General features: G+C 60.5%; 49 protein-coding genes (1 of these 49 running past the window's edge). 14 read left to right on the top strand and 35 right to left on the bottom strand.

Annotation, left to right across the window (positions count from 1 at the left end; translation table 11 throughout):
* Nucleotides 1–558, bottom strand: partial view of a hypothetical protein gene (locus DCC25_RS09115; RefSeq protein WP_110101436.1) — the 5' portion only. 423 nt of this gene lie to the left of the window's left edge; 558 of the gene's 981 nt are visible here — the first part of the coding sequence; its start codon is at nt 556–558; its stop codon lies beyond the left edge, outside the window.
* A gap of 73 nt (nt 559–631) precedes the next feature.
* On the opposite strand from DCC25_RS09115, the gene DCC25_RS09110 reads away from it, so the two are divergent.
* Both DCC25_RS09110 and DCC25_RS09105 read left to right on the top strand, forming a co-directional pair.
* Nucleotides 632–2,275: an iron ABC transporter permease gene (locus tag DCC25_RS09110; protein WP_110101435.1), complete on the top strand. Its 1,644-nt coding sequence runs from the start codon at nt 632–634 to the stop codon at nt 2,273–2,275.
* On the top strand, nt 2,272–2,979 hold the full coding sequence (locus DCC25_RS09105; protein ID WP_110098131.1) for an ABC transporter ATP-binding protein: 708 nt from the start codon (nt 2,272–2,274) through the stop codon (nt 2,977–2,979). Before DCC25_RS09110 ends, DCC25_RS09105 begins: the two co-directional genes overlap by 4 nt.
* Here DCC25_RS09105 and DCC25_RS09100 read toward each other — a convergent pair.
* The 11 genes from DCC25_RS09100 to DCC25_RS09050 all read right to left on the bottom strand — a co-directional run bounded on the left by DCC25_RS09100 (nt 2,976) and on the right by DCC25_RS09050 (nt 15,641).
* Entirely contained in the window at nt 2,976–3,689 is a 714-nt protein-coding gene (locus DCC25_RS09100; RefSeq protein ID WP_110101434.1) for a DUF2625 family protein, read from the bottom strand. The genes DCC25_RS09105 and DCC25_RS09100 overlap by 4 nt on opposite strands.
* 44 nt (nt 3,690–3,733) lie before the next feature.
* Nucleotides 3,734–4,045, bottom strand: a complete 312-nt coding sequence (locus tag DCC25_RS09095; protein ID WP_233242891.1) for an antibiotic biosynthesis monooxygenase — start codon at nt 4,043–4,045, stop codon at nt 3,734–3,736.
* A 45-nt stretch (nt 4,046–4,090) separates the two neighbouring features.
* Nucleotides 4,091–4,315 (bottom strand): hypothetical protein, encoded by a 225-nt coding sequence (locus DCC25_RS09090; protein ID WP_146206446.1) that lies wholly within the window; start codon nt 4,313–4,315, stop codon nt 4,091–4,093.
* A gap of 10 nt (nt 4,316–4,325) precedes the next feature.
* Entirely contained in the window at nt 4,326–7,868 is a 3,543-nt protein-coding gene (locus DCC25_RS09085) for a DEAD/DEAH box helicase (RefSeq protein ID WP_110101432.1), read from the bottom strand.
* Complete coding sequence (locus DCC25_RS09080) at nt 7,865–9,040, bottom strand: hydroxymethylglutaryl-CoA synthase (protein ID WP_110101431.1); 1,176 nt, start codon at nt 9,038–9,040, stop codon at nt 7,865–7,867. The genes DCC25_RS09085 and DCC25_RS09080 overlap by 4 nt, the downstream gene beginning before the upstream one ends.
* 77 nt (nt 9,041–9,117) lie before the next feature.
* Complete coding sequence (locus DCC25_RS09075) at nt 9,118–10,212, bottom strand: hydroxymethylglutaryl-CoA reductase (protein WP_110101430.1); 1,095 nt, start codon at nt 10,210–10,212, stop codon at nt 9,118–9,120.
* Nucleotides 10,209–11,369: a type 2 isopentenyl-diphosphate Delta-isomerase gene (gene fni / locus DCC25_RS09070; RefSeq protein ID WP_110101429.1), complete on the bottom strand. Its 1,161-nt coding sequence runs from the start codon at nt 11,367–11,369 to the stop codon at nt 10,209–10,211. Before fni ends, DCC25_RS09075 begins: the two co-directional genes overlap by 4 nt.
* Nucleotides 11,366–12,559: a phosphomevalonate kinase gene (locus DCC25_RS09065; protein WP_110101428.1), complete on the bottom strand. Its 1,194-nt coding sequence runs from the start codon at nt 12,557–12,559 to the stop codon at nt 11,366–11,368. The genes fni and DCC25_RS09065 overlap by 4 nt, the downstream gene beginning before the upstream one ends.
* Entirely contained in the window at nt 12,559–13,569 is a 1,011-nt protein-coding gene (gene mvaD / locus DCC25_RS09060) for a diphosphomevalonate decarboxylase (RefSeq protein WP_110101427.1), read from the bottom strand. The genes DCC25_RS09065 and mvaD overlap by 1 nt, the downstream gene beginning before the upstream one ends.
* A complete protein-coding gene (mvk, locus tag DCC25_RS09055) occupies nt 13,566–14,684 on the bottom strand; it encodes a mevalonate kinase (protein ID WP_110101426.1) in 1,119 nt (372 codons plus the stop codon). The genes mvaD and mvk overlap by 4 nt, the downstream gene beginning before the upstream one ends.
* A 111-nt stretch (nt 14,685–14,795) precedes the next feature.
* The gene (locus DCC25_RS09050) at nt 14,796–15,641 is read right to left on the bottom strand and encodes a CoA ester lyase (RefSeq protein WP_110098141.1); all 846 of its coding nucleotides are present in this window, start codon (nt 15,639–15,641) and stop codon (nt 14,796–14,798) included.
* A 162-nt stretch (nt 15,642–15,803) separates the two neighbouring features.
* Between DCC25_RS09050 and DCC25_RS09045 the strand changes: the two genes are divergently transcribed.
* Entirely contained in the window at nt 15,804–16,433 is a 630-nt protein-coding gene (locus DCC25_RS09045; protein WP_146206445.1) for a GerMN domain-containing protein, read from the top strand.
* A gap of 3 nt (nt 16,434–16,436) precedes the next feature.
* Nucleotides 16,437–17,954, top strand: a complete 1,518-nt coding sequence (locus DCC25_RS09040) for a YdiU family protein (protein WP_110101424.1) — start codon at nt 16,437–16,439, stop codon at nt 17,952–17,954.
* Between the two features lie 64 nt (nt 17,955–18,018).
* Here the strand turns inward: DCC25_RS09040 and DCC25_RS09035 are convergent, their stop codons facing one another.
* The 4 genes from DCC25_RS09035 to argG all read right to left on the bottom strand — a co-directional run bounded on the left by DCC25_RS09035 (nt 18,019) and on the right by argG (nt 23,077).
* Nucleotides 18,019–19,095, bottom strand: a complete 1,077-nt coding sequence (locus DCC25_RS09035) for a 2,3-butanediol dehydrogenase (RefSeq protein ID WP_110101423.1) — start codon at nt 19,093–19,095, stop codon at nt 18,019–18,021.
* A gap of 136 nt (nt 19,096–19,231) precedes the next feature.
* Complete coding sequence (locus DCC25_RS09030) at nt 19,232–20,005, bottom strand: glycerophosphodiester phosphodiesterase family protein (RefSeq protein WP_158278473.1); 774 nt, start codon at nt 20,003–20,005, stop codon at nt 19,232–19,234.
* Nucleotides 19,992–21,467 carry a sucrose phosphorylase gene (gene gtfA, locus DCC25_RS09025; protein WP_199445910.1) on the bottom strand — a complete coding sequence of 492 codons (1,476 nt, stop codon included), beginning with the start codon at nt 21,465–21,467 and terminating at the stop codon, nt 19,992–19,994. The genes DCC25_RS09030 and gtfA overlap by 14 nt, the downstream gene beginning before the upstream one ends.
* A 188-nt stretch (nt 21,468–21,655) precedes the next feature.
* Entirely contained in the window at nt 21,656–23,077 is a 1,422-nt protein-coding gene (gene argG / locus DCC25_RS09020; protein WP_110101421.1) for an argininosuccinate synthase, read from the bottom strand.
* Between the two features lie 106 nt (nt 23,078–23,183).
* Here argG and DCC25_RS09015 point away from each other — a divergent pair, with 106 nt between their 5' ends.
* The 3 genes from DCC25_RS09015 (at nt 23,184) to DCC25_RS09005 (ending at nt 25,972) form a co-directional block, all read left to right on the top strand.
* Nucleotides 23,184–23,726, top strand: a complete 543-nt coding sequence (locus DCC25_RS09015; protein ID WP_110101420.1) for a hypothetical protein — start codon at nt 23,184–23,186, stop codon at nt 23,724–23,726.
* 297 nt (nt 23,727–24,023) lie between these two features.
* A complete protein-coding gene (locus DCC25_RS09010; protein ID WP_233242879.1) occupies nt 24,024–25,199 on the top strand; it encodes an NRAMP family divalent metal transporter in 1,176 nt (391 codons plus the stop codon).
* Nucleotides 25,196–25,972 carry a putative hydro-lyase gene (locus tag DCC25_RS09005; protein ID WP_110098147.1) on the top strand — a complete coding sequence of 259 codons (777 nt, stop codon included), beginning with the start codon at nt 25,196–25,198 and terminating at the stop codon, nt 25,970–25,972. Before DCC25_RS09010 ends, DCC25_RS09005 begins: the two co-directional genes overlap by 4 nt.
* Here DCC25_RS09005 and DCC25_RS09000 read toward each other — a convergent pair.
* From DCC25_RS09000 to DCC25_RS08960, 9 genes are all read right to left on the bottom strand, one after another.
* Nucleotides 25,889–26,671 carry a GntR family transcriptional regulator gene (locus tag DCC25_RS09000; RefSeq protein ID WP_110101419.1) on the bottom strand — a complete coding sequence of 261 codons (783 nt, stop codon included), beginning with the start codon at nt 26,669–26,671 and terminating at the stop codon, nt 25,889–25,891. The genes DCC25_RS09005 and DCC25_RS09000 overlap by 84 nt on opposite strands.
* Nucleotides 26,664–28,403 carry a biotin carboxylase N-terminal domain-containing protein gene (locus DCC25_RS08995; RefSeq protein ID WP_110101451.1) on the bottom strand — a complete coding sequence of 580 codons (1,740 nt, stop codon included), beginning with the start codon at nt 28,401–28,403 and terminating at the stop codon, nt 26,664–26,666. Before DCC25_RS08995 ends, DCC25_RS09000 begins: the two co-directional genes overlap by 8 nt.
* Nucleotides 28,404–28,440: 37 nt before the next feature.
* Nucleotides 28,441–30,102: an urea amidolyase family protein gene (locus DCC25_RS08990; protein ID WP_110101418.1), complete on the bottom strand. Its 1,662-nt coding sequence runs from the start codon at nt 30,100–30,102 to the stop codon at nt 28,441–28,443.
* Nucleotides 30,099–30,872, bottom strand: coding sequence for a LamB/YcsF family protein (locus tag DCC25_RS08985; RefSeq protein ID WP_255410774.1), 774 nt, complete (start codon nt 30,870–30,872; stop codon nt 30,099–30,101). The genes DCC25_RS08990 and DCC25_RS08985 overlap by 4 nt, the downstream gene beginning before the upstream one ends.
* 110 nt (nt 30,873–30,982) lie before the next feature.
* Entirely contained in the window at nt 30,983–31,813 is an 831-nt protein-coding gene (locus DCC25_RS08980) for an alpha/beta fold hydrolase (protein ID WP_158524568.1), read from the bottom strand.
* A 390-nt stretch (nt 31,814–32,203) separates the two neighbouring features.
* On the bottom strand, nt 32,204–33,559 hold the full coding sequence (locus DCC25_RS08975) for a dihydrolipoamide acetyltransferase family protein (RefSeq protein WP_110098151.1): 1,356 nt from the start codon (nt 33,557–33,559) through the stop codon (nt 32,204–32,206).
* 15 nt (nt 33,560–33,574) lie between these two features.
* A complete protein-coding gene (locus tag DCC25_RS08970; protein ID WP_110098152.1) occupies nt 33,575–34,579 on the bottom strand; it encodes an alpha-ketoacid dehydrogenase subunit beta in 1,005 nt (334 codons plus the stop codon).
* Nucleotides 34,576–35,784, bottom strand: coding sequence for a thiamine pyrophosphate-dependent enzyme (locus DCC25_RS08965; protein WP_110101417.1), 1,209 nt, complete (start codon nt 35,782–35,784; stop codon nt 34,576–34,578). Before DCC25_RS08965 ends, DCC25_RS08970 begins: the two co-directional genes overlap by 4 nt.
* 133 nt (nt 35,785–35,917) lie before the next feature.
* Entirely contained in the window at nt 35,918–37,111 is a 1,194-nt protein-coding gene (locus DCC25_RS08960; protein WP_110101450.1) for a histidinol-phosphate transaminase, read from the bottom strand.
* Nucleotides 37,112–37,175: 64 nt separating this feature from the next.
* On the opposite strand from DCC25_RS08960, the gene DCC25_RS08955 reads away from it, so the two are divergent.
* Nucleotides 37,176–37,571: a phage holin family protein gene (locus DCC25_RS08955; protein WP_110098154.1), complete on the top strand. Its 396-nt coding sequence runs from the start codon at nt 37,176–37,178 to the stop codon at nt 37,569–37,571.
* A 12-nt stretch (nt 37,572–37,583) separates the two neighbouring features.
* Here the strand turns inward: DCC25_RS08955 and DCC25_RS08950 are convergent, their stop codons facing one another.
* Together DCC25_RS08950 and DCC25_RS08945 are read right to left on the bottom strand one after the other, a co-directional pair.
* Nucleotides 37,584–39,158, bottom strand: a complete 1,575-nt coding sequence (locus DCC25_RS08950) for a hypothetical protein (protein WP_110098155.1) — start codon at nt 39,156–39,158, stop codon at nt 37,584–37,586.
* On the bottom strand, nt 39,158–39,574 hold the full coding sequence (locus DCC25_RS08945; protein WP_110098156.1) for a hypothetical protein: 417 nt from the start codon (nt 39,572–39,574) through the stop codon (nt 39,158–39,160). The genes DCC25_RS08950 and DCC25_RS08945 overlap by 1 nt, the downstream gene beginning before the upstream one ends.
* Nucleotides 39,575–39,744: 170 nt before the next feature.
* On the opposite strand from DCC25_RS08945, the gene purB reads away from it, so the two are divergent.
* The 4 genes from purB (at nt 39,745) to DCC25_RS08930 (ending at nt 42,859) form a co-directional block, all read left to right on the top strand.
* Nucleotides 39,745–41,190, top strand: coding sequence for an adenylosuccinate lyase (gene purB, locus DCC25_RS08940; protein ID WP_110101415.1), 1,446 nt, complete (start codon nt 39,745–39,747; stop codon nt 41,188–41,190).
* 17 nt (nt 41,191–41,207) lie between these two features.
* Nucleotides 41,208–42,104 (top strand): trimeric intracellular cation channel family protein, encoded by an 897-nt coding sequence (locus tag DCC25_RS08935; protein ID WP_370443923.1) that lies wholly within the window; start codon nt 41,208–41,210, stop codon nt 42,102–42,104.
* Nucleotides 42,105–42,173: 69 nt separating this feature from the next.
* A complete protein-coding gene (locus tag DCC25_RS11235; RefSeq protein ID WP_146206444.1) occupies nt 42,174–42,578 on the top strand; it encodes an MHS family MFS transporter in 405 nt (134 codons plus the stop codon).
* Nucleotides 42,485–42,859 (top strand): hypothetical protein, encoded by a 375-nt coding sequence (locus tag DCC25_RS08930; protein WP_110101414.1) that lies wholly within the window; start codon nt 42,485–42,487, stop codon nt 42,857–42,859. The genes DCC25_RS11235 and DCC25_RS08930 overlap by 94 nt, the downstream gene beginning before the upstream one ends.
* A 135-nt stretch (nt 42,860–42,994) precedes the next feature.
* On the opposite strand, the gene DCC25_RS08925 is transcribed toward DCC25_RS08930, so the two are convergent.
* From DCC25_RS08925 to DCC25_RS08915, 3 genes are all read right to left on the bottom strand, one after another.
* A complete protein-coding gene (locus tag DCC25_RS08925; protein WP_110101413.1) occupies nt 42,995–43,993 on the bottom strand; it encodes an AAA family ATPase in 999 nt (332 codons plus the stop codon).
* Nucleotides 43,994–44,049: 56 nt separating this feature from the next.
* Nucleotides 44,050–47,310 (bottom strand): DUF3427 domain-containing protein, encoded by a 3,261-nt coding sequence (locus DCC25_RS08920; protein WP_233488025.1) that lies wholly within the window; start codon nt 47,308–47,310, stop codon nt 44,050–44,052.
* Between the two features lie 148 nt (nt 47,311–47,458).
* Nucleotides 47,459–48,691 carry an acyl-CoA dehydrogenase family protein gene (locus DCC25_RS08915; RefSeq protein WP_110098161.1) on the bottom strand — a complete coding sequence of 411 codons (1,233 nt, stop codon included), beginning with the start codon at nt 48,689–48,691 and terminating at the stop codon, nt 47,459–47,461.
* Nucleotides 48,692–48,932: 241 nt separating this feature from the next.
* Between DCC25_RS08915 and DCC25_RS08910 the strand changes: the two genes are divergently transcribed.
* Nucleotides 48,933–49,397, top strand: a complete 465-nt coding sequence (locus DCC25_RS08910) for a hypothetical protein (RefSeq protein WP_110098162.1) — start codon at nt 48,933–48,935, stop codon at nt 49,395–49,397.
* Between the two features lies 1 nt (nt 49,398).
* On the opposite strand, the gene rlmN is transcribed toward DCC25_RS08910, so the two are convergent.
* Together rlmN and DCC25_RS08900 are read right to left on the bottom strand one after the other, a co-directional pair.
* On the bottom strand, nt 49,399–50,790 hold the full coding sequence (rlmN, locus tag DCC25_RS08905; RefSeq protein ID WP_110101412.1) for a 23S rRNA (adenine(2503)-C(2))-methyltransferase RlmN: 1,392 nt from the start codon (nt 50,788–50,790) through the stop codon (nt 49,399–49,401).
* A gap of 59 nt (nt 50,791–50,849) precedes the next feature.
* Nucleotides 50,850–52,676 (bottom strand): NAD(P)/FAD-dependent oxidoreductase, encoded by a 1,827-nt coding sequence (locus DCC25_RS08900; protein ID WP_110101411.1) that lies wholly within the window; start codon nt 52,674–52,676, stop codon nt 50,850–50,852.
* A gap of 123 nt (nt 52,677–52,799) precedes the next feature.
* Between DCC25_RS08900 and DCC25_RS08895 the strand changes: the two genes are divergently transcribed.
* Entirely contained in the window at nt 52,800–53,873 is a 1,074-nt protein-coding gene (locus DCC25_RS08895) for a helix-turn-helix domain-containing protein (RefSeq protein WP_110101410.1), read from the top strand.
* Nucleotides 53,874–54,218: 345 nt separating this feature from the next.
* Here the strand turns inward: DCC25_RS08895 and bioD are convergent, their stop codons facing one another.
* The 3 genes from bioD to bioA are packed head-to-tail and all read right to left on the bottom strand — an operon-like array spanning nt 54,219 to nt 57,438.
* Nucleotides 54,219–54,956, bottom strand: a complete 738-nt coding sequence (gene bioD / locus DCC25_RS08890) for a dethiobiotin synthase (RefSeq protein ID WP_199445909.1) — start codon at nt 54,954–54,956, stop codon at nt 54,219–54,221.
* A complete protein-coding gene (locus DCC25_RS08885) occupies nt 54,953–56,107 on the bottom strand; it encodes an aminotransferase class I/II-fold pyridoxal phosphate-dependent enzyme (RefSeq protein ID WP_110101408.1) in 1,155 nt (384 codons plus the stop codon). The genes bioD and DCC25_RS08885 overlap by 4 nt, the downstream gene beginning before the upstream one ends.
* A complete protein-coding gene (gene bioA / locus DCC25_RS08880; protein WP_110101448.1) occupies nt 56,104–57,438 on the bottom strand; it encodes an adenosylmethionine--8-amino-7-oxononanoate transaminase in 1,335 nt (444 codons plus the stop codon). The genes DCC25_RS08885 and bioA overlap by 4 nt, the downstream gene beginning before the upstream one ends.
* Between the last annotated feature and the right edge of the window lie 233 nt (nt 57,439–57,671).

Here is a 57,671-nt window from a genome sequence, read left to right as displayed (position 1 = left end):
TTTCAGCAGGTCCTCATAGAGTTTCGCCTGCGAGAGGAAATCGTTATGACCCGGTTGCAGGTCCAAGATCACGTAAATGTCTTCTTCTTTGGCCCGATCGACCCACTCTTGCAGGTCCTCGACCGGCAGGGCGTTGGAGTAGTTGCCGTCCTCGCCGGGGTGAGCGGTCGCGACGGAGGTGATGATTTCAAAGGCCGGTTGGATCGGATCCTCACTGTTTTCCGAGTACTCATCGGCCAGCTCTTCGACACGAGTTATCGACCCCTCCAGGTCCTGTTCTCCCAGGGCACCCAGTGCCTCTGTGGACGGGGTACCATAAAGTGCGACGAACCGGCGGTCGGGGAACAGCGTATCACCGCCACCGGGCAGTTCTTCTGGTTCCGGGGTCGGCGAGGGCGAGGCAGTCGTGGGCTCTGCCGAGGGGCTAGACGTCGTGTTATTTCCCGCGTCGCTGGCCTGATCTGCCCCATCTGAGGAGCTACAACCGCTCAGCGCTAAACCGGTAGCTAACAGAACGGCGAACAAACGAGAACCACGGAAGTCGCAGGGAGTTTTCATCACGGGCCTACTCTACAGGACCCCCGGCTTAATGACCCGTCATAAATCCAATTGACCTGAAAAGAACGGTGTGATGTCGCGTTTTCGTTGGATCGTGTGGGTGCTCGTCGCCCTGCTACCGTTGGCCTTCCTTGCGGTCTTTTTCGCCTGGCCGGTGCTGGGGATGCTGGCCCGAGGCCTGGTTGATGATCAGGGCTCGCTGGACCTGTCGGGTTTTGGGGAAGTCTTCGGCACCGCACGCACCTGGCGGATTATTGGTCACACCTTGTTCATGGCCACCGCCGGAACTCTGGGCTCCCTGGTGCTTGGGATCCCGGGCGCCTATATCCTCTACCGCACACAGTTTCCGGGTCGAGAGATGCTCCGTTCGGTGGCCACCGTCCCGTTTGTGTTGCCCACCGTGGTGGTGGGGGTAGCCTTCCGTGCGGTCTTTGGGCCAGGCACCAGCCTAGCGTTTCTGGATCAGACCACGACGGCAGTGATCATCGCCATGATGTTCTTCAACTATTCGGTGGTGATCCGTCAGGTGGGGTCGTTGTGGCAGGTCTTGGATCCACGTTCCACTGAAGCGGCCAGAATGCTCGGGGCTTCCCCGGCTCGGGCGTTTTTCACCGTGACCTTGCCAGCGCTACGTCCAGCCATTGCTGGAAGCGCCGGGTTGGTGTTTCTGTTTTGTTCGACCGCCTACGGGCTAGTGCGGTCGCTGGGCGCCCCGGGAGTCGGGACGTTAGAGACCGAGGTTTTTCGCCAGACCAAGACGTTCCTCGATCTGCGCACCGCCGCGGTGTTGTCGATGATTCAGTGCGTGATTGTCGTGATATCGGTGATCATTACCCAGCGCACCGGTTCCTCGCAGGCGGCTCGGTTGCACCAAGCGCACCGGGTGAGGCTGACCCGCACCGACTGGTTCCCGTTGACGATCACGCTCGCGGTGGTCCTCGGACTGATACTGACTCCCTTGCTGACCTTGGTGGCCCGGTCGTTGACGGTTGATGGCGAATTCAGCACGCGCCATTACCAACTGTTGGCTACGCATTCGGGAACCGGTTTTGCCGGTGGCGCCACGGTGGTGGAGGCACTGGACCATTCGCTACGTATCGCACTGGATGCCACAATAGTCACCGTCCTGTTGGCAATTCCGCTCGCGTTGTTGCTCACCCGTCCCACCCATTCCCCGGCGGTGCGGTCCCTGCAACGGCTCATCGATGGCGCCTTCATGCTCCCGTTGGGTGTTTCGGCGGTGACCATCGGTTTCGGATTCTTGATCTCCTTGCAACCAGCCTTCCCACACCTAGCGCAGTCAGGATTGCTCGTCCCGTTGGCTCAGGCGGTGGTGGCTTTGCCCCTGGTGGTACGCACTCTGGTGCCGGTGTTGGCCGCGGTCGACCCGGCCCAACGTGAGGCTGCCACGATGTTAGGGGCTTCCCCGGTCCGGGTGATCGCCACCATTGATGGCCCCTACGTGGTCCGTAGCCTCGGATTGGCTGCCGGCTTTGGTTTTGCGGTCTCGCTGGGAGAATTTGGGGCCACCAGCTTTTTAGCGTCCCCGAGCTATCAGACGTTGCCGGTGGTCATTGTCCAGCTGCTGTCGCGTCCTGGTTCCGATAATTTTGGGATGGCCATGGCTGGCTCGGTGGTGTTAGCCGTGCTGAGTGCTGGCATATTGTTGATCTGCGAACGGCTTCGCCCGGCGGGCGTGAAGGAAAGGACATCGTGACAGCTTCCACCACACCACAGCAACTCATCGCCGAGCAGATCTCGGTGCACTATCCCAACGGGTACCAAGCCATCACCGAGGCCAGCTTCCAGGTTCACGCCGGCACCATCCTGGTCCTGTTAGGACCCTCGGGGTCGGGAAAGTCTTCGCTGTTACGTGGCATTGCCGGACTGGAGCGGATCAGCTCCGGCACCCTGCGTTTTGGCGACCGCATCTTGGCCGGGCCAGGCCAACATGTTCCGGCACACCGGCGCGGCATCGGCATGGTATTCCAGTCCGCCCAACTATTCCCGCACCGCTCTGTGGCCGGCAATATTTCCTATGGCCTCGAAGTGGAACATCTCCCCCGGTCGCAACGCCGGGCCCGGGTGGAGCGTCTGCTGCAGCTGGTGAACCTGCCCGGTTTTGGTCGTCGCAACGTCGCCACACTCTCGGGTGGTCAGGCCCAGCGCGTGGCCTTGGCTCGTTCCTTGGCGGTAGAACCGGCGGTGATGTTGCTTGACGAGCCACTCTCGGCGTTAGATACCGAGCTACGCTCACGATTGGCCGACGATATTCGGCAGATCCTCACCGAGGCCGAGATTGCCGGAGTCTATGTCACCCACGACCATGCAGAAGCCCGGATGGTCGCCGATCAGGTGGCGTTGATCGACCAGGGACGTCTGCAACGCGTGGGCACGGTCACCGAAGTGTTAGGCGCTTAGTGTTCGCGGTGCGGTGCCGGTAGCTGGGAGCGGGCTGCCACAAATTCGGTGGCCCAGAGGTCTTCGAGCTCGACGGTTTCGCGGTGTAGCGTGTTGATGTCAACGCCCTCGCTCTGGTGCAGTGGCGGGTCGAAGCGGATACCTTCGGTCATATCCAAAGTCCGGACCTGCTGGAGGTGATCTTCCCAGCGCAGATCTTCATACAGTTCCTCGTAACCGGAGCTGAAGACCCAGTTCAAGAATCCGGCGTAATCCGGGGCTAACGGGCCCCAGTTCAACCGCACCGGGTCGAAATAGCAAATATAGCCGGTGCTAATGCCCAGTCCGCCACCATCGATGGCATAAATACCGCCGATGACGTCCACCGCGATGGTCATATACAGTGGTCGGCCATTGTGTCGCGGAGTCCAGACGGTCAGATCGGGGAGCTCATCGTTTCCCGACCCGAGGATGCGCAACCACCCGCCATCGATCAACAAGCCGGCGGTGTGGGTCAGCAGTGCTCCCATGTGTGAAACCTCGGAGACACCCAGCTCGTTGAGCACCTGACGTGCCCGGGCGGGATCAGCTTCGACCCGGTGGACGCGTTCGCTCTGTTCACTGAGCAATTCGTCAATAGCCGGCCAGGTGTCACTGAATTCGGGGATGGTTAGCGAGCGCTTATGGCGCTGGGGCCCACGGGATTTCTTTTGACGCCGAAAAAAGATCATGGTCTCATCCTGTGTGGTGTCGAACAGAGGGTGACGGAAGCCGACTAGTTGAGGTTTTCTTCGTCCTCGACCACATCGAAGCCCAGGATATCGACGGAGAATCCGCGTTCTTCATCCTCGTCATGGGCGTGTTCGTCGCGGGATTCGGCCCACTTTTTGTAGCTGTTCTGCGAATCCCACCGGGTGACGACGAAGTACCGGGTTTCACCCACCACCGGGCGGAGTACTTCGAAGCCTTGAAATCCCTCGAAGGTATCAACGGCCCGCTTGCGGTTCGCGAAGCGACGCTCAACCTCATTATGGGCACCATCAGGAACCGTCAGCGCAGTGATATTGACGAAAGTCATGTCGGTCATTCCTCCTCATACCGGGACGAAGTCTGCCCCGAGTATTCTACCGGTTCAAGTGTAGACCTTTTCGAGGTCTTTCACGGCGTCTTTGTACGTTCGCTCTATCGAAGCCGAACCCTGGGGATGAGGTGGTCCGGGCCGGTAGCTGTCGGTTGCGGGCGGTCCACGTTGCACGATCGCCGGGACCAAGCCGATCAGTACTTGCGGACCAACGCGGAGCGTGAGTCGCCACATCACCGCCACGGTGGTCAGGTTCCCCACCGTGTGTGCCGGCACCTCAGTGGTGCTATGGATCCGTGGGCTCAGCGGACTCAGTGGAGGCACCGGCATCGAAGAGAGCCAGAATATCCTCGGCACCGAGCGAGGAGGAGAACGCGGTATCGTCTTCGGTCAGTGAGGAGAAGAGTTCGGCTTTGGCCCGCTGGAGCTCGACGACTTTTTCTTCAATGGTGCCTTCAGCGACCATCCGGTAGACCATAACCCGTCGGTCTTGACCGATCCGGTGGGTGCGATCCACGGCTTGGGCTTCGGCGGCGGGGTTCCACCACGGGTCGAGGAGGAACACGTAGTCGGCTTCGGTCAGGGTGAGTCCGAATCCACCGGCTTTGAGTGAGATCAAAAAGACCGGGATGTCTCCGGCCCGGAACTGCTCGATCACCGCTGACCGGTTTCGGGTGGCTCCGTCGAGGTAGCTGTGGGCAATGTCGTGTTTGGTTAGTGTTTCAGCCACCCGATGCAAAAAGGAGGTGAACTGGCTGAAGACGATCACGCGGTGACCGTCAGCGACCAGTAGCTGCAATCGTTGCATCAGGTCGGTGAGTTTCGAGGAGTCCACGTCCCGGTACTCGTCGTCGACGATCTGCGGGTCGAGGGCGAGCATGCGCAACAGCGTCAGCGAACGGAAGACGTTCATCCGGTTGGAGTCGAAGTCCTGAATGAGGTGCAGGACCTTTTGCCGTTCCCGTTGTAGCACCCGGTCGTAGAGGCGACGATGCTCCGGATTGAGTCGGACGGTGATGGTTTGTTCTTGTTTTTCGGGTAGCTCTTGGGCCACCACGTCCTTGGTACGACGCAACATGATCGGTTTGATGCGCTGTCGTAGCCGGTTCATACGTTCGGCAGCTTTGCCACGGATCTCGGCGTCTTCTCCCGAGGCACGCTGTTCGGCAGAAATGCGTTGGCCGGCTTCGATGGGTTTTTGGTAGGTGTCGCGGAAGGTGGCGTAGGACCCGAACAGTCCTGGGACGGTGAGGTTGAGGATCGACCACAAGTCCGAGAGCGCATTCTCCATTGGGGTGCCGGTGATGGCCAGCCAGAAGGGGGCCTGGAAAGAGCGGATGGCTTTGTGGGCCTTGGTGCGGTGATTTTTGACGAACTGCGCTTCGTCGAGGATGATCCCGCCCCAGGTGTGTTCGGCGAAACGGTCGGCATCCAGACGCGCAATGGCGTACGAGGTCACCACCAGGTCGGAGTCTTCAACGACTCGAGAGACGTCGGTTCTCAAGCGTGCGGAGCTGGTGTCGAGTACGGTGACGTTCAGGTGGGGGACGAACCGTTCCGCCTCGGATTTCCACACACCCACCACCGAGGAGGGGGCGATGACTAAGAATGGCCCCTCGGGGTTGCCGGTGGTGTCCTGGCGGGCAGTGGTGCGGGCATAGTCGACCAGGGCCAGGGTCTGCAGGGTTTTGCCCAGGCCCATATCATCGGCGAGGATGCCGCCGAGTTTCAGATGCCACAGTTGCACCAGCCACCGGAAGCCTTGCACCTGGTAGTCGCGTAATTCGGCGTTGACGGTCTCGGGGACCTCGGCCGGGGGTAGGTCAGCAACGCCACGTAGCGAGTCTAGTTGGTTCATCCAGGCGCTGACTCGCGGGTCCACTTCCCACCGGGTGGCGATTTCTTCCGCGTAGGAGAGCACTTCGGGTTCGAAGCGGGACACCGTGGGGGCCTCTGGATCCCATTCGTGCAGTTCGGTGGCCTCAGCGATCAGCCGGCGTAGTTCGTCGAAGGCCGAGTGGTCCAAGGTGAAGTAGGTCTTGTCTGGCAATAGCACCGCATTTTCTCCACGCACCAGGGCCGAGAAGACATCGGTAAAGGGCACCGTGGTCTCGCCAACGGTGATTTGAAATCCCAGGTCGAACCAGTCGCGTTGGGCTGAGGGGGTGGCCGAAATGGTCATCGAGGGTTCCCCGTCGAGCTGTTCGTAGTCTGGCTTATCCCCCATCTCGGTGACCTGGATATAATCCATGTCGTGGAGCTGGGGCAGAATTTGGTCGATGAAGATCGCTGCGGTGGCCCCGGTGTAGACGAAGCTCCCCCGGTCGGCATCGGGCCAATACTCACGGGCGGCGGTGAGCACCTGTGCCATGTGCTCGGTCTGGTCCTGCGTGCCCTGATAGGACCACCGGGCATTGACACGCACCGTGTCACGCTGCCGTGACGTCGTGGTGCCGGATTCGGCGTTGATCGCAACTCGCAGGTCCAAGACCGCCGGAGGGATTTCGGGCAGGTCCACCGAGTGGTCGGCTGACCCGATCGACAGCACCCGGTTCAGGCCCGGATAGTAGTTGTCGAAAAACTCGGGGACATCGGCGGCTGGAACGGTGATGTTCTCGTTCTGGTCCAGCAGTTCTAACAATTGAGATTCTAGCGGCTGGGAGCTGGGAATGATCCGAAGCCCGATGCTTGGCTCAGCGGCCTGATGGGCTCGGGCCTGGTAGAAACCGATGGAGCCAATCGCCCCGTCGAGGGATTCACTGTGCTGGTCCACCAGCGCCTTGATGCCGATGCGCATCCCGGATTCTTCTCCCAGGTCCGCATCCAGGGCCTGTAAGTCGACGTAGGGCTCGCCCTCGGAGCATAATTCCACCTCAGAGCAGCCAGCGTAGGCGATCAGCGGGATCTGTGCTTCTAACACCGAGCGCAACAGGTCCCAGATCTGCGGGGAGGACACCAAGGACAGGTTGATCAAATCCTGAGAGCCCAGCACCGAGACGCTGGAGTTATACAGTTGCACCAGCCGGTGCAGGGCCAGGGCTTGTTCGGGCCAGTACTTATTGGACGAGACCGGCACCCGGTGTTCGAAGGTGGTCCAATTTAGCCCGCCTTTAATCCACCGTCCACGGGTGCCTTTGCGCAATGGTCGCAACCGGATGGATAACGCCCGGCTGGCGGTCACATCCTGGGGCCGAGCGGTCTCCCAGCGCACCATATAGCGTCGTGCCCACGAGCCGGCTCCCCCGGTGTGAGCGGCGAATAATTCTACCCCAAGACCGACCTCCGTGTAGTCTTCCTCGGGCTGTTCTCGAGGCAGCAGGACACCCAGCGCGTGTCGCCAATCGGGTCCGGAGTGCACCGTGGTTTCGGTCTGTTCGTCGGCATCGGCGTCCTGAAAGAGATCAGATTCCGGCGACGGGGCCAGATCGGCCGGGTCCATGTGTTCTTCGAAGAGCATTTCGGCTTCTTCGGTATTGGCTTCCCGTCCCAACACCGCTTCGGCGGCTTTGATCGAGCAGGTGAACGCCACCGCCGCCCCATGCTTGCAGAAGCTACCGATCGGGCAGGTGCACACCGCGTCGATGACCTGGTACTGCTCGCTGTCTTCGGAAACTTGCAAGGCCAGGCGGGTGTGATATTTGCGGGTCCCTTCAACCTTGGCCGAGCACACCAAGATTCGTTCGTCGTGCCAGCGCTGGGTTAAGGTCAGCACACGGTGCTCATTGGCGTACTCTTGGCCACGCTCGGCCATGGTCTCGCCAAAGCTACCGTAGATTTCCTCCACGGCAATGTAGGGTGCAGTCGGTGTAGACCCCGCGGTTGCAGTCACGAGGGTAGCAATCCTGTCTCGTATTGTCGGACGTGGTCGGTCACCCCGGCGAACCGGAAGCCGGTGGCGGTATCAGTCGGGGTGATGTAATTATCCGAGTCCAACCGGTGGCTGTGGTGCAACTGGCGGTACTGCTCGACGCTGAGCGTCTTTCGCGCGTTCAGATCTGCCTGGAGGTGCTCCAGGTAGTCCAGGTGCTCGGTATAGCGGGGCTGGACCACACCGGTGAAGAATTCAGCGACCGAGCCGGACCCGTAAGAGAAGAAGCCCAGCCGTTTGCGAGCCAGCTCAGCGTTATTCGTCAGCTGGGCGGCCAGGGCGAAGTACAGGCTGGCGGTGTAACTATTGCCCAGCTGGCGGTTGAAGCTCATGGATTCCTCGATCAGCGCGTCATCGAGCTCCACGCCGAGGTGTTGGCCCAGGTGACGGTGGGCTTTCCGGGCCATCTTGGTGAAGGGTTGGTGATGCAAGAACCGGTCGATGTCCTCCAGGTCGAGTCCCGGTGCCCGACGCATCGCGTCATCGTAGGCTCCGGCGGTGGCATCCAGATAGGCGTCCAAGGACAGGTGGCCGTTAACGTAGGGGGTCGAGGAGTCGGTGGGCCGCCAGAAGTCGTTAACGTCGGCGGTGTAAAACCCGGTGACCGGTTCCAGTGCAACCAGGTGTGGTTCGGCCGAAACCAACATAGCCACCGCACCGGCACCCTGGGTGGGTTCTCCGGGGGTGTCCAGCGCGTAGCGGGCAATATCGGAAGCGATCACTAACACCTGTTCTTGCGGAAACCGGGTAATGTGCCCGACCGCGAGCTGCAGTGCCGCGGTGGCAGAATAGCAGGCCTGTTTCAGCTCCACGGTGCGCACGTTCGGTGCCAGGCCGAGTAACTGGTGGACAAAGACTCCGGCCGATTTGGACTGGTCCACTCCGGTTTCGGTGGCGAAGTACAACTGGGTAATTTTGTGCTCGGGGTGCCGGGCCACTAGCCGGGAGGCGGCGGTGGCAGCCAGGGTGACGATATCTTCATCGGCGCCGGGCACCGAGAAGCAGTCTTGTCCCAATCCCAGGTGATATTTCGCCGGATCGGTGCCCTGATAGTCAGCCAGATCATCAAGCGAGAGCACATAGCCGGTGGTGGCCACATCAAGATCTGTTAGGCCAATGCTGTACTGGGTCATGCGCTAGTTCTACCCCTTCTTGCCCGCTTTTTCGCCCCCGCTGGGCGTCTCAGCCGTTTGTCTCCAGTCTGTCTAGTCTAGCGCTGTTGCTGGTTGCGTTCGAATGCTCGGTGTGTGTTCATCAGCTCACCGGGGTTGGTTTGAGCTGCCAGCAAGGACAATTCACCGCACCACACGCTGGCGGCGATCAACCCGGCCAGCCGGCGGGAGTTCTCGCCGATCTCGCGGTCTTCGTTCAGCCCCATCCGTGCCATGGCTTGTTGCACGTGGGGCAGGTGCTTGCCGTTACCCACCGTGCCGACGATCAGGTGAGGCAGACTCACCGAGAAGTACAGGTCGCCCTCGCGGTTTTCTGCATAGGCGAAGCCCTGGGAGCCTTCGACAATATTGGCCGCGTCTTGGCCGGTAGCAAGATAGAAGGCCAAGAGCATGTTGGCAAAGTGAGCATTCGCCGATCGGATCGCTCCGGCGATGGTGGAACCCACATAGTTTTTCTGCACGACCAACTGAGTGAGCTGCTCGGCGGTGGTGCGCAGATTCTTCTCCACCACGTCGCGGTCGATGACCATCTCCACGGTGACCGAGATTCCGCGACCAAGCACACCGTTGACCGCGGTGGCTTTTTTATCGGTGCAGAAATTTCCTGACACCGACCCGTATCCCAGCCCCAGGTCCCAGCTGAGGATCTCCGACAGCACCGCATCAGAGGCGGCGGTGACCATATTGTGTCCGGAGGCGTCCCCGGTGGTGTAGGCCAGTCGCACAAACAGCAAATTACCGACAATCTCGGGATGAATCTCGATGAGTTTGGCGTAGCGGGATCCGGCGGTGACCAGCTCGTTGAGGCGCTGGTGGCGGGCGTCGATAACCTCGGCCGCTCGTTGAGCGGTGCGCGCTGAATCGGCGGTGAGCAGAATCGAGCGGGTCATCCGCTGGTCATGCACTGTCGCCTGCAAGCCGGTCTCGTGGAGCCGGGAGATCTTCGCCCCACGCCCCACGGAGGGCCACAACGGGGTTTCGTAGGTCGCTAATGGAATGTCGATCATTTCGGTGGTGGTGAAGCCATCACCACCGATCCGTATCGGGCCTATCCAGCGGGTCGGCACCCCGGTGGGAAATTCCTGAGAGTAGGTGCTGGTACCCGGATCGCGTAGTGGGCTGTCGGTGGTCATCGGGTCTCCTTCCCAGAACGATTGGCCAACTGAGCCAGGTCGACCCCGCGGGCCAGGGCAAATTCGCGCACAGGCCCATGCAGGATCACATCGGTGTACTGCAACTCCTCGACGGTGTGCGCACCCAACAGCACCATCAGCTGGCGGATGCGGGTGAGCCAGATGCGGATCACCTCGGTGAGAGTTTCCGCACCATGGTGTCTGGCGATGGTCAAAAACGTGCCGGCTACCCCCACCGCACGGGCGCCCAATGCCAGGGCTCGCACCACGTCCAGCGGGTGGCGCACTCCGCCGGAGGCCAGCACCTGGAGTTCGCAGTGATGGTGCTCGGCGAGCTGGTGCGGGCTGGAGAGGATACCGGTGGCGTGGGCATCGAGCAGGCACCGGGCTGCCGAGGAGCCCAGCTGGGTGATCCACTCCCAGTTGCCAGCCTGGGCAATCGGATCCTCTCCGCTCGCGCGACGGTCGTTTTCAATGCGGGCGAAGTTCGTGCCTCCAGCACCGGCCACGTCGGCAATGGTCACCCCAATATCGCGCAGTTGGCCCAGGGTGCGGGCACTGAGTCCGAAACCGACCTCTTTGATGATCACCGGTACCCCATCGGGTTCCAGGGCGCGCACGATGTCTTCTAACAGTCCCAGCCAGTTGCTGAAGTCTCGCGAGCCTTCGACCATCACGGTTTCTTGGATGGCGTTGAGGTGAACTTGTAGCGCGTCGGCATCGAGCAGGTCCACCGCCCGGTGAGCATCTTCCACGCTGCGTCCGGCACCGATATTGGCCCAGATCAGCCCGTCCGGGTTCTCTTCGCGAATCACGCGAAAGGAGTCAGCGGTACTGGGCTCATCCAGCCCGATACCCACCGACCCGGAGGCCATCGGGATTCCGGTAGCCGCTGCTGCTTGAGCCAGGGCCCGGTTGATCTCCCGGGCCTGTTCGGTGCCTCCGGTCATGCCGTTGATGTACAGCGGGGCGACCAGTTGCCAGGGTCCCAGGGTAGCGTGGGTGGTCGTGGTCTCGGGGCTGATGCCGGCCAGGGCATGGTGGAGGATTTCGACCCGGTCGTAGTCGGTGACCACAGGATGGTCGGCCAGCTGGTGCTGTTGGGCGTCGGCCAAGCGAATATGGTCGTCTTTGCGCGATGCTGCCGTGGAGTTCACTGGTGATAGTCCTTTGCCTCGTACGGTGTCTCGTGCTGGCCCTGGTGCGATGCGGGCAGGTCTGGAGTTTCTATGATACGGGCTCCGGTGGGACTAACTCCGATCGGTAGCGGGGTGATGCCGGCTTCTTGCCAGGCTCCGGTGATCAGCGCGGTATCGACCGACTGGTCGGCCAGCACGATGCCGCAGTCTCCCCCACCGGCCCCGGAAGATTTGGCGCAGCACAGTTGGCCGCCGACCTGTTGGGCCAGGTCGATCAGTGTTTTCAAGGCCGGGGTTTCAATGCTGGTCCCGGTCAGCTGTTGCAACTGGTGCAAGGCGGTGCGGGTGGCGACCATCCCGTCGCGGACCGTGGCAAAGTCCCCGGATTCCAGGCCGGTGACCACGTCGGCGACAATGTGCTGATACATGGCCAGTAGCGACTGGAAACTCTCATCACTCTCGCTACAGGCCTGTTTGGAGCTATGGACTTCACCGACCAGCTGATCGGTCAGTGCCGGCCGGCCGGTCCATCCCACTAACACCGTGAGATTCTCGGGCACCGTGAGCCGCCGAAACGGGGTCTCGGCGAAGTGTTCCGAGGCCAACGCGTCGGTGACTGAGCTGACGGGGCCCTGCGGGTCCCCGGCGACATCTACGGGCAAGACCCGGGGCAACTTGGCGCGGTCCGGGGAGGTGTAGCAACTCCACCCTCCGCTCAGACAGGCGGCCACGTCGCCACCGGAGGCTCGCGGGGCCACCTGAATGGAGGCCAGCAGGCCCAGCCGGTATTTGTCGTACTCACTCAATCCAAGCTGGTAGAGCGCATCAAAGGCGGTCACGGTCGCCACGGTGATCGCCCCGGAAGAGCCCAGCCCGTACTTGGCCCCATTGGCGTCCCGGAGGTCATTGTGGACATCCAGGTCAACCGGGATACGGGTCAGTCCGCGTTCGGCCCGGAATTTTTCCATGATCACCGCGGTGGTCAGCGCATGGTCGGTGCCGGTGCGAGCGGTGTCGATGGCTTGAGAGATTCGGGCAGCGGTGAGCACATCGTGGCCCCGATGTGAGCCGGGTGCGCGCAGGGTGACGCTCAGGTACTTATTTACGGCAATTAACACGGCCGAGCATCCAGGCTCGACGACACCGTATTCGCCGGTGACATACAGCTTGCCGGGGGCTTGGGCGGTCAGCGGAAGGCGGCTGGACACTAGGGGGCCTCCACCAGTTGGGCCCCGGGCCCCGGAGCGAAGGTTTTCACCCCGGCCTGTGGGAGGAGCTCGTGCATGCGTGCCACGACGGTCTCGGCATCTTCCGGGCGGGAAATAATCACCACATTGGGGCCGGCGTCGGCAGTGGCGTAGCATTCGGTGCCGGCTTCACGCAGACCTGTTACGGCTTCGATGACCCGCCAGCTATCGGGGGCGAGGTAGCGGATCGGCGGGTTGGCGGAATTAATCAGTGCGTGCATCCGGTGGGCGTGTAGCTCGGTGAGCTCACCGATGGTTGTGAAGTCCTCGGCGGCACAGGCGGCCATCATCTGTTTCAGCACCGCTTCGGTGGTGGGGGCCCAGCCAGCAACAAAGGGGCTGGTCGACAGCGTACGACGCATTCCTTCACGGGAAGAGACTTTTTTCTGGGTGCCGGAAATGGTGACCGCGGTCATGCGCATGTCGGGGGCCTGGATTGCGGTGGCATAGCTGGTGGCGTCGTCGGTGCCAGCGTGCCAGACCGCAAACCGGTCGATCACCGACCGACAGGCGGAACCGGACCCGCGCCGGGCCAGCCGGGAGAGTTGGGCGGTATCTAGCGATAACCCATAGGCGGTGGCTGCGGCAGTGGCCAGGGCGGCAAAGCCCGAGGCCGAAGAAGCCATTCCGGCCGCGGTGGGCCCCTCGTTGCAGGAGGTGACCCGGGCGCGGGCGGTGGCGGTGTCCAGACCGGCTTCGGCGGCCAAGGTGCGCACCAGATCCAGGAAGGCGCTGATTTTCTGCGCGTTCGATCCGGTTTGTGGCGCACCGTTGAGTTCAAAGAGGTCTGTGTCGAGGTTATCGGCGGAGCTGTTGGCACAGCCGAGCAGTTCCACCCGAGTGGTGGTCGCAAAATCGTCCAGGGTCATTGACAGGGACCCGGCCAGAGGGATCATCAGTTGCTCATCGGCCTTGCCCCAGTACTTCACCAGGGCAATATTGGGGTGAGCTTGAGCAATGGCGTGACTCAACGATCCTCCTGGGCGGATGAGGGGGTGGGGGCAGAGGAGGGAGCAATCCGGGCGGTGGGTGCCGTCTGATTGTCGGTGGTGTTGGGGGTCAACGAGGTGGTCCAGACGCGGGTGGCGCCCACCGCGGTCATAGCCGCCGCGACTTTTCCGGCGAGTTCTTGGTCGGGGACCAGAGCAAGCACGCACCCACCGAGTCCCGAGCCGGTGAGTTTGGCCCCGTAAGCGCCGGCCTCAAGGGCCGCTGCGACCAGGGCATCCAGGGCCGGGGCAGAGACTCCCAGGTAGGCCAAAAGCGTGTGAGCTTCGTGCATATTGCGGCCCACACGCACCGCGTCACCGTCCCCCAAGGCCACGGCCACATCGTCGGTCAGATCGGCGAGATCCTCCATGACACGATCGACGACTGCCGGCTGGATATCACGTAGCATCCGGGTTCCTCCCACCGCGGCCGCGGTGGAGCCGACCGTGCCGGTATCCCCGATAACAAAGGTCAGTCCCGCGCCGACCTGAACGGTGGTGGGCTTGCCCTGTTGGAACCGCAATGGGGCCAGTGACTGCACCGCGTGGGCATCCAGTCCGGAGGAGGTACCGTGGGCAACGGTTTCGGCGGTCTGCACCAGCTCATGGGCTTCTGCCGGAGACAACCGGACCCCAGCGTGGTTGGCCACGGCTCTCACGACTGCCGCGGCGGTAGCCGCCGAAGAGCCCAGACCACGTTCAAACGGGATGGTTGAGCGCAAGATGACATCGAGTCGCTCGGCCCGCACATCCAATTTTTCTGCTGAGGCACGTAACGCGGTCACGATCGGCCCCATGTCTTTGGGGGCGTCGTTGAGCGGACCGGTGTAGAGATCGGTGGTGAGATACCCGCGCCGAGAATCGCGCACACCAGCGGTGGCTTGCAAGTCCAGCAGAGGTAGCGCGATCGCTGGTGCACCGTAGACCACCGCGTGTTCGCCGATCAGAATCGCCTTGCCGTGTGCTGAGCCCAGCCCGGACTGCACACCGGTCGAGGGGTCTTTGCTCTCGCGAGCTGTGGGCCCTTCTGGAGCAGTCACGACGGCGTGGTGGTGCCGAGAACCACGACGTGGGGCGTAATCCTGTGTTGGTTGCATGAACTCAATTACTGGTGCGTAGCTGACATGGGCATTCTAACGGTACGGTCCGCAGGCGTTGGTCGTCTCGCGAAATGTTTATTCTACGTGATCACCGAACCTCGCACGGCACTAGGCGTTCCACAACCCGTAGGAGTCGGCCAAATCGGCAATTTTTTGGGCGCGAGCCAGACGTGGCAGGTAGGACCCTTCCCCAGCTTGCGCGCCGGCTTCATGGGCGTCGAGCATTTCGTGAGCCCAGGCCAATTCGTCCTCGGATGGGCTTAGCGCCTTATTGATGTCTTCGACCTGGCTTCGATTCAAACACAGACGCCCGGTCATCCCCATCGACGCGGTCAGCTGGGAGCTTTCCACCACGGTCTCGACGGCTGCCTCCACCGCGGGCGGGCCGTCAATGGCGCCAGGAAGCTTGCCGACGCGGGAAGCATTGACCAACCGCGAGCGCGCATAAGCCATGGCCAGCGCATCTTCGGACACACCGACATCCTTGCGGTAGTCATTGGTGCCCAACGCTAAGCGGAAGGTGCCCGGTGCCCGGGCAATCTCCACGGCATTTTCGACTCCCACCGCAGATTCGATCAGAGCCAACACCGGAACGCCAGCACCCAGACGCATGGCGGTGTGTGAGACCTGTTCGGGGTGTTCAGACATGGCCAACATCACGCCACGTAGTCCGCTGAGTCCTTGGAGCTGACGAAGATCTTCGGCCCATTCATCGGTATTCGGGCCGTTAATGCGCACCCAGCCAGTCATCCCCGAGGTCAATGCCTCAACCACATTTTCCCGCGCCTGATCTTTCTGCTCTGCGGGAACAGCAGCTTCTAAATCCAGGATGATGGAATCGGCTTCGGATGCCATTCCGGGCGCAAACAGATCCTGTTGTGCTGCACTCATCAACAGCCACGAACGAGACAATTTAGCGGGCAAAGCAGCAGCGCGTCGGTTCCTCAAAGGCATGCATTAAACATTAGTCGATCGCTGTGTAGCTGACACCGGCTGTTCACCCACAGCCACCGAGTAACCCGTCGCAGAACAGACCGGTTTCCCCGGTTTTAGCGGTAAGATCTTGGCAGATCGTGTTGCCGTTAATCCAATCTGCGCTCGGGAGTGCCCAAAACCATGTTGCTCGCTAAACGTCCTCGCGGCGGTTCTCTGTGGCCCCGCCTGTCTGCTGTGGCGGTCTGTGGCGCACTGGTTTTGACCGGCTGTTCCGACGAAAATTCGAACCCCGAATCCCTCGGTCCCGGAGGGACAGTCAACGTTCAAAAGCCCGATGACGATGGCTACACCTCCCTGCCGATCAGCTTGGTTGCACTGTCAGGTAATTACCCGCCAAATACCACCGGGAACACCTTTGGTTGCGAAGACCTGTTGGTTTCGGTCCAGTCCGCTCCCACCCTGGTGGAGAACGAGACCGATACGGTCAAACAGGCTGTGCAGTTTTTGCTGGATGACCAGCACTACCGTCACGGCGATCCGCCATTTACCAATTCCGTGGTGTTCTCTCGGGAATCGCTACAGGTTGAGGAAACCACCATCGACGGTGATACGGTAACCGTAAAGCTGTCTGGAGAGGTGGTCACCCGTAGCGACTGCGAGTCGCAACGCATTCTGGCGCAATTGAAGCAGACAGCCGAGCGGGCAGCGCATGTCTCACAATCAAAGATTACCGTCAACGACCAGCCCCTCAATGAAGTGCTCGGCATCGCTGATATTGAGCTGGGCGAGGAAATCACCACGGAGTCCTAGATCATGTCTCATTCCCCCACTGTCCCACGACTGGGGGCGGAATTTGCCCACACGCTCCCAGAGCTCAGCGTTCCTTTCTCCCCCCAGCCGGGCCCGGCTCCCCAGATGCTGTTACTCAATACTCACCTGGCAGAGGATCTCGGACTCGACCCGGACTTGCTGAGCTCAGACCCAGGCCTGCAGTTCCTCTTGGGCCAGCACCCGGACGAGGATGCTGTTCCGGTGGCACAGAACTATGCCGGTCACCAGTTCGGCGCTTTTTCTCCGGTCTTAGGCGATGGCCGGGCTGTGCTGTTGGGCGAGCTCACCTGCTCTGCCACCGGACGTCGTGTTGACCTCCACCTGAAGGGGTCAGGGTTGACCCCGTTTGGGGCCGCCCGGGCCGGGGATGGCAAGGCGGTGCTCGGCCCGGTGCTGCGCGAGTATCTGATCAGTGAAGCCATGCATGCGCTCGGAATTGCTACCGCCCGCGCCCTGGCCGTCATCCTCACCGGTGAACGAGTTGTGCGGGGGCGCGAGACTCTACCGGGAGCGATCCTCGTGCGTGTCGCTGACTCTCATCTTCGCGTTGGCAGCGTGCAGCTGGCCCGCCACGTCAAACCGCGTTCAGACCAGTCCGAAGAGGTCCTGGACCGTCTGATACGACTAGCGCTCACCCGACATGCTCCGGACCGTCTGGAATCTGATCGACCCGCGGCTCAGGAGCTCTTGGCCCACACCGTGCACGCCCAAGCCGAGCTGGTGGCCTCGTGGATGCGACTGGGATTCGTGCATGGGGTGATGAACACCGACAATATGACCTTGAGCGGTCAGACGATTGATTATGGTCCCTGCGCTTTCGTGGACCGCTTTGACCCCACCGCAGTGTATAGCTCCATTGATACCAACGGCCGGTATGCTTTCGGCAATCAACCAGCGGTGGCCGAATGGAATCTCTCCCGCTTGGCCGAGGCGCTGTTGCCGAACATTGATCCGGATCCGAACCGGGCCTTGGAGATCGCTGAGCACCAGGTGCGCGAATTTGCCCCGGCGTTTGTCGACGCGTATGAACGAGGTTTGGCCGCGAAAGTCGGGCTGTCCGAACGCTACGACGACGACCACCGCGTCCGTGAGCTGGTGCGCGAGCTTCCCGAGCTGTGGCAAGAAACCCGGGTGGATCTCACCCAGTTCTTCCTCGGCCTCAGCAGGCTGGCAGGGACCATAGACGAGACCGACACCGATGTCCTCGGTGAGACCGAACGGGCCCGGACGTGGCTCACCCAGTGGCGAGCGCTCGAACCGGAAACCTCCGGACTGCAGGCCCTCAACCCGCGCTATATTCCGCGCAACCATCTGGTGGAAGAAGCCCTGGCGGACTCGGTGAGCGAGGTTGTCGCCCGACGAGATCGGGTCAGCGACAGTTTCACCACGCTATGGGACCTGGTGACCCACCCCTACGACTGGAAGCCCTATACGGAACGCTTTGAGCAACCGGCCCCGGAGAGTTTCACTCACAGTTTCCAGACCTTCTGCGGGACCTAGCCCACCGGGGTGCACGAGCTGTGGCATCTCAGCTGTGCACCCTTTTCTCATTTCTCAGAGGTAATTACACCTCGTCGAGGCCCTGGCCCGATGGTGAGACCAGAATTTTAATCGCGGATTCATTGTGGTTGATCAACGCATCGAACCCTTTGTCGATCAGATCGTCTAAACCAATCTTTCCGGTGATGAAGGGCTTGAGGTCAATCTTGCCCGATTCGACAAGATCGATGGTGTCTTTGTGGTCGTTGCAGTAACCGATCACCCCAGCCAGTTTGATCTCTTTCAGAACCAATTTCGGCATGTTGACCTCCGGCTTAGAGCTCCAGACCGAAACGTTCACAATCGTGCCGGCCGGGCGGACAGCCTCAATCAATGTATCGAGGACCACCGGCACTGAGCTACACTCGAAGCCCACGTCAACGCCCCGACCGTCGGTGATCTTCAGAACTTCCTCGACCACATCATCGTTGCGAGGGTCTAAGACGTAATCGGCGACACCGCTTTCTTCAGCCCGGTTGCGACGCAGATCCGAGGGCTCAGAGACGATGGTGGTGATTCCTTCAGCCTTTAGCACGGCGGTCGTGAGTACGCCGATCGGTCCGGCTCCACCAATTAATGCAATATCACCAGACTGAGCCTGAGATTTCACGTACGCGTGATGAGCGACCGACAAGGGCTCGATCATGGCTGCCTGGTCCAGAGGAACGTCATCCGAAATTGGGTGAACCCAGTGACGGTCCACGGCAATCTGTTCCGCAAGACCACCACCGCGGCCGACCAAACCAATAAAGCCCATGTTCGGAGACAAATTATAGTTTGCGGTATTTTTGTACTTTTCCTCAATGACGTAGGGCTCGACGACGACCTGCTGACCAATCTCGAGATCAGTCACACCGTCGCCCAGAGCGGCCACGGTTCCGGACATCTCGTGTCCTATCGTGACCGGAGCTTCTTCACCAGATATCGGGTGTGGATGTCCGGCCGGAGGAATCGAAAGAGGTCCTTCAAGATATTCATGGAGGTCACTGCCACAGATGCCACACCACGCCACATCGATCAGTACCTGGCCAGACTGAGCCTCAGGGGCATCGATGTCGTCAATTCGGATATCTTTTTGATCATAATAACGCGCTGCGCGCATGACGCCTCCCTGGCGGGGTATCAGATGTATGGAGATTCACTGCGTAGATGTGGGGCGTATGATTCCGATCCGCCCCATAACGCCCACCCTACTCGTGCAAGCACGTCTACCCCATGGCTCAATGACCGCCATTAGCTCACGACCCTGAAGGAACCAGGCGAGGGTCGTCGGTGGTGATCACATCAACTCCGAGCTCGGTGACCCGTTGGACGTCCGCGACGGTGTTGACCGTATAGACACTGAGCGCCATGCCGTGTTCGTGCACTGCCCGTACTGTGGTGGTATCCAGGGTGCGGTGGTTCGTCCCCATCGACAGGCAATGGCGTGCCGCATCGATCACCACGTGCCGGCTGGGAGGCTGATCGACCAAATATTGACCGTGTAGTCCTGGAACTCCGGCAACCACATCCCGGATGGTGGCGTGGTCGAAACTGATGCAACGCAGTCGGTGTTGCGCCACCAGCGAGGAGAAAACCGGGTCCTGGGTGAGCCGGCCGATGAGCAGCTGGATGATCCCCGGCGAGTGTGCTGGTTCTTTGACTTCCACAAACAGCTGCGCGTGATCGCCGAGTACCTGGGGCACCTGATCAAGGGTGGGGATGCGTTCGCCGGACAGCCCCTGTGGGCCGCGCAGTTGCAACTGGGAGAGTTCCTCGTAGCTGAAAGAACTCAGGGGGAGATGGTGTCGTTCGGGAAACACCTCGTCGATATTCGTGGTGCGCTGTAACAGACGGTCGTGGAAAACCACCGGAACCCCGTCAGCCGATAGCTGCACGTCGATTTCGACCGCATCCGCGCCAGCATCCAGGCCGGCCCGCAGAGCCAGCAGAGAATTCTCCGGTGCCAGCAGTGAGGCTCCCCGGTGGCCTACGACCAGTGGCCGGTCCCGGTGGCGGTCAGGAACACTCACAACTGAAATCTCCCGCGCTCGCGTCGACGATGAGTTGAGCCCAGTGGTCGTTATGCTCCCAACGTAGCTGCACCATGGTTTCGGTGGCTTCAACCACCGAGAAGACGCCCTGGAAGGCCGGGTGCTGGTTGCGCCACTGCATGAGCTGGAGCAACCGTTGATTGACGTCGCGTGACATCAATCGTTCGACCTGCTCGGCGGTGAAATAACTACGGTTGATATCGCGGCCCACGCCGGTGGAGGTCAACAATTCCATATCGTTGTCGGCAACCAGCGCGCCCATGTAGTACACCTGTGGGATACCGGGCAAGAAGAACTGGATGGCTCGTGCGGTGAGATAGCGTTGGTCATCCCGACCGAGCGCGTCGTAGTAGGTCGAGTTGACCTGGTAGAGGTCCAGGTTTGAGGCCGCTGCACCGGTGGCCAACCGGGATTGGCCGTCCGAGAGCCGATGGATGGTTTCCACCAGTGCATCAACGTCGGCGTCTTGCAGCAGTCCCGGACGATGGGGGTTGAGCTGGTCTGGCCCCACATCGATCACACCGATTCCGTCGTGAGTGTCCAGGACCGTGATCGCGTTGGTCGGACGCACCCGGATCCATTCGCTCAGCGCAGCGACCGACCCCGTGGTGAGAGTGTGGAGCAACAGTGGTGGCAAAGCAAAGTCGTAGACCCAATCCACGCGCGAGGCGATCTCGAGCTGAGTCTGGTAGTAGGAGTGGATCTCGACAAGAACTTCCATGCCCAGCTGGTGGGCTTGTTCAGTGAGTCTGCCGATGAATTCAAAGGTCTCGGGCATCATGAATGAGCTGGCCCCGGCCTGTTTGAAGGCATATCCCACCGCGTCCATGCGGATCAATTTCACGCCCGCTTCAGCCAGCTGGTGCAAGATCTCGGTGAGGTACTGTGCACCGTGATCGGAGTTGATATCAATGTCGATCTGTTCAGCGGTGAAGGTGGTCCACAGCAGGCGAGGTTGGCCGGCGACCCGGTAGAGGCTGAAGGGCAGTCCCGGCCGTGGCCGGTAGATGGCTAACAGCTGATCCTCGGTCGCTCCCTCGGGGAAGATCCCGGAGTAGGACAGGAACATATCGGCATACTCAGAGTCGGCGCCGTGGGCAAGAAAGTCTTGGAATTGCGGGGAGTGGGCTGAGATGTGGTTGACGATCATGTCGGAGCACAGATCGTAGGCCTCCGCCACGGAGGCCACATCCGGCCAGTCGCCCAATCGCGGGTCGACTTCGCGGTGGTCGATGGGGTCAAAGCCGGCATCAGCGCCGTCATAGGTGCGGAAGTACGGCAATAAGTGGACACCCGTGAACGCGCCCGGGAAGTAGGTATCGATCCAGCGACGGGTAGTGAGCAGATCACCGCCGAAGCGGTTGGCGTAGACAATCAGTTGAACGCCATTCCGCAAGGTGGTGGCAGGGGTGCGGGATTCCGGCAGTGGTGAGGTGGTCATAACCGATTTCTGAGTCGCTGGGCCACATCGGGCCATTCGGGTGCGGTGATCGAAAAGTGCTCGATATCCACCAGATTACCGTCGCTGGCGAATCGAAAGCTACGAAACGTCTGCTCCTCGCCGGCACCACGTTGACCGATGGCTACCACCCAGCGGTCGTTGGGTGGTTGCGCGCATTGCGCCGTGCGCTAGTCGGTGCCGGCATCAAAGGCAGCCGAAAGTCCCAACTCGTCGGAGGCCTCATCGGGCTGGCCGGTAGCGGAGGCAATATCGGCGGCGCCTCCGACCTCGAGTTCACCCATCAGCTCACCGGTCGGGCCGGTGACCATACCGGTGGTGGCATACCGCTCCAGTCGAGACCGGGAGTCAGCGATGTCCAGGTTGCGCATGGTGAGCTGGCCGATGCGGTCTTCGGGGCCGAAGGCGGCATCGCCGACGCGTTCCATCGACAGCTTCTCCGGGTGGTAGGAGAGGTTCTCACCGGTGGTATCCAGGATGGTGTAGTCATCACCGCGACGTAGACGCAACGTGACCTCACCGGTCACTGCCGAGCCCACCCAGCGTTGTAGCGATTCGCGCAACATCAGCGACTGCGGGTCGAACCAACGACCCTCGTACATCATCCGTCCGAGCTTACGACCCAGCGTGAAGTAGTTATCGAGGGTGTCCTCGTTGTGAATGGCGTTGAGCAACCGTTCGTAGGTCACGTGCAATAGAGCCATCCCCGGAGCCTCGTAGATGCCGCGAGACTTGGCCTCAATGATGCGGTTTTCGATCTGGTCGGAGACGCCGAGACCGTGACGGCCACCGATTTCATTGGCCTTGTAAACCAGCGCCACCGGGTCTTCGAAGCGCTCACCGTTGATGCTCACTGGGCGTCCGGCTTCAAAACCGACCGAGACTTCCTCCGAGGGAACCTCGATCTCTTCGCGCCAGGTGGGGATACCCATGATCGGTTCAACAATGTCCAGGCCGGTGTTGAGGAACTCCAGTTGCTTAGCCTCGTGGGTCGCGCCCCAAATATTGGCGTCAGTGGAGTAGGCCTTCTCAGCTGAATCGCGGTAGGGGTAGCCGTGCTCGACCAGCCACTCGCTCATTTCTTGACGGCCACCTAGCTCATCCACAAAGGCAGCATCCAACCAGGGCTTGTAGATCTGCAACTTGGGGTTGGCCATCAGGCCATAGCGGTAGAACCTCTCAATGTCATTGCCCTTATAGGTGGAGCCATCACCCCAGATGTCAACGCCGTCTTCTTTCATAGCGCGCACCAGCATGGTGCCGGTCACGGCACGACCCAGCGGGGTGGTGTTGAAGTACGTCTTCCCCCCAGAGCGGACGTTGAACGCACCGCAGGCTAGGGCAACAAATCCTTCTTCCACCAGTGGTTTCTTGGCGTCTACGAAACGAGCGATTTCGGCGCCGTAGTCCTTGGCACGCTGGGTGACGCCTTCCAGGTCCGGTTCATCGTACTGGCCAATATCGGCGGTGTAGGTGCACGGCGTAGCACCCTTTTCCCGCATCCAAGCCACAGCACAGGACGTATCGAGACCTCCAGAAAAGGCAATTCCGACGCGTTCACCTGTGGGCAGAGAAGACAAAACCTTAGACATAACTCCTACCTTATCGCCCAGGGGCCGGTTGACCGGAATTCTTAACCCATTATGAGCCTGCCCCGGGTTCTAGCCTCAAGACTGGGGCAACACTAGGCTGTCAGACATGACCGATCAGCGCTCTTCCAGCAAGCCCTCCGCCGATTTCGAACCCTTGCAGAACTGGATTGCTCCGGGCGAGACGCGAGAGCAGAACCAGGGTCTGATTATTGGCGGAAACCCGAGCACCGGCCCATATGCGCCCGTGTACTTCTCGGCAGCAAAAACCCAGCCACTGGCGATCTTCTCCGACCGTGACGACGCGGTGGCTACGGTGTCTCTGATCAATAGTCTGACCACGTCACCGGCCAGCTCCCGGATCGGTGGGGCACACGTGCGCGAGGCTGAAACCTCCCAAGCTCCCGGGGTGCAATACCTTGGTTTCACGCTGACCACCAACGAGGAAAATAAGCCGGTTCCAGACACCACCAAGCCGGTGGCTCGGATGTGGGTCCTACCCCATCGGCAGATGGAAGCCATTGCCCTGATGGAAGTTGATGGCCCTAACGGCCACCGAGCCCTGTGCCGGTTCTTGGATGACGAGGCGGCCAATCTCTTCGTGTCCACCATGGACGCCATCTTCGCCAGCATCTCGGACCGGGTCGCCTAAGCCACTATGTCGAGCCTGTAGGACACCGACACCACCAGGCTCGCACGCGAGCCCCCTCCGCCCCGGCTCATATTGTTGAACAAGATCTTGCAGATATTGTTCAACAACCTGTAAGCTACCCTCACAATATGCGTGATTCAGTTCACGTCACGGAGATACCATTCACCCGCGGAGGCCGCTGTGTCCAACACCCACGAAGAGGCAGGTCCCACCACGACCGCTGTATCCGAACAAGAACCCACCGTCTCGGAAACCACCAAAAAATCCAAAAAGCCCAAGAATGTTCGTCGCACCGCCTTGTTGGGTGCGATGTTCTTAATGGCCACCAGCTCGATTGGTCCGGGCTTTATCACCCAGACCGCCAACTTCACCGTTCAGCTCGGGGCCGCCTTCGCATTTGCGATCTTGGCGTCGATCCTCATCGATATCTGTGTGCAACTCAACGTCTGGCGCGTTATCGGTCTGTCCGGGATGCGCGCCCAAGAACTGGGCAATAAAGTCCTCCCCGGCATCGGCTGGGTGCTAGCCGGCTTGGTCTTCATCGGCGGCGCGGTATTCAACATCGGTAACATCGCCGGCGCAGGACTAGGCACCAACGCCATGTTCGGAGCAGATGCCCGTATCGGTGGCGCCATCTCGGCCGTGCTGGCTATCCTGATCTTCCTCTCCAAGCGCGCGGGTATGGCTCTGGACCGCATTGTGGTGATCTTAGGCGCCGTGATGATTCTGCTCATGCTCTACGTCGCCATCGTCGCCGCCCCACCGGTAGGCGAAGCCTTGAAGAACACTGTGATGCCCGAGCAGGTCGATATGTTGGTGATCACCACACTGGTCGGCGGTACGGTGGGTGGCTATATCACCTTTGCCGGCGCCCACCGCATGATCGATTCCGGCATTCGCGGACCCGAGTCCGTCCGTCAGATCACCAACACCTCCATTCTCGGTATTGTCGTCACCGGTGTGATGCGCGTGCTATTGTTCCTGGCCATCCTCGGTGTGGTTGCCTCTGGCGTCACGCTGGCGGCGGATAACGTGGCTGCCGATGCGTTCCGCCACGCCGCCGGCGAGATTGGCTTGCGGCTATTCGGTATTGTGCTCTGGGCTGCCGCGTTGACCTCGGTCATTGGCGCCGCCTATACCTCGGTTACCTTCATCACCCGTTCTGACGGTAGCGTGAAGGTCCGCAACTGGCTCACCATCGGGTTGATCGGTGTCTGCACGGTGATCTTCTTATTCGTCGGCCAGGCCCCACAACAGTTACTGATCTTTGCCGGTGCCTTCAACGGCCTGATTCTGCCGATTGGTTTCGGGGTGCTGCTGTGGGTGGCCTGGCGTCGTCGCGACCTGTTGCAGGGTTATCACTACCCGCGCTGGCTGGTGGTGATCGGAACCCTGGCCTGGGTGCTCACGCTCGTGCTGGCCGTTACCTCGTTCCTGCCCGCCATCGAGCTGATGACCGGTAACGCAGCATGACACTAACCCCCGCTCACGCCCGCCAAGCATTCCGTGCAGGACGGTTATCTCCCACCGCGGGACTGTGCGATGGTTATGCCCAGGCGAACCTGCTGATCGTGCCGCGTCACTACGCTTTCGATCTCTTGCTCTTCGCTCAGCGCAATCCGAAGCCCATGCCGGTGCTAGGAGTCCTGGAGCCGGGTCAGACGAGCTCGGAGCTGATCCCCGACGGAGATATCCGCACCGATGCACCCCAATACCGGGTTTACCGCCACGGCCAGTTGGTCGATGAGCCCCAGGACATCACCGGGCTGTGGCGGGACGATCTGGTCAGTTTCCTCATCGGCTGTTCGTTCACCTTCGAACGTGCCTTGGCTCAGGCGGGCATTCCGCTCGCTCATCAGCTCCACGGGCGGAATGTGCCGATGTATACCACCACTGTGCCGTGTCGGCCCGCCGGAGCAATCCGCGGGCCATTGGTGGTGTCGATGCGCCCGATTCCTGCCGAGCACATCGCCGAGGCGGTACGGATTACCTCTCGCTACCCGGCCGTGCACGGGGCCCCGGTCCATATTGGCGCCCCCGAACAGATCGGGATTACCGACCTGTATTCCCCGGATTTCGGAGATCCGCCAGCCGAGATCCCGCAGGGCTGGTTACCGGTATTCTGGGCTTGTGGTGTCACTCCTCAGGCGGCGGTGATGGAGTCAGCACCCGATCTGGCCATCGGGCACGCGCCCGGACACATGATGATCACCGATGCCCGGGATGCCGACTACCAGGTTCCCTAACCGGGTGTCCTCACGACGTGGTGCCGGCGCCTCGTCGCTGAGCGGTTCTGGATCGTTTTGGGACTGGGACATAAAGGTCAGCAACAGTGATTCAGCCCGAGCGAAATAGGGCGGAATCAACGCCGCAGCTTCTTCGCGCTGGTCCTGTAGCAAGCAGGTGACCACGTGCCGGTTGTCGTCGACAAACATCGAGTGAAAATCGGGAATTTCGGCCATGCCGTGAAAAACCAACCGCACTCTGGCCAGGGTGCGGTCCATGAGTTGAATCAACGAGGTGGACCCGGTCATCGAGGCAATGGTTTCGTGCACCAGCTGATTGACATCGGCCATTTTCGACACGGCCCCGGCCTCCCGGTAGTCCAGCGCCGCCGTGGTGGCCTCATCCAGGGTGCGTAGCTGCTCATCGGTGAGATGACCCCACATGATAGCGGCCGGTTCAATCATGCGACGCAGTTGATAGATTTCGCGCACATCCTCGTGGGTGGGTCGAGCAACGAACACGCCACGGTGCGGGATTTTCTCGACGAGCCCGTCTTCGCCCAGCAAGTGAAAGGCCTCACGCAAAGTGTTGCGGGAAATGCTCAGGCGGTCGGCCAGCCGGTGCTCGCCTAATTTAGTGCCGGGCACTAACTGGCCGTGGGAGATCTCAGCGCGCAACCTCGTGGCAGCTCGCTCGGCTGCCCCACTGAGCTTACTCACAGTGTCCTAGTTCCTCTCCCCGTCTCACGGGATCGCCCTCGTTAAAGGACTCACGCCGGAAGATTCCCGCCGTCGGAGCCCGCAACGTAGTTTCGGTCTTCATCGCTTCAACGACCACAACCGGGTCTGCGGTCTCGACCTGATCGCCGTCAGCGACTAACCACTTGACGATACTACCGTTCATGGGGGCAGTCAACGCTGTTGCTGACCGTTCAGTCGTCGCATCCTGGCCGGTCGAGTCCTCATCGCAAGCCCCGCCAGAACCGTGGCGCAGGGCACGGTAGAGCTCCTCGGGCAGACCCAAGGCGTGTGCTTTACCGTCCAGAGTGATGGTGATCTCTCGTCGTGCCGAACCCGGATGGGTCAGATAAGGCGAAGCCTGCAGTTCAGGGGTGAACTCGTCTTCAATCCAGGTGGTATAGACCCCGAATTCTTCGGTACTGGTGAAGTCCTCGGTCTCCAGCACCGCTTGGTGGAAGCCCACCACAGTCGGCACCCCGGTAATCACCAGTTCTTTCAGGGCCTGGCGCGCTCGAATCAGCGCTTGTTCGCGATTGGCACCGGTGATAATCAGCTTGGCCAGCATGGAATCATATTCCCCGGGAACCACTGAGCCGGAGACCACCCCGCTGTCCAGGCGCACGCCCGGACCGGTAGGAGACTCGAACCGCTCCACGGTCCCGGGGCTGGGCACAAAGCCCAACGCGGGGTCTTCGGCGTTGAGCCGGAATTCAAAACTGTGCCCGGTGGGTTCGGGGGTTTCCGTGAAGCTCAGCGGCAGTCCGGCAGCAATCCGGAACTGCTCGGCGACCAGATCCACCCCGGTGGTTTGTTCGGTGACGGGGTGTTCGACCTGCAACCGGGTATTGACCTCCAAAAACGAGATCAGCCCGTCGGGAGCCACGAGGTATTCCACGGTGCCGGCACCTGTATAACCGGCCGCCCGACAAATATCCTCGGCCGAGTCGTGAATCCGCTGGCGTTGTTCCGGGCTCAACCAGGGGGCTGGAGCTTCCTCAATGAGTTTCTGGTTGCGTCGCTGCAGTGAGCAGTCGCGGGTACCGACCACGACCACATTGCCGTGAGTATCGGCCACGACCTGGGCTTCGACGTGGCGGGGCCGCTGTAAGAAGCGCTCAACAAAGCACTCGCCGCGACCGAAAGCGGTGCGAGCTTCACGCACCGCCGAATCGTAAGCGGATTCGATGTCATCGACACGGTGGACGATCTTCATGCCGCGTCCGCCACCGCCGAAGGCGGCTTTAATGGCGATCGGTAGGCCGTGTTCTTCACCGAAGGCTCGAGCCTCATCGGCAGATTCCACCGGCCCGTCCGAGCCGGGAACCAGCGGGGCGCCCACCTCAACGGCCAGTGCCCGGGCGGAGAGCTTATCTCCCAGGGTGGCAATGGCGTCGGGGCTGGGACCGATCCAGGTCAGTCCAGCCTCGATCACGGCACGGGCGAAATCGGCGTTTTCTGACAGGAACCCGTACCCGGGATGCACCGCGTCGGCTCCGGACCGGCGGGCGATCTCCAGGATTTTGTCGATATTCAGGTAGGTGTCGGCCGAAGCGGATCCCTCCAGCGCGTAGGCTTCATCGGCCACCGCGACGTGCAGGGACTCAGCATCGGGGTCAGAGAAGATCGCCACCGAGGCCAGATGACAGTCGCGGGTTGCCCGGGCAACGCGCACCGCGATTTCGCCACGGTTGGCGATCAGGACTTTGGACATCCGCCCGGTGAGTTGCTGGACTGTGGTGGCGATGGAGTCAGTGTTGGTCATGGTGGGTGTCCTTGCCTGGGTTGTCATCAGTTGTCTCGTCATCAATCTGGAACCTCACGGTGGCTCCGGGTGGCAATTGCGCAGCTAGGTCCAGGTCGTCCTCAGCCACCACACCGATCACCGGATACCCGCCGGTGACGGGATGATCAGCCAGAAACAGCACCGGCAGACCCGATGGTGGGACTTGCAGGGCTCCGGTCACGGCTGGTTCAGACGGCAGTTCCGCGTCCTGAACCCGTTGTAGCGCGGCGCCGTCCTCGGGAAGTTCGAACCGCACGCCGATGCGGTTGGAGTCGTCGGAGACCCGCCAGGGTTGGCCAGTCAGCTGTTCCAGTCCGGCGGGACCGAACCAGTCATCGCGTGGCCCGGGGAGCACCCGCAGTACGGTAGCTGGCCCGTCGACTCTCGGCAGAGTGGGGTGCACTGCTGGTTCGGCAGTTCCGGTGGCGGCTAGGGGGTGTTGGGGTTTATTGACCGCAAGAACGGCGCCTTCCCGCACCGATTCTGGTCCGATGCCCGACAGCGTGTCGGTAGCGCGACTGCCAAGCTGGTCGGTCGCCTCCAGGCCGCCTCGGACCGCCAGGTAGGTGCGTAGCCCGGCCTCAGGGGTGGGAAGGTGCAGGTGTTCACCGTCGAAGAGCGCAAAAGCTGCGTTGACCGGAGCCTGCCGAGAACCGGTCGGTGCGGTCTCCGGGGCCCAGATCTGTGCAGGGGTGTCGGTTCCGGTGAGTGCCAGCACGTGGTGCCCGTGGGCTTGGATCGTCAGCCCGCCCATGAGCACTTCAAGGACGGCGGCGTCGGAGTCGTTACCGACCAGCCGGTTGGCTTGCCGGGCCGCGGCCCGATCGGCCACCCCGGAGTGGCTGACTCCCAGATCGGCGTAGCCGGGCCGCCCCAGGTCCTGCACCAAGGTCTGGAGTCCGGTGGTGATAATTTCCAGCCCGTGTTGCGGTGTTGCGGTGGCACTGAGTTTCTCGTGTGGTTGCTCACCAGACCGGTGATCGGTGGAGTTCTGGGTGGTGGTCAGCCGTTCCCGGACGGCGTGATACTGAACGCGGTCACCGGGGGCAACCAGCGCTGGAGAGGACCGGTCAAGATCCCACATCACCGCGTTGGTGTGACCCAGAAGTTGCCACCCGCCCGGTGAGGCTTGGGGATAGACGGCGGAGAATTCTCCCGCCACGGCCACCGACTGTGCGGGTACCCGTGTCCGCGGCGTTGGCCGGCGAGGAATGGAATAGCTGTCGCCGGTGGAAACCAGGTAGGTGAATCCTGGGGCGAAACCCCCGAAGGCACCCAACCATGTGGTGCCGGTGTGCCAGTTGATCAGCTCATCGGCACTCATGGACAACTGGGTGGCGACTTCGCAGAGATCTGCACCGTCATACACCACCTCGACGGTGATCAACGCGCCGTCGTGCGATGCGGCATCCGATAAGTTCCACTGGCTGATGTTTTCGGCGGCGTGGCGGGCTTCGGCGTCGGTGTCAAAGAATAGCCCCACGGTGCGAGCTGCGGCCAGGACTTCGCGTTGGCCTGCGACCGGGTGGGTGGACAGGCGCTGGTGGAGCGCCATGACCTGATCGATATCGGCGCATTCCACCAGAAAGCAACGACGACCGGCCCAGCGGATGGTCGGGGCGCTCATGCGAAGGATTCGATCGTCACACCGGCTTCTTCCAGGCCACGACGCACCGCGGCAGCCATCGACACTGCCCCGGGTGTGTCGCTGTGAACGCAGATGCTGCCGGCGTTGACCTGTATCTCTGTGCCATCAACGGCTTCAATGATGCCTTCAGTGGCCAGACGCACCATCCGGTGGACGACCTCCTGCTCGTCGTGGAGCACCGCGCCGGGTTGCCGGCGGGAGACCAGGGTCCCCTCCGGGGTGTAACCCCGATCGGCAAACGCTTCATAGACCACGGGCAGTCCCGCTGATTCGGCCAGGGAGGCGGCAATAGAGCCGGGCAGAAGCAACAGTGTCAGTCCGTGACCGTGGGTGACCAGCGCATCGACCACAGCTTCGGCGTGTTCGCGGTGGTTGACGATGGTGTTATACAGCGCGCCATGGGGTTTGACATAGGCCACCCGGGTACCAGCTGCTGTGGCCATCGCATCGAGGGCCCCGATCTGATAGAGCACGTCGTTGCGTAGCTGGTGAGGGTCCTCATCCAAGAAACGACGTCCGAATCCAGCGAAGTCGTTGTAGGAAACATGGGCGCCCACCGTGAGCCCGCGCGCAGCTGCAAGCTGGCAGGTGTTGAGCATAATGGAGGGGTCGCCCGCGTGAAACCCACAGGCCACATTGGCCGACGACACTGAGGAGAAAATCGCGGCGTCATCACCCATGGTGTAGTTCCCGAAAGACTCTCCCACATCACTGTTGATATCGATCGTGAGTTTGTGCTCAGCGTTCACGACGTGTCCTCCGTCTCATCTCGGGTGGTGTAGATCTCCAGAATGCCACACAACCCTCAAATTGTTCAACAATCCGAGGGTTGTGTGAGAATCGGAGGAGGCCTCGAGATCTAAGAGAAGTTCTCGAGCAGAATCTCAGCCAACCGTTCGGGTTGTTCCACGGGAATCTGGTGGGCGGCCTGCTCGACGGTGGCCTGGGCACCGTGCTGCACCCGATCGGCAATCAGGTGAGCGTCCGAGGAGGAGCACACCTGATCGTCGGCACCGTTGATCGCCACGATCGGCACGGAAATCTTCGGCAGCGCTTCGCGCACATCGAAAGCGCCCAGAGCTTCGCATAGCCGAGCGAAGGACACCTGGTCGGCTTTTTCTAACACCGTCTGCAATGATTCAGCCCGGTCGGGGTGCTGGTCGGTAAAGCCTTCGGCGAACCACCGACTCACCGAGCCAATCACTTGGGTTGCGGTGCCGGCCGATTCGACCAGTTGGGCGCGCTCTTGCCAACCCGCCTGCTCGCCGATTTTGGCCGCGGAGGCCACAATGGCGATTCCGTCGAAGAGTTCTCCATGGTCGAGACCGAGCTGGAGCCCCACCTGCCCGCTGATCGAGACACCGGCGTAGTAGACCTTGGCCTCCGGGCCAATGGTTCCCTCAGCCCGCTGGGTGGTGATGATGTCAGCCACCGCATCCGCCAGGTCCTCAATCCCTACTTTGGCCTGGTGGGGCTGTGAGGTGTCGTGGCCGGGCAGATCCCAGCCGATGACCCTGAAGCGCTCTGCCAAGTGGTTGGCCGCGTGCTGCCACAGCCCACGCACCCCGGTCCCCATGCCGGCTCCTACCACCAGGACATCTTTGTCGGCAGCAGATGAATCGGTCAGCGAGACGGTATTGACCACCGGGGTGGATTGCTCGTCGCTCGCGTGCTTCAGCTGGTCGGTCATTGATTGGCTCCATTCTCGGCAGACGTCTGTCGTTGAGTGAGTCGGCCCCGATCGTGTTGCTTCCCCGCCTGACGACATTGTCAGGCACGGTTCGGCCTGAACTCTCACGACACTTCAGTTCATTTCAGTTCCACCAGTGTAACGTGACTGGCTTAACATCAGAGGGCCACCAGGCCGATCCTCCGCGACACACATTCACAGGAAACGTTCATATTTCCTCCAGCGTCTAATCATCTGGGGTCATTACGATGTTAAACATCCTCTTCGAGGTGTGAGTGATGAGTAGAGCCGACCTGGTTGCTGTCGACAGCAACCGGGTCGGCTTCTTTAATGCTGGTCTGCCCCGTTTCGCCCGGTTTGTCCTGGTCCATGGGCAGACAGGTCTCTGCACTATTCGTCCAATAGCACCGCAGGTTCAGCCAACACGGCAGCGATTTCGCCCAGGTAGGCGGCAATCTCTGCTCCGTCGACCACGCGGTGATCGAAGGAACCCCCGAGGGTAAGCACGGTGCGTGGCACGATCTGGTCATCCACGACCCACGGCTTCTTCGACCCTTTACCCAAGCCCACGATCGCGGTGTGGCCCGGGGTGAGGATCGGGGTTCCGGCATCGAGACCCAGCGACCCGAAATTGGTGATCGACACGGTGCCACCGGCGAGTTCGGCCGGTTGGGTCTTGCCTTCTCTGGCGCGGGAGGTCAATTCCATCATCGCTCGCGCGGTGTCCTTCAGGCTCAACAAGTCCGCCTGCGGGATCACCGGTACGATCAGCCCGCGAGGCGTGGCGGCTGCGACCGCGACGTTGACGTGCTGGTACTGCACGATCTCGTCGGGTTGGCCATCTGCTGTCCCCGATTCCCACAGCGAGTTGAACTGAGGGTAGATCGTGGCGGCGCGGACCATGGCTCGGATGGCCAGGATCATCGGGCTAACTTTGATGCCTTCCCAGGAGGGTGAGGCCTTGAGCTGGGCCAAGAACTCCATGCTACGAGTGATGTCGACGTCTTTAAACACCGAGACGTGCGGAGCCTGCGAGTACGACTGCATGACCGCGTTCGCGGTGGCTTTGCGCACACCTTTAACCGGGGTGCGCGCAACGATAGCCCGGGGATCGGTGGCCTGTGCCTGAGCTTGGGTTCGACCCGATGTTGCCGTGGCACCAGCGGGAGTGGACTGGTTCAGAAAGCCTTCCACATCCGCGCGGGTGACATCGCCGCGAGGACCGGTTGGTGTGACCTGCGCGAGATCGACGCCCTGGGTCTTGGCGAAGTATCGCACCGGTGGCTTGGCCAGCACCACAGTTGTAGCCGGTGTCGGACTCGGTGCTTGCTCCGGTGCTGACTCTGGTGCTGGGTCAAGCTTCTGGGTGGCCGGTCTCGGCTGGGCCGAGGTGGCGGCTTTTTTCCGTGCCCGGCGACGGGTAGCTTCATTTTTCGGCCCAGAACCCACCAAGGGTTTATCGGCCGTTACTGCACTGTCTCCGCTGGAGTCAGATTCGTCGCCGGCGGTTGCTGAGTCGCCAATACCAATCAGGTCTTCACCGACCAGCACGGTATCGCCGACCTCGGCGAAGAGCTTGTGGATGGTGCCGGCAAAGGGGCTGGGGAGTTCAACCAGTGATTTAGCGGTCTCAATTTCGACCAGCACATCGTTGACGGCAACGGTGTCACCGACGGCAACCCGCCATTCGACAATATCGGCTTCGGTCAGGCCTTCTCCCACATCGGGGAGCTTAAAAATTTCCATGAATACCCCCTCAGGTTAGAAAGCCAGTGTGGTGTCGACCGCATCCAGAATGCGGTCGAGATCCGGGATGTGGTCGTGCTCGATCTGCGAGGGCGGATACGGGATGTGCCATCCGCCTACCCGGGCGATCGGTGCTTGCAGGTAGTAGAAGCACCGTTGGGTCAGCCGGGCCGCGATTTCACCGCCGAGCCCACCAAACACGGAGGCTTCGTGGGCTACCACCATCCGGGTTGTGCGCTTCAGGGAGGCTTCCAGAGTGTCAAAGTCGATCGGTGATAGCGAGCGCAGATCCACCACCTCGATGCTGATTCCTTCAGCTTCGGCGGCTTCGGCAGCGGCCAGTCCGACCGCGGTCATCGCGCCCCAAACCACCAAGGTGAGATCTGTGCCTTCTTTGGCCACCACGGCCTTCCATGGGTCGGCTGCGTGACCGGGATCGGAGAAGTCGACGATACTGCGGGCGAAGTAGCGACGCTTGGGCTCAAAGAGCATCACCGGGTCGTGGCTACGAATTCCAGCCCGAGTCAGCCAGTAGGCGTCGTGGGCCGTGGAATAGGTCAGGATCCGCAACCCAGCGGTATGAGTGAACAGGGCCTCCGGTGATTCACCGTGGTGTTCCACAGACCCGATCCCGCCACCGTAGGGTAGTCGGATGGTGACCGGAACCTGTTGGGCCCCATCCATACGGGCATGGAGTTTGGCCAGCTGGGAGGTGATCTGGTCAAAGCCCGGGTAGACGAACCCATCGAATTGGATTTCGGCCACAGGACGGTAACCAGCTAGCGCCAGCCCGATCGAGGTGCCAATAATCCCGGATTCGGTCAGCGGCGAATCCACCACCCGGTCGCCACCAAATTCGGCTTTCAAGCCCTCGGTGACACGGTAGACCCCACCGAGTGAGCCGATATCTTCGCCTTGCAGTAGCACCTTGTCGTCGCTGGCGAGTTCTTCGGCCAGGGCCTGGTTGATGGCTTGACCAATGGTCAGTTTCTTCGTCGCGGTCTCGGCGGTAGTGCTCATCGTTCACCGCCGTTCGCGACGGGTTCGTCAGCAAAGCCGGCGTGGTACTGACGGTATTCAGCTAGTTCTTCATCAATCAACGGGTGTGGCTCCGCGTAAGTGTTCTGCATGAACTCTTCGAGGGTCAACGTGTTCTCTGGCGCCATCGCCAAGACCATGTCGCGCAATTGATTGGCTTGTGCATCGGCATCCGTGGCAATCTGTTCGAAGAAATCGTCGTCGACCTTATATTGCCGTCGCAAATAAGCTTCTGTGCGTCTCAGCGGATCCAACCGGGCGTAGGCATCTTCCTCGTCCTTGGTCCGGTACTTGGTGGGATCATCAGCAGTGGTGTGGGCCCCGCGCCGGTAGGTGTGCGCCTCAATCAAAACCGGGCCCTTGCCGGAACGAATGCGTTCGGCAGCCCACTGGGTGACGGCAAACATCGCGATAGGGTCATTACCGTCAACGTTGATGCCTTCGAAGCCGTAGCCGGCTGCGCGGGTGGAAATCGGTACCCGTGATTGGACGTTAAAAGGCACAGAAATAGCCCACCGATTGTTCTGGCAGAAGAACAGGGTGGGCGTGTTTTGCGATGCGGCATAGACCATACCGGCATGGACGTCACCTTCCGAGGAGGTGCCGTCCCCGAAGCAGGCCAGCGTTACCGGGGGGCGATGTTTTAGATCAGCACCCTGCCATTTGGCGTGATCGAGTTTGGTGCCCCAGGAGTACCCCACGGCTTGGGGAACTTGGGTGCCCAACACGATGGTGTAGGGGTGAATGTTGAAGTCGCGAGAATCCCACCCGGAGTTTTTGGCACCACGGAAGAACGTGAGCATATCGCGCACGGGAACTCCGCGATGGAAAGCCATCACATGCTCACGGTAGGTGGGGAAAATGTGGTCGGTGTCATCCAGAGCAAAGACTGCCCCAGCTTGGGCAGCTTCTTGACCGAAGCAGGAGGCCCAGAGTACCAGCTCGCCTTGACGTTGCAGGCTGGTGGCCTCGTTATCGATTCTGCGGGTCGTTGCCATCAGCTGGTAGAGCTGCTGGAGTTGTTCCTGATTGAGGTGATCCGCGTGGGACTGGAATCGATCCGCAGTGTGGGAGGGCTGATAGATTCCATCCGGGTCGAGGAATTGGACAGTGTCGGCAGGTAGGTCAGCGGGGATCTTCTCTGACCCATCATCACCGACGGGGACAATAGAGGTTCTCTCGGTCATGGCAAGGTCCTTCCTGGTCGTCATCGCGTTGGAATGGGTGTCTCCAACACGTGAGAACTATCACTAATCTACCAGGAGAACCGCGAAATCATGCCGGACAGTTGTATAATGCTCCGCCGGTTGCGGGGGCGACTTACCGAGAGACGTTGAAGAACTCTGCCACCATCTGTAACAACCGCTCATTGGCTTCAGCTTCACCAATGGTGACGCGCACGCCTTCTTGTCCGAATCCGCGCACGGACAAGCCCCACGTCGCGGCCTTCTGTACGAATTCCGGGGTGCGTTCGCGAAGGTCCAGCCAGAAGAAGTTTGCTGAGCTTTCGGGTACCTGAATACCCATGGCGTGCAGCTCACTCAACACCCAACGACGCTGTTGCTGGACGATGGCCACCCGCTTATGCACCTGGTCGAGGTTCTGCAAAGAAGTGATCGCGGCGGTTTCGGCGATGGTGGAGGTTGCAAACGGGGTAGCCATCACGCGCACGTGGGGCATCAGGTCCGGATGCACCAGCGCATAGCCGATCCGAAGATTGGCCAGCCCGTGAGCTTTGGAGAAGGTTCGCACCACGGCCGCATTGGGGTAGCGGGCAAAGAATTCCAGGCCATTGACGGCCTGGGGGTCCTCGATAAATTCCACGTAGGCTTCGTCGAGGACCACGAGAACATCAGCGGGAACCTTGGCCATGAATTCATCGACCTCGGCGGTGGTCAGCACCGGGCCGGTGGGGTTATTGGGGCTACACAGCATGATCATCCGCGTTGCCGGGGTGAGTGCGTCGGCCATGGCCTGCAGGTCGTGACGACCGTCGGCTAGCAACGGGACCCGAATATCTTGGGCGCCTGCCGAGAGCACGACAATCGGGTAAGCCTCAAAGGAACGCCACGGGATGATGACCTCGTCACGGGTCCCGTCGGCGCTGGTGCCCGCCAGAGTGGACACCAACTGGGTGAGCGCACCCAGCGATCCGGCGCCGATCACGATGTCGTCGGGGTCAACGTCCAGGGTCGCTCCCAGTTCCTGGCGCAGAGCGGTGTACATCGTGTCCGGATAGCGGTTGAGAATCTCACCGGCAGGTCGCTCGTGGTCCTCGGTCGGTGCGGCGCTGAACAGTTCGGCCAGCTTGTCGATCACCGCTGGCACCGGGGCGTAGGGGTTCTCGTTGGACGAGAGCTTATAGGAACGCAAGCCCGGCACCTCCCCCGAGGGTTTCCCGGCAACATAGGCGGGCAGCTCGTTCAACACGGCGCGGGGGTAAACTCCGTTTGTGGTGTCAGGCTGCTGAGCCTGGTGGTGGTCGCGGGGCGCGGAAGATTCAGGGACATTCATAAAAACCATCGTATCGTTGAATGGTGCTCACCACATTTTCACCTTCGTGTGCCACGATGAGGACATGAGATTCTTGCTCAACACCGCTGTTACCGCGGTGGCTGTGTGGCTTGCCACCTGGCTACTACCCGGAATGTATTTCGTCGGCGCCAGTTCGACCGGGGAGGAAATCCTTGGACTCCTCGGTGTCTCGGTCATCTTCGGCGTGGTGAACGCCGTGATTGGCCCGTTTCTGCGGGTGCTCTCGCTGCCGGTCACCTGCCTGACATTGGGGTTATTCACTCTGGTGATCAACGCTGTGTTGTTGTGGCTGAGCACGTGGATCTCTCAGATTTTCCCGGTGCACCTAGAAATTGATGAGTTCTGGTTTACCGCCATTTTCGCCGCCATTATCATCTCCTTGGCCTCAGCCATTATGCAGCGAGTGCTCGCAGCGCTGTTTCCGCCAGCCGAAGCCTAAGGCACCGGCCTGTTAGGAGGGCAACGGTGGCATGCTGATCCGGGGCGGTCCTAATGGGCTCGTGGTGGGGCCTAGGGTCCGACTGTTCTTTCCCACGTCTTGCATAACAGAGTGGGCACCCTCTGCGATCCGGTCTAACGGATTACGGGGTACTCCGGGATCGCGACGCTGGAGCGAATAGGTTTTGGTGGCCACCGCCCCAGTGGTGATTCCAGACAGATGTTGCAGCTGATGTTCCAGTTGCCCCCGAACCACCGGATCCGCCACTGCGTCCCGAGTCATTTCCTCCAGGTTGTGCCAGCTGTGCCCGGCACCGAACGCCCCGGATTCATCCGGGTCTGCCCCCGCAGGGAGATCTTCCAGGATCACTCGGGAATGGTTCACTCCCCCATCGGGTACCGGGCCGCTGAGCGCGGTCGCCCGGTCTCTGATGTGCTGAAACCCGAGATAAATAGTGTCTGGATCGTGGTCGACGTGGTGGTCCGGTGCACCGTAGGTGACAACCGCCTTCACATCGTAGACGTCAGTGATCTTGGGGTTGGTCGCCACCGTTGAGGCATGCATACCGCCTTGGGAATAGCCGCTGAAGATCACCTTCGCCCCCTCGGGCACCCCAGCTTCTGCAAGAATCTCGACGGTGGCATCAGCGACGTGTTGAGACCCTAAGGTCATCCCTTCTCGCATGCCAGTGGCGCCCCAGGCATTTTCTTCAAATCCGAAATCTTGAAGTAGTTGTTGGGGGTTGAACAGCTCGTCAGGGTCTGAGATGTCCAGGTCATCAAATTGTGACCCCGGGTAGCTGACCGTATAAACCTCCTCGCCACTGTCAAGAGTGATCCTGCCAACCTGCATGGATGATTCTCCAGCATTTTCGGGGAAGGATCCTTCCTGGTGCTTCAGCAACCACGCAATACTGCCATCCGCCCGTCCAGCCTCGGCCCACCCTTGGGCATCGGTGTCACCTTTCGTGGTGTTTGTGGTGTCATACCGGCCGACTCGCAAAAGTCCCGCCGTGCCAACCACGCCTCCGGCCAGCATCCACAATGCTTCAGTCTGGGAGAGCTCCGGGTTGTCGGTTATCAGTTTCAAACCGGCTTCAGTGACATTGGCTACTGTGCCAAGAGCAAGGCCACCGGCCGGACCAAAACCAACGTGGAGCAGGTTTAATACCGCTTCGGGCCCGTCTTCGAGTAAGCGGGCTAGGTCTTCGGTGCGGATATCTTGGCCGGTCACCAGATCCCCCAACATTCGTGTTCCGGACACCGCCAGCATTAAGGAAGACATCTGCTCTTCGACCACGCGTTCTGCCTGACGGTATCCTGCCACAGCGAAATCCACGCCCTCAGCTAAGCCGTAGGATTCAGTGGCCAGCCAGGCCAGTCCTGAACTCACCTCGACAGCACGGGCCCGTACCTGGGCTCCTGAAGGAACGGTCAATGTTGCGAAACTCAGCGCACCACTCCATGCAGTAGCTTTTGCCCCCAGTACCCCGGCACGCACTGCAATGTCTTTCAAGAATTGACTACCACGTTCCAGTTCTTCAAGATTGCCCTGGATTGACGAGGCTCCACCCACCACCGAGGCCATCAGCACACTCCCGTCGCAATATCAGCGACCGTGGACCGGGCCGCGTTCAGAGCATCCCGGGCCTGGGCCGCCTGGACCCGTAGCTCGTCGATTCCCTTCCGGCCCGCCTGTTTCATGGCAAGCGCCGAGTCAGAGATATCCCGGGTCTTCGCCTCGGTACGTCGGGTCTTGTCTTTGAACGCTTCCCCGGCCTTCGAGTGCCAGTCCAGGCCACCGATATCGCGGAGTCGGGAGGCCAGTTGCTCAATTTCTGCCTGAACCGCCTGAACTTCGTCCACGACCGTTTCCAGTGCCAGGGTGGCTTTCTCGATGGCAGCCACTCCCAGGTCTCCCACCCCGGGTCCCTCCGACCACTGCTGAATGTGGGGGGCCACATGCGTGCAATACGCTCCGGTGGCGGTTTCAATCAGTGTCATCTCGCGCCTTTCGTCTCCTGCGTCATCTCATATCTCATCGAATCAACGTATCGACGAATTCAGCGTAGGAAGCACCCACGTTCTCCACCGTCTTCTCGGGCCAACAGTGGATAACCGTTGCAAACCTTCAAGCCTGTGGACCGGGCGGGAAAACGTGCAAAAATAGAAAAATGACCTCCACTGATTCTTCACTCGCGACCACCGATTCTGCACGTCGTTCTTTGGCTGACGCCGGGGCAGTGCTCGGACCCCTGGATGGCCGGTATCGGTCATCCGTTTCGGAGCTCACCGAGCATCTTTCCGAGGCGGCACTGAATAGAAATCGTGTGGTGGTGGAGGTCGAGTGGTTCATTCACCTGTGTGAACTTCAGGTCCTGCCTGGTCTGGACCAGCTCTCCGCCGACCAGAAGCACGAGTTACGCCGGCTGTACACCGAGTTCGACGCTGCCTCGATCGCCGAACTGGCTGAGTTTGAGGCCACCACCGTCCACGACGTCAAAGCCGTGGAATACTTCATCTCCGCCCATCTGAAAGACATGGGACTGCAGCGGCTGTCTTCGCTGGTGCACTTCGCCTGCACCAGCGAAGACATCAATAACCTCGCCTATGCCCTGGGTATTCGCGATGCGATCCACCAGGTCTGGATCCCGCGAGCGCAAGAAACGATCGACACGATCGCCGAGCTCGCACAAGGGTGCCAACACACCCCGATGCTCTCACGCACCCATGGCCAGCCGGCAACCCCGACCACCCTGGGCAAAGAATTGGCGGTGTTTGTCCACCGCCTGCAACGCCAGCTGGATCGCATCTCCCGCCAGCAATACCTGGGCAAGATTAATGGCGCCACCGGCACTTACGCCGCCCACCACGTGGCTGTCCCCCACGCCAACTGGCCGGTGATTGCTCAGTCCTTTGTGGAAAGCTTAGGGCTGAGCTTTAATCCCCTGACTACGCAGATCGAATCCCACGACTACCAGGCAGAGCTCTACGATGATCTCAGCCGGTTCAACCAGATCCTGCACGGGTTCTGCCAGGACGTGTGGTCCTATATCTCCATCGGCTATTTCACCCAGGTCCCGGTTGCCGGGGCGACCGGGTCCTCGACCATGCCGCATAAGGTCAATCCGATCCGTTTCGAAAATGCCGAGGCCAACTGCGAGTTGTCCAATGCCATCCTGCACACACTGGGTCAGACCCTGATCGAGTCCCGGTGGCAACGCGACCTGACCGACTCCACCTCCCAACGCAATATCGGGGTGGGGCTGGGCCACTCGGTGCTGGCCCTGTCCAACGTCACTCGCGGGCTGGGGCAACTCACCGTCGCCGAACAGGTGCTGGCCGCGGACCTGGATAACAACTGGGAAGTACTCGGTGAGGCCATCCAGACCGTGATGCGCGCTGAAGCCATTGCCGGCACCAAAGGCATGGAACAACCCTACGAACGGCTCAAAGAACTCACCCGCGGTCAGCGGGTGACCCCCGAGCGGATGCGAGAGTTTGTCCGGTCCTTGGGGCTGAGTTCCCAGGCCGAGGAGCAGCTACTGAAGCTCACCCCCGCGACCTACACCGGGGTGGCCGCACAATTGGCGGCCGAAACGCTTGAGGGACGTCGCTAACGCGAAGCCTCACCAGTGTGTTAGCGTCATTCATCCTGGCCCAGACCGACCCAGACGATATCCAGGACCAACAGCCCCGCGGGATCGATGAATTCCCGGAACCCACGGAGCAGATGCCAGACTCTTCGGTGGACTATCTGCCCGATATTGTCTATTTTGCCGACCTATCCGGGGTGTTCTTCTTCGCGGTCTCCGGTGCACTGCTGGCCTCCCGGCGTGGTTTCGACATCATCGGCTCGGCGCTGCTGGCAGCGCTGACCGGACTGGGTGGCGGTGTGGTCCGCGATGTGATCATTAACGCTGGGGTCCCCAATGCGTTCGCTTCCCCGTCCTACATGATCCCGGTGGCCCTGGCGGTCTTGCTGGTGTATATCCGAGTCATTGACTCAGACCGGCTCCGACGCACGATCCTGGTGTTTGATGCCGGAGGACTCGCTGTGTTTTGCGTGGTCGGTACCCTGATCGCCACCGATGCGGGGCTACCGATCGTCTCGGCAACACTGTTGGGCGCTGCCACCGCGGTCTTTGGCGGGCTCTTACGCGATGTGGTGGCCAACCAGATCCCGGCCATCTTCAACCCCCACGATATTTATGCCATCCCGGCGGTCTCCGGCGCTGCGGTGGTGGCGATTTTGAACGCCTTGGATGTCTACGAGCCACTCTGGGGTGCCGTGACTGCCGTGGCGGTGTTTAGTTTCCGGCTCGTGGCCTTGCGATTTAAGTGGCATGCTCCCAGCGCGGCCTTTGGCGGGACCTTCGCCTGGCCCTGGCAACGTCTCGATCCCAAGCCTGACGATGAAGAGGATTTAGCCGAGGAGTTGGAGGATGAACTCGACGAGCTTGATGGTCTCGATGACGATCCAGGTTCTGACTCGGATGATTCAGATTCCGATCACGGCCCCGACAAATTCTAGGGTGTGTGCCCGGTGTCATAAACAGGCCGTTTTCTGGGGGCTGACGTTGAGCATTGATAAGTGACGGCCATGCTTGAACAACGTCGTGAGGGCCTGTCTGCTGGCGCCCACCAAGCCCTGGTCGCACCGCTGTTCTGCCCCGGCGGGGAGGCCCCTGCCACGCTGGGTGCGTTCGCCACTTTTGCGGTGGGATGTATTGCCCGTCGGTTGGGAGGGTTGATCGTTGGTCATGTTGGCGACCACTACGGCCGTCGCCCCGCATTGTTGCTGACCGTCATGGTCATGGGTGTGGCTACCGCCGGCATCGGGCTCTCCGGGGCCACCACGCTGGTAGCCGAATTTGTTCCCCAAAACGGCGTGGACTGTTCACCTCATTCGTCGTGGGCAGGCCTGCGGCCGGTATCGCCCTGGCGACACTGGCGTTCCTGGCGGTTTTCATCCGCCAACGGCTGGAAGAAACACCCGAGTACTTAGAGGCACGTGACCGCACCGAAGAACGAGAGGACCAGCAGCGTGCTCCGGTCTCACGACTGTTCCGCCACCATTTGCACGGATTGGTCACCGGGTTTTTGATGATGACCGGCCACAATGCCGTCAACTATACCTTGGCGGTGTTTGCCATCTCGCCGATGACCTTCCAACAGGTCGGGCTCTCCCGCCCGGCCGCCCGGGGCGCGATGATCGGCTCGGTCACCGCTTTTGCGATCCTGCTCGGTTTGGCCTCGGTTCTGCGTGGCTCGCCGTGCTGGCCGTAGCGACCGGCGACGGCCTGGTCATCACCTTCACCTCGGGAGGCCAAGGTGCTTTCCTAACCGGTTGTTGCCTGCTGTCACTGGTGGCCGTGGTGTTCGCTCCCCGCGCTCAGCACCGAGGGCCGTATCGGCAGGGTACTAGTCTTCGTGGTCGTTGAGCATGTGCGCTCCACGGTTGGTGAGTGCGAAAATCAAATCGTCCTGGGTCACCTGGGTCGCGCCACGTAGCACTGCGGCCTTGGCGGCGTCCTGGGCGGCCAGCACCAGTTCGGCGTGGCTGAGTCCGGGCATGTATTGGCCGTACACGTCGGCCTCATTGACCGTGACGTCCGGAGCCAGGTTACCCAGTTCATTGCGCATCACCTGGACCGCCACCCGCGGGTCTGGTAGTGAAAAGTTCAGCACGACGTCGAAGTGGCGGAACATGTACCGTTCCAGCGCTTCCCGCCGGTTGGTGGCCGCCAGCGCGATGGAGCCGGGCTGAATCTCGTCCAAAAACATCATGAACGCCCGGAACACGCCACGGTCCCGGGCGTCGCGGTGTTCGATGGCGACGACGCCGAACATGTCGAATAAGAAGATCGCGTTGCGTTGCGTGAGTTTTTTGAATACGCCCCGCAAGGACCGAACATCCTCATCTTCGGAGTAGGCAGCCAACAGCGAGTCCAACCAGACGGTGACCAGTGGCAACCCCAGTTCTGAGGCCAAAATTTTGGCGGTAGCGGTTTTACCAGTCCCGGCCGGGCCTTCTAAGAGCACCCGGTAGGCTGGGTAGAGGCCGGCTTCTTTGAGTTCTTCTTCCGAACGGTGCTCGGCAATCAGTTGCCGGAGCCGTTCGATGAGGTCGTCAGAGATGATCAGATCATCCAGATGTCCTTTGGGGCGGGTGACCTCAATATATTCGGTCAGGTCCGAATCAACCAACGCGTCGGTGTATTCGGCGTCGAGGTCTTCGTCTTCGCTGGCTTTCTCACCGGTGGCAGCATTGACCGCGTTGTGAATCTCTTGGGCGGAGTTGCGTCGCCCGTCGCGTAGCTCGCGGGTAGCAACGTCGCGGGCCACCGCATAGAAGCTTTCGTCGTCGCCGGCAGCGTGGTTGGCGACTAAGGCAGAAATGTCGTGGCTTAGCCCTGACATGGAGAAATCAGTCCCTTAGATCATGTAGTGTGACATACCCATCATAGTCGGGTTGTCTAGGAGGCCACGGCGCTGGCCATCTGCGTCAGCTCTTGGGACATCGGCTGATGGAGACGCCAGATGATGGTCATCGGTTTCGCGCCTTCGTAGGACACCAGGTCAGCGGTGCCGAGACAGACGAAGGCTCGGGTGCCGATGACATCGGTGGGAGAATGCCGGGCAAACAACATCGTATGGGTCCCGTTCTCAGCTTTGCCCTTGTAGCGTTTCCCGGCTGGTGAATCGGGACCGACTTTACTCTGAGACTCCCAGTGGAACAGCTCGGGACTGATCGCGTAATCCCGGTACATCGTGGTCGGGGAAAAATCACGTTCGGATTTGTGCAGGTTAATCAGTAACGCATCGGTCCCAAAAGCCTCCGAGTACTGGACACCCTCAACGTGGGAGGCTCGAGGTTTTTCCCAGCTGGAGACATCCAAGGCAGCCAAGATTTCTTCGCGGCGGTAACTGGCCCGGGCTACTAGGGGCACCTGTTCCCCCAGGGCGGTGGTGGCGGGAACGATCCGGGCGGTGGCGAGATTGTGCTCAAAAATCTGCTCAATTTCGTCCACTAGGATCTTTTGGTTCCGTAGCCAGTCGAACGCGTGGTCATAGGAGGCGAACGTGTCGTCCTTCTGGTAAGGATGCAGGAAAGAGAAGTAGAACATCCGCGCCCAGCGTTGTTCTGGCTCGGTCAGTACCTCGTATCTGAAGGGTTCGTGGATGAGCTCGCGGTAGATTTTCACCCGCTGTTCGTCATTGACGTGCAAGAGACGAAAGGCTCCGAAGCTTGTGGTGAGGTCTTCGTCAGTCACCGGTGCGTCGTCGCCTGCCACCTCGGCACGGATGGAGGTCCACGACCGTTTGGAGCCAGCCGAGCGGTAGATGTCCTCGATGGTGCGGTCTGCCTCCGTGAGGTAGTGATGGAGTGTATAGCGCCAAATGTTCCGGGTCCCCAGATGTTCCCGCACGTCTTGAATCACAGCGTTTTTGGTGCTGGAGGTGTTTTTCTTCAGATTGTCGAGAATCCGGTCGCTAGCGATCTGGTCGAGGACGATCTGGGTGCCAGCAGGCAGGTAGGGAAAACCGTGTTCGACATCCTTGACGAGTCTGCGACGACCCGAGCCGGTCAAAGCGCGGAACTTGCGGTCCATGCGGAATTTTTCGTGCTGTTGCCCGATCAGGTCCAGCACTGTGAGCACGTTCTTCTCGGGGCCACGGCGCAGACCACGACCCAGTTGCTGGAGAAAAATCACCGGTGACTCAGTCGGACGTAGGAAGACCACCGTGTTGACCTCGGGGATGTCCACACCCTCGTTGAAGACATCCACGGTGAAGATCATCTTCAGCACGCCCGTAGTGAGCTGTTCCACATACAGCCGGCGTTTGTCACTCGGGGTTCCTCCGGTAATCGCCTGAGCCGCAATTCCGATCTGGTTAAATCGGGTGGCCATGAACTCGGCGTGTTGCACGTCGACACAGAATCCCAGCGCCTTCATGTGGCTCAGGTCGGTGAGCTTATCACGCAGTGCTTTAACCACCAGGCGCACGCGTGCGTCATTGCCGGTGTAGAGGTTACTGAGTTCGGTTTCGTCGTAATGGCCTCGTGTCCACCGCAGCCGGCTGAGGTTCAACTCGTCGAGGTCGGCGATGCCGAAGTAGTGGAAGGGAACCAAAATATCTGATTCCAATGCGTCCCACAGTCGCATTTCGGTCGCGATGCGGTGATCAAAGAAGGCCGCCACATTGACGCCATCAGCACGTTCGGGGGTGGCCGTGAGTCCCAGGAGTTGTCGAGGCTGGAAGTAATTCAGCAGACGCCGGTAGGTCGGTGCTTGGGCGTGGTGGAACTCATCGATGATGATCACGTCGAAATGCTCCGGATCAATGCGGGTGATGACCTCATCGTGAAGTGATTGTACGGAGGCGAAGACGTGGCTCCAGGTCCGTGGGCTCGCTCCATCGACCAGGAGCTCTCCGAAGGACCCGTCGGCCAAGATCTCCTGGAAAGTCCGCCGGGATTGGCGCAAGATTTCCTGGCGGTGGGCAACGAATAATAGCCGTGGTGGATCATGGCGCCAGGGGTTCTGCGGGTCGGGTGTTTGCGCGAGATTCCGGTAGTCGAGTCCGGCCACCACGGTCTTGCCGGTGCCGGTGGCTGCCACGACGAGGTTTTTATTTCGGCCGTGTTCGGCTCGTTCGGCGGCCAATTGTTCAAGCATGATGACCTGGTGCGGATAAGGGCGCACCTCCAGTCCGCTGATATCAGTAGCCACGTCATCGCCGACGGTCATGGTCACGGTGGGGCCGTCATGTCGGTTTTCTACCAGCGCACGCTCCAGTCGGTCGCCATCGTGTTCGGGGTCGTAGGGCTCAAACTCGGCACTGGCCCAGAAGGTTTCGAAGGTCGCTTGGAATTTGTCCATCACCGCCGGGGTGGCGATCTGGGAGAGGCGAACGTTCCATTCCAACCCGTCGAGCATGGCCGCCCGGGAAAGATTCGAGGACCCCACATAGGCGGTCGAGAATCCCGAATACCGATGGAACAACCAGGCTTTGGCGTGTAACCGGGTACTGGTGGTCTGATAGCTGATTCTGACCTCGGCCCCGAATTTTTTGACGAGCCGGTCGATCGCTACTCGTTCTGAGGCACCGATGTAGGTGGTGGTCAGCACACGGAACGTGGCTCCGCGATTTTTGAGTCTGGTCAGTTCTGCTTCGAAAAGCCGCAACCCGGACCACTTCACGAACGACATCAGCAGGTCGACGCGATCGGCCGTATCAAGCTCGGAACGAATCTCGGCTCCGATCTGTGGTTCGCCCTCTCGGCTGTGGGTCAGCAATCCGGCCTCGGATAATGGTGTTTCTGGACGCACCAGGCGGTACGCTGAGTTGTCGCTCACGCGATGGGTGGTGCTGTGGTCGCTGAGTTCCGCACTGACCAGGTCGAGTAGCTGTTGCGCCCGTGGTTTTGACTCCGGGGCGGGAAGAAGCTGGTCGGCGGCGAACTCGTCTCCGAGCACGCCGATCACGCGCTCGGCTAGGGCAAGGCGTTTTTTAGTGGTGTCGCAGTGCTCGAGCGCGCGCTGGATGAGTCCGGAAAGATACTGGGCCAGCTGGGAGTTTTCCTCCCCAGTAGCCACCGGGCGGATAGAGGCCTCGACGGTCCCGTCAGCCAGGCGTTGGTCCAATTGGCTCTGTCGGCGGTGGGTAAGTAGCGCCTCGTAGGCTCCGAGGGGAAGAGGCATTTCAGATTGGTCGGGGCGCTGGCGACTCATACCGAAAATACTATAAGGTGCAGCTGTTTCTGCACATAGTTGCCGCGTGGGCGGAGGTGGTTAAAAATCACGTGGTGGCCGGAACCAGCATATTGGGTTCCAGCCACCACGAGGGCGACAGTGTCACGCCACAGCGCGAGCAAGCAACTTAGGCGAAGGCACCGTGTCCGGTCAGGTCACGACCGATCAGCAGGGCCTGCACCGACTCGGTGCCTTCATAGGTGTGAATACCTTCAATGTCAGCCATGTGGCGGATGACACCGTGCTCGAGCTTGATGCCGTTGCCACCCATCAAGTCGCGGGCGTCAGCGGCAATCCGCCGAGCGGTGCGGGTGTTGTTGTACTTGGCCAGCGATGCCTGGGTGGGACGAAGGATGCCGTTAGCTTCCAAGTTGGCCAGTTGCACGCAGTAGAGTTGCATGCTCACCAATTCGGAGAGCATCCGGGTCAGGCGCTCTTGAACCATCTGGTGTTTGGCCAACACCTTGCCAAACTGCTTGCGCTGGGTGGCATATGCCAGAGCAGCTTCAAAACATCCGGTGGCGTGACCCAGTGCTGACCAGGCGACACCGGCACGGGTTGCATACAGTACCTTGGAGACGTCTTTGAAATTGTGCATATCTGGAAGCACCGCATCAGCGGGCAAATGCACGTCGTCGAGCCAGATATCGGCCTGGTCGATACCGCGCAACGACCCTTTGTAGCGGATCGGTGTGGCCGAGTAGCCTTCGGTTTCCTGTGGGACGATAAAGCCACGCACCTTGCCGTGGTCTTCTGCACCTTCGGAGTTGACTCGGGCAAAGATGAAGGTGATGCCCCCGGCAGCGCCGTTACCAATCCAGCGCTTCGAGCCACGAAGCACCCAGGAGCCGTCTTGTTGGCGGGTGGCTTGGGTTTCCAGACCGGCCGAGTCGGAGCCGTGATCGGGTTCGGTCAGACCAAACGCCCCCGGAATCTCGACCGTGGCTAGGGGCTTGAGATATTTTGCTTTCTGTTCTTCAGAACCGAAGTAAACCAGGGTTCGCAGTGCCAGCCCACCCTGGACTGCCAGGATGGTGCCCAGCGATCCGTCAACACGGGAGAGCTCCATATTGACCAGACCGGTGGCCAGCGGAGAGAATTTTTCCAGGTCGGGGTGGTCGAGCCCGTCGCTGAGCAGACCTGCTTTGCCGAGCCCCTGGGCGATCGAGACCGAGTATTCGTGCTTATTCCATCCATCAGCCAGTTGCTCAGCGACGGATTCAGCATAATCGCGGGCGCGCAACCACACCGCACGATCTTCGTCGGGGATATCGGAGAAGACCTGATAGTAGTCAACATCGAGGGCATCGGTCACGTGGTAGTCGGGCTCAGTACGGCCTGGAAAAGTGTTCTCTGTCATACTCACATGCTACCGCTGTTCACGGTTGCGATTGATTGTTGTCTAGAGCACACCGCGGCTATTGCGCGCTGTGGGGTTGAATCGTGATGCAAAAGAACCGAAAAATGACACCATTTTGACAGAAACACTAGACATTCAGGGCGCGACCTAGTGAAATATTTTCAAACAAATGTGAACTAGGACACTATTGCTACGTGCTGTGGCAAGACCGGATCGTCAGGAAGAGATAAAGGATCAGTCAATGCGAATACCGGCGAAGGACTTGGACCTGAGAAATATTGAGCAACTCATCGAAGTGAATGCAGGCAATCGCACCGTCACCGGAACATTGAGTTGCCTCATCCGTACTCCCTACGCCATTGAGCTGGTCATTGGTGGCTCCGAAAAGGTCACCGTCGGCTTCGAGGATGAGGTCGATATTTATCGGGGAACACTGCTGGCCCACTTGGTCCGTCGCGAGAAGCTGGAACAAGAAAACGGGGGCATCCTCTCCGAACAGGATCTGCAGGACATCGAGTCCATGCTGGACCCATTATTTGAGTTACTCACCGGCGCCCGGGCAGGCTGTCAACCGCCCCCTGATCAGCCGAGCTCGACGGCTTCGGATGGCACCACCGGTCCGCACCCGGTCAGCGCTACAGTGCTACCGACTAAGAAAGCCCGGTCGCTCTATCCGACCCCGTTGGAAATCGCCAACCAACGCTAATCTAGGCGTTGTCGGCCGCCAGCTGACCGCAGGCCCCGTCAATTTCTTGACCACGGGTGTCACGCAAGGTGGTCGGTACCCCGGCTTCATTGAGTCGGCGTACGAACTCGTCGGTGATTTCGGGTTCCGAAGCCGTCCAAATTGAGCCGGGAGTGGGGTTGAGCGGAATCGGGTTGACGTGCACCCATCCGTGTCCGCGGGCATTGAGTTTCTTCGCCAGCAAGTCGGCGCGCCAGGCGTGATCATTCATATCTTTGATCAGCGCGTACTCGATGGAGACACGACGACCGGTGGCCTTGTAGTAGTTATAGGCAGCATCGATGGCCTCATCGGCCGACCAGCGCGAGTTGACCGGCACTAGCTCGTCACGCAACTGGTCATCCGGGGCGTGCAGGCTCAAGGCGAAGGTCACCGGAATGCCTTCGGCGGCCAAACGGTTGATCGCAGGCACCAGGCCCACGGTGGAAACGGTGATGTTTCGAGCCGACATCCCCAATCCGGCGGGGCTGGGCTCGACCATGCGGCGGACCGCGGCGATGACGCGTTTGTAGTTGGCCAGGGGTTCCCCCATGCCCATGAAGACGACGTTGGTGGCCCGTTCTGCCTCACCGGATTCATGGTGGGTTCGTCCACCCAATCCGCCGTTGGCGATGAAGCGATTGGCATGCACGATCTGATCCACGATCTCAGCGGCGGACATATTGCGAGTCAAGCCGTTCTGCCCGGTGGCGCAGAAGGGGCAGTTCATGCCACAGCCAGCTTGCGATGAGACGCACAGGGTAATCCGGCCCGGGTAGCGCATCAGCACGGACTCGACCAGGGCACCGTCAAAAAGCCGCCAGAGAAACTTCACGGTGTCACCGTTTTCGGTGGTGAGTTTCCGAACTTCAGTCAGCAACGGTGGAAAAAATTCGGCAACCAGCTCGGCACGGGATCCGGCGGGCAAGTCGGTCATCTGCTCCGGATCGGTGGTGTAGTGGGTGAAGTAATGGGTCGAGAGCTGCTTGGCCCGGAATGTCGGGTAGCCCAACTCAACCAACTTGGCCTCACGTTCGTCCAGGCTCAAATCCGCCAGATGTGTCTGGGGTTGAGCGACTTTGGGCCGTTGCTTGAACTGCAACAACGGACGCCCGTCAGGCCCGGTCTGTTGGACCCATCCTTCGGTCTGGGGTCGCACCTGGGGACGGTTGTTATCGGTCCGACGCGGGCTAAACTCGCTGGGCGCACCGTATCCGTGCCGTTTAAGGCGAGCGCGATCCTCGGCGAGTTCCCGCGCCTCAGTTTCGTCCATCAGTGCCCGCTTCGGCGGATTCAGGCGCGTTCGACCTGCGCGATCGGTCTCGCGCTTCACGGGGCGGGTACCTGGCTGGCGTGGGGTATAACGTTGCGACATAACGCTTTAATTATCGCATGATTACCGCACCCACGGTCTACAAACCGACCATCCAGACATCATGACTTGTGGTGTGATTTCTGAAGTTTATACACCGGCGTGTCCAGCCCTTCATAGCGGGCCTTCAGCTGGATCGCCAGGTATTTGGAATAGTGCCTGGACTGATGCAGATTACCGCCATGGATCCAGAGGTTTTTCACGTTAGTGGGTTTCCACATATTGCGAAGTTCTCCCTCCCAAGGACCGGGATCCCTTTTGGTATCGGAGCCATAACCCCAGCATTTCCCCACGGTGTCAGCAACTTCCGGGGAGATAATGTCGGCCAGCCATTCGTTCATAGAGCCGAAGCCAGTGGCATAAACCACGAGATCCGCGGGCAACTCCGTGCCATCGGCGAGTACGACCGAGTGCTCCGTAAGGTGATCCACCTGCCCGTTGCGCAGGCTCACCTCACCATCAATGATCAGTTGTGAAGCTCCGACGTCAATGTAGTATCCGGAACCACGTCGTAGGTACTTCAGGAACAGTCCTGAGCCATCCTCGCCAAAGTCGATGCTAAAGTCCGCATCTTCCAATGCCTGGTAAAACTCCGCATTCTCCTCGCGCATTTGTTCAAAAGCCGGGCGTTGAACATCCGGCAGAATTCGGTAAGGCCAGGAAGCGAATAGCCTGTCGGCCCGGTCTGTATCGATTCCTGCCTCCACTGCATCTTCGGAGTACAGGGGTCCGAGCGCGAGCTTCATAAGTGAATGACTGGGCGAGATGTGTGTGGAGGAACGCTGAACCATCGTCACGTTCGCGCCGTGCTCCCAGAGGCTGGCACAAATGTCGTGCGCGGAGTTGTTAGATCCAATCACCACCGCACGCTTGCCCGCGTAAGCCTCACCACCACGGTGCTGAGAGGAATGATGTTGCTCGCCGGCGAATTCAGCCTGGCCGGGGAACACTGGAGTATGTGGGTATCCGGAGACACCCAGCGCGAAGACCAGGTGCGTGGGGTAGAGGGTGACCTCTTCGCCGTTGCGGTCCACCCGGACCTCCCAGCGTTGCGTTTCTTTGTGCCACTGCGCATTTGTGCAGGTAGTGCTGGACCAGTAATTCAGCTCCATGAGATCCACATAGTACTTAAGCCAGTCTGCGACCTTGTCTTTGGACGGGAAGACCGGCCAGTTGTCGGGGAAAATCATATAGGGCATGTGGTCGTACCACACAGGGTCATGCAGGTGTAGAGACTTATAGCGGTTACGCCATGCATCTCCCGGAGACTCGTAACGATCGACGACCAAAGTGGGCACCTGAAGATTCTCCAAGCGTGATGCCAACCCGATGCCGCCTTGGCCTCCCCCAACGATCAACGTATAGGGCTGCTCAGTTACCCCGAGTGTTTGCTCGCGCTCTTGACGAGTTTCGAGCCATGTCTTGCGTCCTTTAGTGATGCGATGGCTTACTCCTTGCGGGCGACGGCGACCCACCCGTTCTTCGAACCCGCGAAGTTCCTCGAGAATAGTCAGTAATGTCCAGGCGACGTTGTTACGGATCCGCACAATCGCCTCCCCTCTCCCAGCATCGGTCTCAAAGCTTAGCCACGCGGTGGTAACTCCATCCTCGGTGACCGGTTCCTCAGTAATGCGCCAATTGCGTGGTGATGCCTGCTCCAGGGTCGCAGCGACGAGCTCCCTGATGTGCTCGTGCCCTTCAGCAGTGTAGAGATTCCAGGTAAACGCCACGAAGTCTCGCCAAAAACCGTCTGGCTCAAATACCTCTACCACCTGTTCGGCGTTATGGGAGTCCAAAGCTTCCGAGAAGCTTTGAAGCCAGTTTTCGGCGATGGCAATAGCTGATTCCTGAACTGATGTATGCACCTGACGGGTGTTTTCGTTTGTCATGGTTTTCTCCTCGAATTCGTCGTCTTATACCAGTCCGCGACAGACATCTCTCAACACACCGTGCAGACTGATATAGTGACATCAATCACATTGATGCTCCGAGGTTAACACCTAGGGGGTTACATGCCGGTTACAGAAACCAAAGGAGAACTCACCGCTGCATGGGCCCGATGCGCTCAACTGGGCCTTTCTCGCGACTTACAGGAACCAGCTTTGGTCCACAGCGACAATGATGTCCAGTTGCAACGGCTCCGCAGTGGCCTATCGGACATTGCTACTCCGCTGTGGGAAGCGTTTTCAATGTGCAGCTCTCACGAGCAGGTCATGATTCTGACCGACTCGTTCGGAACCGTGTTGTGGAGATACGGCACCTCGAAGATGCTCAACCAGGCAGACCGGATTGGCTTCGTGGAGGGCGCAGGTTGGTCCGAACCCAGTGTGGGAACCAATGCCATTTCCCAGGCACTAAGGACACAAACAGCATCACTCGTCTCCGGGGAACAGCACTTTGCCTATAGCCACCAGAGATTTAGTTGTATGGCGGCCCCCATAACCTGTCCCAGATCAGGGTCTGTCATCGGAATTCTCGATATCACCGGCCCGTGCACGACCATCAGCGAAGATATCACCGCCATGGTTCAGTTCAGCGCCGGCCTGGCAACCGGTTTACTCCGGTCGCAATTAGAAGAAGCTTCGGAAGCTAACCTAGTCCGTCTCAGGTTGCTTGGTTCTCAGCCCGCAGTCTCCGTGCCTGGGCGGGGATGGACGCAAATACCCTTGCGCGGGGCAGAGGTTCTCGCAATGTTGGAGTCACGCCGGCGCGGGTGGTCGGCAGCGGAACTGACCGGTGAACTTTATGGGGATTTCGGACTACCCGGAACTATAAGGACGGAGATGCACAGACTCAGAAAAGTGCTCGGTGATGCGTTGCTGTCCCAGCCCTACCGGTTTGCCGAAGATGTCGTGGTTACATCCGACGTTAGTAAAGTTGAGCAACTTCTGAGCGAGGAAGATCTTGATGGAGTCCTCGATCTTTATACCCAACCACTACTAGCGCACTCGGCCAATGAGCGGATTTTGCAGTGGCGGGCCTGGCTGGATCAACACGTCGAACAGCTCGTGCGCTCAGCAGGTACTAAGTCACAACAGATTCGGTGGCGCCGAACCGAAATGGCATTCCAAGACCAAGACCTCTAGCCGAAGTCCCGGAGCGTTCGAGACCGAAAGTACTCAAGCATCGTACTGAGTGAGCCCAAAAGCTTCTCTTCTGCCAGCTGACTTCGGCAATACAGCCTTGATGGTCGTCCCGGTAGGCAACACGAGAAACAAGGGATCAGTCATCGCCCATCGACGCAATAACTGTGGCCGGAGGAGTATTCTCGCTCAGCCACCGTTCCTCCCACGTCCGGGAGCAGACCCACGGCCGAGCATCCTGCCTAACAGTGAGCACATTCCGTTCAACCGCAAATGCCCGGTTCTGGAATTCATCCCGCTAACCAGCCTGTTGCGCCATCGGAATCAGAATTACGCTCCTGAGACGAATCACAGTGGTAGATCTAGCCACCGTGGTGCCTGTGCCTGGAACTCTTCGGCACCAAGGCTATGGCCGACCGCCGCCGGTATCGCCCCGAGTAACGGGGCAATCGTTGAAAGCGCCTGGCGGTTGTCGACATCGACCGGTAGGGCAGGATCAGGCCAGGAACCAATGATGATCCCGCTGACCTCGACGCCACGATGAGAGAGCGCTTCGGCGGTCAGCGCGGTGTGATTAAGTGTGCCCAACCGTGAACGGGCGACGATGATAGCACTGACGTCTCCGTCTAAGTCGACCGCTAAGGCTCGGGCGAGATCGGCCAGCGTGTGGCCACCGAAGTCGACAAGCACACCACCGGCACCCTCGATGAGGACATGGTCAGCTTCAGTCCGTGTGGCCAGTGCACGGATCAGGGCAGCGTGTTCATCAACGGTCGGTAACGAGACTTCCTCGGCCCTGGCGGCCGGTACCGGCGCCATCGGCAATCGCAGGGTCACGTGGGTGAAGGTTTCGATGCCGGCAAGCCGGGCGACGATCTGTGCATCGGATTCGGTGACGACATCGGAATACTGCGCCTCGAGCACGGCGCGTTCGGGATCGTCGGGGCGAATATGACCGGTCTGGACCGGCTTGACCATCATCACTCGTCGCCCGGTGGCAGACAGCCTTGCAGCCAGCGCAGCTGTCGTGATGGTCTTGCCGACCCCCGTGTCGGTACCCGTGACAAACACGTACCGGGGCATCATGAGTCGGCCGCCCGGGTACCAGAGGACGCTGATAAGGCGCAGGCGCGGATAATCGCCTGGATGCGCGTGCAGGCACGTTCCAGTTCCGCGTCACTGAGACCGGCGCGTGCTGTAGACCGCACTCGCGTGATGCCATCGGGGACTGAAGGAGGCCGGAAACACCCCACGAGGATGCCCTCTTCGCGGAGCAATTCTCGAGCTCCCACCCCGGATTCGGGTGTCGGCATCGGCACCGAGAGCACCGCACCGGCCGGGACCGGTACCTCGAGCGCGGCGGCGAGCTGAGCTCGAGCCGTTGCCATATCGGCCACACGGTCGGGGGTCATGAGCTCGAGCGCGGCATGGGCTGCAGCGGCATTAGCCGGGGCCAGGCCGGTGTCGAAGATAAACGAGCGGGCGGTGTTGATTGTGGCATCGCGGACGAGCTCGCTACCCAGCAGAGCACCACCCTGAGAACCGAGGGCCTTCGACAGCGTCGCGGTGACTACCAGACGGTCGCGGTGCGCGCTGAGTTGGGCGGTAGCACCGAATCCGGTGTGCTCACCGGTACCAGCGATACCCAGCCCGTGGGCCTCATCGACAAGGAGCATGGCATCATACCGGGCGCACAAATCGAGCAGTGTCTCAAGGTCCGCGGCATCGCCGAGGACGGAGTAGATCGATTCGACGATCACAAGCGCCTCAGGGTGAGCCCGTTCAGCCAGAGCGGTCTCAACAGCTGCCGTATCGTTGTGTGCCACGATATGCACGGGCGCCTTTGTCAACCGGCACGCATCGATGAGCGAGGCATGATTATGCGCGTCGGAGATGATGAGCGTGTTGGGACCAGCCAATGTTGTGACAGCCGCCATGTTGGCCATATAGCCACTTGAGAAGGTCACACAGGCGGGGTGTCGCAGGCGCTGGGCCAGGGCGGCTTCCAAGGCATGATGCGCGCCTGTCGTCCCGGTGACAAGACGGGATGCGCGTGCCGAGGTGCCGAACTCCTCAACCGCGGCTACCGCGGCAGCGTGAACCTTTGGGTGGCGAGAGAGACTGAGGTAGTCGTTCGACGCGAGGTCGAGACCGGCGAGCGCTGAGTCGCTACGGTCCATATTGGCCGTGACACGACGATCACTGGCGACTGCAAGGCGAGCAGTGATCGCGTTCATGATGCCGACTCCTGGGAATGTGCCTCGGCCGCAGCGACCATTGCCTGCGTCATTCTATCGACCATCTCGGCCGTGGAAATATAGGGTGGCATCGTGTAGATGTGGCGCCGGAAGGGTCGGAGCCATGTCCCGTGTTCGGCCGCAACGCGGGTGGTCAGGCCGATGTCGACAGGCCGGTTGAGTTCGATAACACCAATTCCGCCAGTTACGCGCGCCCCAGTGACGACCGGCAACTCCCGGGCCGGCGCAAGACCGGCCTCCAGCGCCGGGGAGATGCGTTCGATCGCCGGTTGCCACCCGCTGGTTTCATCGCCGAAGAGCAGCCCCAGGGAGGCGTTCGCGGCCGCACAGGCAAGGGGATTGGCCATGAATGTCGGGCCGTGCATGAGCGCGCGATATGAGGAGCGGGTAATAACCTCGGCAATCGGACCGCTACACAGAAGAGCCGCCATGGATACATATCCCCCGGTGAGAGCCTTACCTAGACACATGACATCGGGGGTAATCCCGGCAACCTGCGAAGCGAAAGCGCTACCAGTCCGCCCAAAGCCGGTGGCTATTTCATCGGCGATGAGCACTGCGTCAATGTCATCGGCCAATCGTCGCAGAGCCTGCAGTGCCGCCGGATGGTAAGGTCGCATTCCTCCCGCGCCCTGGAACAGGGGCTCAACAATAACGCCGGCCAGCTTGCCCGCAGAGGTATCCACGAGGTTTTCTGCCTCACGAACCCATGCCTGCACCTCGGCCGCGGGTGCCTCAGGGAGTGGAGGTTGGGCGAGGAAGATGTTTTCAGCTAGGAGGGAGGCGAAATCCGCGTGCATGCCACCGACCGGGTCGCAGACACTCATCGCCCCGGTCGTGTCGCCGTGGTAGGCGCCTTCAAGAGCAAGGAAAGTACCGCGTTCTCGCCCGCGGGCACGCTGGTACTGAATCGCCAGCTTGAGGGCGACTTCGACGGAGACCGACCCGGAATCAGCCAGGAACACGTGATCGAGCCCGGCCGGGGTGACCTCGACGAGGCGTTCAGCCAATTCCACGGCAGGGTCGTGGGTCAGTCCGCCAAACATCACGTGGGAGAAACGCCCGATCTGCTGGGTCAGCGCCGCATCCATCACCGGGTTCCGGTAGCCGTGGACGACCGACCACCACGAGCTCATTCCATCAAGGAGCCGATGTCTGGTGCCTGCAGCATCCACCAGGTTGACGTAGGGCCCCTCGGCACCGGTTACCGAAAAGTGTGCACCAGCATCGAGCGGGCCGTACGGGTGCCACAGCAACCCAGTATCCCGCTGCAATGTACTGTCCTGAGCCCCAGGTACAGGTTCAGACATGGCGGACCTGGTCCGTAGCGACACCGCGAGCATCACTGGGGTGTGACGAAGATCTAAACATCTTCTTATTATTGAACACTGTTCAGTTGGGTGCCAAATCGACACGCCCGTTACATTCATTTGTAGGTCCTCATCAGAGGATCTGGTCGCTGGTCCTGGTATGGTTTTTTTGCCCTGTCATCGATGATCCGGGGGGTGTTGCCGCCAGGAGTCCAGGACGCGCGTTGACTGCT

The organism is Auritidibacter sp. NML120636 (assembly GCF_003185945.1).
In the GTDB taxonomy this organism is placed as follows: domain Bacteria; phylum Actinomycetota; class Actinomycetes; order Actinomycetales; family Micrococcaceae; genus Auritidibacter; species Auritidibacter ignavus.
Note: the sequence above shows the minus strand (reverse complement) of the source record. Positions and strands in the feature narration are given on the sequence as shown.

What these genes read in the sequence shown, in the direction of transcription:
- DCC25_RS09045 (WP_146206445.1), top strand. Translation starts at nt 15,804, where the DNA reads ATGTTGCTCGCTAAACGTCCTCGCGGCGGTTCTCTGTGGCCCCGCCTG.
- DCC25_RS11235 (WP_146206444.1), top strand. Translation starts at nt 42,174, where the DNA reads ATGCTTGAACAACGTCGTGAGGGCCTGTCTGCTGGCGCCCACCAAGCC.
- DCC25_RS08910 (WP_110098162.1), top strand. Translation starts at nt 48,933, where the DNA reads ATGCGAATACCGGCGAAGGACTTGGACCTGAGAAATATTGAGCAACTC.
- DCC25_RS08990 (WP_110101418.1), bottom strand. Translation starts at nt 30,102, where the DNA reads ATGAGCGCCCCGACCATCCGCTGGGCCGGTCGTCGTTGCTTTCTGGTG.
- DCC25_RS09005 (WP_110098147.1), top strand. Translation starts at nt 25,196, where the DNA reads ATGACACTAACCCCCGCTCACGCCCGCCAAGCATTCCGTGCAGGACGG.
- DCC25_RS08920 (WP_233488025.1), bottom strand. Translation starts at nt 47,310, where the DNA reads ATGAGTCGCCAGCGCCCCGACCAATCTGAAATGCCTCTTCCCCTCGGA.
- DCC25_RS08960 (WP_110101450.1), bottom strand. Translation starts at nt 37,111, where the DNA reads ATGAATGTCCCTGAATCTTCCGCGCCCCGCGACCACCACCAGGCTCAG.
- rlmN (WP_110101412.1), bottom strand. Translation starts at nt 50,790, where the DNA reads ATGTCGCAACGTTATACCCCACGCCAGCCAGGTACCCGCCCCGTGAAG.
- DCC25_RS09095 (WP_233242891.1), bottom strand. Translation starts at nt 4,045, where the DNA reads ATGACCGACATGACTTTCGTCAATATCACTGCGCTGACGGTTCCTGAT.
- DCC25_RS08970 (WP_110098152.1), bottom strand. Translation starts at nt 34,579, where the DNA reads ATGAGCACTACCGCCGAGACCGCGACGAAGAAACTGACCATTGGTCAA.
- DCC25_RS08955 (WP_110098154.1), top strand. Translation starts at nt 37,176, where the DNA reads ATGAGATTCTTGCTCAACACCGCTGTTACCGCGGTGGCTGTGTGGCTT.
- DCC25_RS08950 (WP_110098155.1), bottom strand. Translation starts at nt 39,158, where the DNA reads ATGGCCTCGGTGGTGGGTGGAGCCTCGTCAATCCAGGGCAATCTTGAA.
- bioD (WP_199445909.1), bottom strand. Translation starts at nt 54,956, where the DNA reads ATGATGCCCCGGTACGTGTTTGTCACGGGTACCGACACGGGGGTCGGC.
- argG (WP_110101421.1), bottom strand. Translation starts at nt 23,077, where the DNA reads ATGTCTAAGGTTTTGTCTTCTCTGCCCACAGGTGAACGCGTCGGAATT.
- DCC25_RS08895 (WP_110101410.1), top strand. Translation starts at nt 52,800, where the DNA reads ATGCCGGTTACAGAAACCAAAGGAGAACTCACCGCTGCATGGGCCCGA.
- DCC25_RS08975 (WP_110098151.1), bottom strand. Translation starts at nt 33,559, where the DNA reads ATGGAAATTTTTAAGCTCCCCGATGTGGGAGAAGGCCTGACCGAAGCC.
- DCC25_RS08945 (WP_110098156.1), bottom strand. Translation starts at nt 39,574, where the DNA reads ATGACACTGATTGAAACCGCCACCGGAGCGTATTGCACGCATGTGGCC.
- DCC25_RS09110 (WP_110101435.1), top strand. Translation starts at nt 632, where the DNA reads ATGTCGCGTTTTCGTTGGATCGTGTGGGTGCTCGTCGCCCTGCTACCG.
- DCC25_RS09015 (WP_110101420.1), top strand. Translation starts at nt 23,184, where the DNA reads ATGACCGATCAGCGCTCTTCCAGCAAGCCCTCCGCCGATTTCGAACCC.
- DCC25_RS08925 (WP_110101413.1), bottom strand. Translation starts at nt 43,993, where the DNA reads ATGTCAGGGCTAAGCCACGACATTTCTGCCTTAGTCGCCAACCACGCT.
- DCC25_RS09040 (WP_110101424.1), top strand. Translation starts at nt 16,437, where the DNA reads ATGTCTCATTCCCCCACTGTCCCACGACTGGGGGCGGAATTTGCCCAC.
- DCC25_RS09100 (WP_110101434.1), bottom strand. Translation starts at nt 3,689, where the DNA reads ATGATCTTTTTTCGGCGTCAAAAGAAATCCCGTGGGCCCCAGCGCCAT.
- gtfA (WP_199445910.1), bottom strand. Translation starts at nt 21,467, where the DNA reads ATGACCACCTCACCACTGCCGGAATCCCGCACCCCTGCCACCACCTTG.
- DCC25_RS09035 (WP_110101423.1), bottom strand. Translation starts at nt 19,095, where the DNA reads ATGCGCGCAGCGCGTTATTATGATCAAAAAGATATCCGAATTGACGAC.
- purB (WP_110101415.1), top strand. Translation starts at nt 39,745, where the DNA reads ATGACCTCCACTGATTCTTCACTCGCGACCACCGATTCTGCACGTCGT.
- DCC25_RS09080 (WP_110101431.1), bottom strand. Translation starts at nt 9,040, where the DNA reads ATGACCCAGTACAGCATTGGCCTAACAGATCTTGATGTGGCCACCACC.
- DCC25_RS08995 (WP_110101451.1), bottom strand. Translation starts at nt 28,403, where the DNA reads ATGTCCAAAGTCCTGATCGCCAACCGTGGCGAAATCGCGGTGCGCGTT.
- DCC25_RS08915 (WP_110098161.1), bottom strand. Translation starts at nt 48,691, where the DNA reads ATGACAGAGAACACTTTTCCAGGCCGTACTGAGCCCGACTACCACGTG.
- mvk (WP_110101426.1), bottom strand. Translation starts at nt 14,684, where the DNA reads ATGCAACCAACACAGGATTACGCCCCACGTCGTGGTTCTCGGCACCAC.
- bioA (WP_110101448.1), bottom strand. Translation starts at nt 57,438, where the DNA reads ATGTCTGAACCTGTACCTGGGGCTCAGGACAGTACATTGCAGCGGGAT.
- DCC25_RS09050 (WP_110098141.1), bottom strand. Translation starts at nt 15,641, where the DNA reads ATGCCTTTGAGGAACCGACGCGCTGCTGCTTTGCCCGCTAAATTGTCT.
- DCC25_RS08965 (WP_110101417.1), bottom strand. Translation starts at nt 35,784, where the DNA reads ATGACCGAGAGAACCTCTATTGTCCCCGTCGGTGATGATGGGTCAGAG.
- DCC25_RS08980 (WP_158524568.1), bottom strand. Translation starts at nt 31,813, where the DNA reads ATGACCGACCAGCTGAAGCACGCGAGCGACGAGCAATCCACCCCGGTG.
- DCC25_RS08900 (WP_110101411.1), bottom strand. Translation starts at nt 52,676, where the DNA reads ATGACAAACGAAAACACCCGTCAGGTGCATACATCAGTTCAGGAATCA.
- DCC25_RS09075 (WP_110101430.1), bottom strand. Translation starts at nt 10,212, where the DNA reads ATGACCACCGACAGCCCACTACGCGATCCGGGTACCAGCACCTACTCT.
- DCC25_RS08885 (WP_110101408.1), bottom strand. Translation starts at nt 56,107, where the DNA reads ATGAACGCGATCACTGCTCGCCTTGCAGTCGCCAGTGATCGTCGTGTC.